The organism is Trichodesmium erythraeum IMS101 (assembly GCF_000014265.1).
Taxonomy (GTDB): Bacteria; Cyanobacteriota; Cyanobacteriia; order Cyanobacteriales; family Microcoleaceae; genus Trichodesmium; species Trichodesmium erythraeum.
In genome coordinates, this window is record NC_008312.1 from 4,556,048 (window position 1) to 4,597,500 (window position 41,453).

The following is a 41,453-nucleotide window of genomic DNA, read 5'->3' on the forward strand; positions in this document are numbered from 1 at the left end:
TTTAACAACTTGTTCAGCTAAACTTTTATTTTGCCTAGGATAAACAATATCAACCCCGTTTCCAAAGACAGCAACAGTTCTTCCTCCTACTTCTAGACAAGCACTATGAGCTTCTGTGTCAATTCCTGCTGCTAATCCTGAAACAATTGTAAAGCCACTTTTTGCTAAGATTGAACTTATTTTTCGAGTCCAACGACGACCATATTCCGAAGGGTTTCTGGTGCCAACTATTCCTACTGTGGGAGTAATACCTAGTATTTCTTGCAAGTCTACTATACCTCGATAATATAGCAGAGGCGGAGGTGTGGGAATTTCTTGCAGGAGACGAGGATAGTCTGGGTCTGCTGGTGTCCAAAAATTGGGATTTTTCTCTATGTGTTGTTTGAGGAGTTGTTCGGGGTTGATGCGCGATCGCTCTTCAACTATTTTGTCTATTGTATGACGGCCAAACCCTGATATTTGGCCTAATTCTTTTGGGGTTGATGTCCAAGCTATGGCCAGGGTGTTGAATTTTTGTTTGAGTTTTTGTAGAGCAATTGGACCTAAACCACTAATGTTTGCCCATGCTAACCAATAGGCGCGTTCTTCTGTCAATTCTTTTATCCTTTGGAGTAATGATCGGTTTTGAATTTATTTTAGGCTGGGTTGAGGGAGGAAACCCAAAAAACTTTTCATAACTCAGAAGTAATTCTTGACCAAAAAAACAAGGTCTTAGGTCTACCCTTTCAAGTTGAATAAGTTATCGTATATGGTAATACTATTTTATTTGTGTGTAAAATCTTACTGCTTTTTAACATAGGGGTTTGGGAGCTATAGTCAATGAGTAAGAGTTTCGGAGTTAATTTCTAGTTTTTTAATTTTCACAACCTAAAGAAAGTATGGCAATGATAAGATGAGTATTATCCCTAAATACTATCAATTATTATGGGATATCCTCTGTATGCCCATCACAAAACTCATAAACATGGAAAGACTAGTAATATTCTCAGCGATATTATCGTTCTGAATGCCTACAAACTTTCACTAAAATTTTTCAGACTCTCTACTATCGGCGAAAATTTGAACCAGAGCAAATGCCCTAGGTTGCTACAGCCTCATGTTGAAGGTAGTAGTTTAAGATGAATTAGTCGAACAGTGAATCTCGCCTATAATACGATAGTCAGTTTGTTCAGGGCGGTCTCTCAAAAAGGACAAATGATTCATAATAGCCATGCAGAAAATCTCAAAACCTCACAGGTTAGCAGTGATGAATTTTGGTAATTTGTTCAAAAAAACAAAAACATTGTCATATGAATGAATTGACAGAAGGTGACTGTTGGATAGGCATGACTCAAGCCTCATCCAGCGAATTAATTTTAAGTGAAGTGAGTAAGTAAAGATACTGACCAGTTTATTGAAGAATTAATTTTCCACACAGAAGGGAAGACTAGCTGCAAACAATAGTATACAGATGATTGGGGAGGGGATGAACGAGTCATACACCCAGAAGTAGAGCAAATCATTGGTAAAGACCAAACCCACCATAAGGAGCGAACTCAAGGAATTGTCAGACAGCTTCTAATATCAAGTCACATTAAATAACCTTAATATCCACATTCCACACTTCTTAACATTAAATTGATAAGTTTGATCAATAAAACGCCTCGAATGCACTCCCTGAAAATCTTATAGCTATAGGCATCAATTTTCACTGTCATAAAGAATTGTAACTGATTTTCTCATAAAAAATTAGTTATTGATAAATTTTATTGATATTAAGTTCTAGAATGAAAATTTTTCCTATAAGTCTATTTGAAAATTTAAATATACATAAACATGTATGAAGATCTGCATGTCGGTTAATATAGACTAAGCAAAAAATAAAACGAATATGACTAATGCCCAAGGGAGTCAGTATAGAAGATCACCTAAGTGTTGAAGAATTAGAAAAACGCTATCCTCAAGCTAAAGAACCTATTGAACGTTCTCACTATCAAATAATCTGGTTGATAGCTATGGGCAAAACCAGTGAAGAAGTGGCTCAGGTAAAAGGATATAAGCGTAGTTGGATTTACGAGTTAGTATGGCGCTACAATCGTCAGGGAGCATAAAACTTAGGCGATAGTAGACAGACTAATCAGGGAGTCCCTCCGATGCTAACTGATGAGCAACAAGCCCAACTATATCAAATTTTGTCTGATAATGCTCCAGATGGTGGACTTTGGAATGGCCGTAAAGTGGCAGATTATCTCTGTGAATTGTTAGAACGTCCCGTTTCACCTCAACAAGGATGGCGAATTTTAAAGCAAATGAATTTTACTCTCAAAGTACCTAGACCTAGCCTAGGCAAGTCTAACCCTCAACAGCAACAAGATTGGAAAAAAAACTGACAACAGAAGTAGAAAAGTTACAAAAGCAGTACCCTGAAGCTAAACTCTCTGTATGGAGCCAAGATGAACATCGTATAGGTCTTAACCCGATACTGAGACGAACTTATGTAGAGACTGGCCAACAACCACTAGGGAGTGTCAATTTGGAAACGGGAATGGTTATGGTTGTATGCCTTCCTAGAACCAGAAACAGGCCAAACCTATTGGTGGATATTACCACAAGTCAGGACATATTTGTTTAGTACCCTACTGCAAGATTTTGCCAACCACTTTGAGATTGGAGCTAAAAAGCTAGTAATTCTAGTATTATATCGAGCTCGGTGGCATACAAGCGATCGCTTGGAGGTGCCTGATGGTATTGATTTATTCCCCCTACCTCCTTACTCTCCTGAGCTATAGCCAATTGAGAGATTATGGCCTTTGGTCAATTAAGTTGTGGCTAATCAGGGGTTTGACTCGATCGCAGAGGTAGAAGAACTGATTGAACAACGTTGTTGCCATTTACTGAGAAGACCAGATTGGCTCCGAGGAATCACTTTCTACCATTGGTGGCCTCAAGTCATGTCTAAAGATACTTATATTATGGTTAATTAATATGACTTGATATAAGTAGGTGGCATCGCCGATATGCAGAAATTTGGTAATATCTGGCTACACCCGAGAGATAACGGTTAGGTTAGCTAACGCTTACTTCAATTGGATTTGGATTCATACTCGTAAAGACAATACAGCAGCACAAAGGGCAGGATTAGCCGCACCCTGGATTTGGAACGACTTGCTAACTCATCCCACACTTTGTGGCCTGCACTACTAAGGATAATTACCCCAAGCTAGGGTTAAGACAGTTTAATAGAATTCGTGTGCCTATCCATGACAGAAAACTTTTCCAGCTTCAACTATAGTCCTTGAGCTTTTACTTATATTTAGGCCATGCACGATCGAGTAATGGACGCTACTCAATTAAACCTGACCTACGAAGTTACTCCCGAACTTTGAGGAGAGGAATAATCTAGCCTAATTAGCAGTTATCAGCTATCATCCCTGATGACTATTAATCATTTTGAGAGATGTGAACCATGATATTGAATGGCTTCTTTGCCTCAACGAATCGCACTCAGCAAACGCTAATGACTTTAATACTACTAGATTTGATATATATCTCTCCACAAAAGGTTCTCACACCCTTACCCTAATGTTCCAAAATTGGAATTTTTGGATAGGTCTATTGCTAAGAGCTAAATACTTATTACTTTGTACCTAAATTAAATCTGGTGTATTCTCATCAAAATCATCATAACCATCATAAACATCATCCTCTAAATCTATTTCATGCTCTAGGTCATAATTATCAGCTGGGAAATCTGAATCAAAATTACCAGGAGGGAAATCTGAATCATCTAAAACTGACCCAGACTTATCTTTAACTGGAGAAAACTCAGACATACTATCATCTATAAATGAACTTTGACTTTGAGGTTTGCCCTGAGAATCTACAAAATTCTGATTCGCAGATGACAAATTTAGACTGTTTTCAAATTCTAATGAACGAGCTGTCTGATCATCTAAAACCACACTCTGCAAATCACCTTCCTCAAAAATATCGAGATCATCATCCCAATTTTGTTCCAAACGATTAATCTCTGCACTCAGGGCATCTTCATAAGCATTAAAACCAGTACCAGCAGGAATCAATCGCCCAATAATTACATTCTCTTTCAATCCCCTTAACCAATCAGACTTACCCTCAATTGCAGCTTCCGTCAACACCCGTGTAGTCTCTTGGAAACTTGCTGCTGAAATAAAGCTATCTGTATTTAGGGACGCTTTTGTAATCCCCAACAACATTGGTGTATATTGAGCAGTGGCTCCACCCGTAATAGACATAGCCTCATTAACCTGTTCCACTTGTCGCAACTCTATCAATTCCCCAGGTAACATAGTAGTATCACCACCATCATCAATCCTCACCTTAGCTGTCATCTGACGCACAATTACCTCAATATGCTTATCAGAAATATCTATACCCTGAGACTGATACACTGCTTGCACCTGATTAACCAAAAACCTCTGACACGCCTCAAAACTCCTCAGGCAGGCTTCATAAGCGCTTTCATGTTCTCGGTAATAGTTGAAGAAAGTCTCCAGAATTTCATGGGGATTCTGAGGTCCATCTGTCAGAGCTTCACCCACGTTAACATTTTGTCCATCAGCAACAATCACATTCTGGCCATGACCTAGAGGATAATCTGTGATTGTGCCATCACTGGAGACCACGCTCACCTCTACATTATCATCATTAACATTAACCTGAGCTTGACCAGGATATTTTACTAAAATACAAGACTCTTTGGGTTTACGTGCCTCCAACAACTCTTCAATCCGAGGTAAACCCTGAATAATATCCCCAGTCTTAGTCCGCTCAAACACCAACAGTACCAAAATATCTCCCCGTTGCACTAAATCTCCATCCATAGTCAGCAATACTGCTCCCGTAGAAACACGATAAGGTCTGCCTTTACGCAAGATTACCTGATAACCTTTACTACCATCATTTAAAACAGTTTCCTCAACTTTTGACACCAGACCAGACCTTGGAATAACTATTCCCGGAGCAATTTCGGTACCAGCAACCAACAAATCACCTTCAACTACAGAAGGTAAAGTATTTACTGGTATTTTAACTAAATCTGCTTCTCGAACTATCAAAATACGACGAATAGCTTCTGAACCTTCTCGGATACCGCGAACCTCACCAGATTTTTTAGATAATATCTGTGTGCGAGATACTACCCCTCCAGCTTCAATAACATCTCCATCTTTAACTAATAATCGAGTACTTGTACTACCTTGAGTTGTATCTGCTACCACATCTCGTCGAATGACTAAAGACTCTAGAATTACCAACTGCAAACGCATTATTCCCTCTTCCTCTAGGTCTGGTAATAACTCAATATCAGCAGCTAATTGAGGGGCTTCTTCTCCAATCTCCAATACTAACTGGGTGCGCAGCAATTCTATACCTTCTACAGATTTAACTCTTTCCCCATCCTTAAAAGGAATTCGTTGTACTGCCCGTAACTCAATAGAAGAATTAATTGATTTCTGAGAAGGCACACCAGGTTCATCCGGCACATGAAATTCAGTCACAGGTCGCAATAATAAACCAGGACCCTCTGGTGTTTCTATATACTCAATGTACTTTAACTCAGATGTTACTAATCCTGGAATTACTTCCTCTCCCGGTGTAGCAATTTGACCATCCATCAGGGTTAAATCCCCTAAATCTATTTCATAGTTCCCACTATGTAGTTTGCCTGGTTTAATTACAACTTCTCTGAGAATATCATTTTTCTGGTGTACTTCTGTTACTCCATTAGACTGACAGAAAATATCCTTAACTATTTCTGTACCAGCTTCCACATATTGACCGTCTTCTACCAAAAGTAAAGATATGTCTTTATTAACTTCATGGCATTCTTCAGGAATCCATAGCAACGTACCACCTTTTACTACCTCATAGCCTTGTTTCGCTTTACCACGTTTGAGAACTTCTACTCCAGCATATTTAATGATACCACCTGTAGAAGTTTGATAATTTTCGTCTAAAAGCTCAGCAATAACTTCGTGGTTGCCAACCTTACTACCAGGGGTAACTTTTAGGGCAAACCGTTGATCATTTTGGGTCTCAATGATATATTGCTCGCGGTTGGAAATACTTTCCAACCGAACTTTCGCCTGGTCTAGTCGCACACTTGCCGTAATCACCTCAATCTCACGAGGCAAATTATCCGGCATTTCAGTATTTATTGGCAGTTGGGCAGAAGTTCCCGTCATTGAGGCTTCTAACTCATCTATTGTTGATTCTTGAGTAGCTTGGGCCAAAACATTTGTCTCATTTTGCTTCTCAGGACTGTACAAAGGAGAAGAAGAGATTCTGATCACACCACCATGTTCGGTTACTAATTTAGTTTCCGCAAGTACGCTGTTAATATTAATCCTAGTGCCATTTTTTACCATTGCTTCTGCACCTGGTGGCAAATTATATACTTCTCCTTCTAATATCCATATCAAACCACCTCTTTGAGCAATGCGAGTTGTTGTTCCTTGTTTATCTACCTTTTCTTCTTGCACCAACTGAGCAAATTTAAGTTCTCCTGCTAGGTCTGAAGCAACTTCTTTTGTTACTTTTTCAGTGGTTTTTCTGACCTGACCTACCTTTGGTACTTCTGCTAAAACTATGCCTGCTGATACCTGCTGGTTATTTTGCACCATTAAAATAGAACCTTGAGCGATAGGTATAGTTTCTTTACGACCATCAACTCCTAATATTATCATATCAAAATTATTCTCTGCAATCATTGCTTCATCCCCATGACGAGTTCGGAATGATCTGGTACGCACATTAGATGGATATTTGACTACACCTCCAAAAGATGCTACGAATTGACGGGCCACTTCTCCTGTAAAGACTCCTCCAGTATGGAATGTTCGCATAGTTAATTGGGTACCTGGCTCACCGATCGACTGGGCAGCAATAATCCCAATAGCTTCTCCCATGTCAACCATATGACCGTGAGCGAGACTCCACCCATAGCAAGTTTGACAGACAGATCGCGGTGATTCACAAGTTAAAGGCGATCGCACAAACACATTTTCTACACCTGCTTTACCTATAGCTTTTGCCAAATCCTCGGTTAATACTTGATTTTTTACCGCCTGAATATGGCCTTGAGTAACAATTTCTCCTGTTTTTGGATCCTTGACATCATCAGCTAAAACTCTTCCTAATAGTCTATCCTTGACCGGAATCAAAACACGATCACCATCTTTCATACTAGTTACCATCACTCCCCGCTTAGTGCCACAGTCTGCTTCCCGAACTATTACATCTTGAGAAACATCAACCAAACGACGTGTCAAATAACCAGAGTCAGCAGTTCTCAAGGCTGTATCAACTAAACCTTTCCGCGCACCGTAAGAAGAGATAATATACTCAGTTACAGTTAAACCCTCCCGGAAATTCGTCTTAATTGGTAAGTCAATAATTTCCCCCTGTGGATCTGCCATCAAACCACGCATCCCAACTAACTGGCGAACCTGAGATATATTACCCCGCGCTCCAGAAAATGCCATCATATAAACTGAGTTCAAGGGATCAGTTGATCTAAAGTTACGAACTACTTCGTTTTTGAGATTTTCACTAGTACTATTCCAAGTATCAATTACTTTTTGAAAGCGTTCTACTTCCGTGATTTTCCCTTTAGTATAACGTTCAGTTGTATTGCGAATTTCTTGCTCTGCTTCATCTAAAAGTTGTCGTTTAGAAGGAGGTACTTGTAAATCATCTACACTAATAGAAACTCCTGCCTTTGTTGCATAACGGAATCCTAAATCTTTCAGCTTATTTGCCATTTGTGCAGTTATTGCTGTACCGTAATTATTAAAAGACCAAGAAATTAGCTTTTTCAGTTGACCCTTATTGATAACTCTATTATAGAAAATCATGTTTTTTTACCTTTATTTGTTAGTTGACGGGGAGTAGTTAAATAAAACATCCCTACCTATTTCCTATTTCCTATGGAGTTACGTAGAAACCAGGTTAATCAAGGAAATTTCGCATAGTTACAAAAATCAGGCCATACAGTGCACCCGGTTTCGGTTTCCTGTTTAGGTCTGTAAGTTCTGCCATGAACTAAAGCACACTTTGAATTGTTTGATTGATAATTATTCGACCAGGCGTTGTCACAACAAACTGTGTAGTCACTAATCCATTACTCTGCCGAACTTGGCGAGATTTAATATAAACTTTCTTAATCTCTCCCTCTTGACTATAATGGATTCTATAAAGATTATAAGCCTTCACCAAATCCCCATTTTCGCACTTTTGCTCTGATTTCAACTCTCCTAAAGTATTAGGTAATACTTTACTATCCAATGGCATCCAATAAGTATGAACCACTAGTTCATCAGATATTTGTTGTATATCAGGAGGTATTTCTTCTGGTTTATCAGTTTCAATCTCCACATCAGGAGCTAACCTCAAATAAACATAAGTATGCAAATCTATCTTATCTTGTTGATAAGCTAAAATTACATCATCAGGGTTAGCAAAATAAAGTGCTTTACTACCTTGGAGTTTATGGTTTTCTGCCGTTAGATAATAACAACCCAACACCATATCTTGAGAAGGCGTAATAATTGGGCGACCAGTTGCCGGAGACAAAACATTATTCGATGCCAACATCAATAACCTAGCCTCCGCTTGCGACTCCAAAGACAGTGGCACATGAACCGCCATTTGGTCTCCATCAAAATCAGCATTAAATGCTGGACATACTAAAGGATGTAGCTGAATTGCTCTACCTTCGACTAAAATAGGTTCAAAAGCTTGAATCCCTAATCTATGCAAAGTTGGAGCGCGATTTAACATTACTGGATGGCCGTCTATAACTTCTTCTAGTACATCCCAGACGTTGGGGTCTCCTTTTTGAATTAGTTTTTTGGCAGCCTTAATATTATTCACTAATCCCTGACGAATTAACCGATGAATCACAAATGGTTGAAACAACTCAATTGCCATTTCTCGTGGTAAACCACATTGATTAATAGCCAACTTAGGTCCAACAACAATTACGGATCTCCCTGAATAATCAACCCGTTTACCTAACAAGTTTTGCCGAAAACGACCCTGTTTTCCTTCAATAATATCGCTCAAAGATTTTAGAGGCCTGTTATTTGCACCTACCACAGTTCTACCCCTACGACCATTATCAATCAAAGCATCAACTGCTTCTTGCAACATTCGTTTTTCATTGCGGATGATAATCTCTGGAGCCAATATTTCCTGTAACCTCGCCAAACGATTATTTCTATTAATTACTCGTCGGTAAAGATCGTTCAAATCACTAGTGGCAAACCTACCCCCATCCAACTGTACCATCGGACGTAGGTCTGGAGGAATAACAGGAATTGCATCCAAAACCATCCATTCTGGTCTTGAACCTGTAGCAATAAAGTTGTCAATTACCCGTAAACGCTTGATTAACTTCGCTCGTTTTTGCCCTTTAGAATTAGCAATTTCTTCCCGTAGTTTTTCCGCTTCTACTTCTAGATCCAGATTTGCTAACAAAACCTGCAAAGCCTCAGCACCAATACCAACATCAACCCCTACTATTTCAGAATCTTCACTATAAATTTGGTCTTCAATTTCTAACCAAACATCTTCACTTAACAGTTGTTTATAACTTAAACTTTCGTGATTTCCTGGTTCCAATACCACATAAGCATTGAAGTAAACAATTTGCTCCACATCCCGCAATGGCATATCTAATAAAATTGCCATGTAACTCGGAATACCTTTGAGGTACCAAACATGAGTTACTGGTGCTGCTAACTTAATATGTCCCATGCGGTGACGACGCACCCGTGACTCAGTTACTTCCACTCCACATCTTTCACAAACAATTCCCCGATGTCGGACTCGCTTATATTTTCCACAATGACATTCCCAGTCTTTCGCCGGACCAAAAATACGTTCGCAAAATAACCCATCCATTTCTGGTTTTAGAGTCCGGTAATTGATAGTTTCTGGTTTAGTTACTTCTCCTACCACAGTACCATTTGGCAGAGTTCTTTCTCCCCATCCACGAATTCTGTCTGGAGAAGCTAACCCAATTTTCACATAATCGAATCTTTGTTCAAGTTTTGGCATTTCAGTTATTCATGTATCAGTTATCAGTTAGCCTCCTGCGTCAGAGTTTAATTAATATTACCGACAGCTAAGGCTAGAGGCTTGAAATACTGAGGTTTGTTTTTTTCGTCCCCTTATAGGAGTCGCCAGGGCAGAATTTGATATTCTCAAATATAGTCACAGCAAGAATTTAATTTCTGACTTTCGCCTTCTGACTTTTGCTATAAAAGGGGGGCTATTGACCTCATTATTTTGTCAATTTTTATCAATAGCTATTAGCTTTTCCTTTCGGAATACTCTGCAAAGAGGACTTAGCTATCAGCTAAAAATTCAAGAGTAACCGTCTCCTACTATATTTGAAAGAAAAAAAATAGTGGTGCATTTTCAAAGTAGTTTTAATTTCCCATTATACATGAAAAACTCATAGCTGATCCCTGAATGATCAGTACTACTTCAGATTTCACTCCTCCTCACTCCCTGCTTTTAGTCTTGGTTCCCTTCAGTCGATAATGATTCATATATAGGACGAGATGGTGTTCGCTTTCCTGGCAAATCTGCCATTAAATCAACCTCCACATCCTGAGTCGTACCATCATCAACAGTTTCTACTTTATGGGCTGCAATATCCAAACATAGGGACTGTAACTCTCGCATCAATACCTTGAAAGATTCAGGAGTACCAGGTCGTGGAATTGCTTTTCCTTTCACAATTGCATTCAACGCTTCATTGCGACCCTGCATATCATCAGATTTCACAGTCAACAATTCTTGTAAAGTATAAGCAGCACCAAAAGCTTCTAATGCCCATACTTCCATTTCCCCAAAACGCTGACCACCTTGTTGCGCCTTACCCCCTAAAGGTTGCTGTGTCACCAGAGAATAAGGTCCTGTGGAACGAGCATGAATCTTATCATCAACTAAGTGAACCAGCTTCAACATATAAGCAATTCCCACAGTTACCGGGCGATCAAACCTTTCTCCAGTCCGCCCATCAAACACCCAAATTTTTCCAGGATGCTTCTCATCAAATACCCAATCTTTACCAGAATTATCCCTGGCTAATTTTAACATTAGATGTACTGTTTCCCTGGATTTTTCAGGACCATGCATCTCATCAAAAGGTACACACTTAAACCGCACGCTTAAAATTTCACCAGCCCATCCTAACAAACACTCAAAAATCTGTCCTACATTCATTCGGGAAGGTACGCCCAAAGGATTTAACACCACATCTATAGGAGTACCATCAGGCAAATAAGGCATATCTTCAATCGGTAAAATTCTTGAAATAATACCTTTATTTCCATGGCGCCCTGCTACTTTATCCCCTACCTGAATCTTCCGCTTTTGAGCTACATAAACCCTGACCACCATATTTGCTCCTGGTGGTAGTTCATCTCCTTTTTCCCTAGTAAATACTCGGACATCAACAATACGACCTTTTTCACCATTAGGTACCCGTAAAGAATTATCTCGAACATCTCTTGCTTTCTCCCCAAAAATTGCCCGCAACAGTTTTTCTTCTGGGGGTTGGTCAGATTCTCCTTTGGGGGTGACTTTACCTACGAGAATGTCCCCTGATTGTACCCAGGCACCAACACGAATAATTCCCTGTTCGTCCAAGTTCCGCAGACCGTCTTCTCCAACATTCGGAATTTCTCTAGTAATTTCTTCTGGTCCTAATTTTGTCTGTCGAGCCTCAATTTCAAACTTTTCAATATGAATAGATGTATAAACATCATCATATACTAAACGCTCACTAATCAGAATCGCATCTTCATAGTTATAACCTTCCCAAGGCATATAAGCTACTAGAACATTTTGCCCCAAAGCTAACTCAGCCCCTTCAGTAGAGGAACCATCAGCTAATACCTGACCTGCAACTACTTGGTCTCCCTCAAACACCAGGGGTCTTTGGTTTAAGCAGGTGTCTTGGTTAGACCGCTGATATTTACATAGTGGGTAGTCGGCTTGGTTGCCCTCTTTGTCAATGACGGATATCTTAGTTGAATCTACATAGCTAACTTCTCCATCTGTCCGAGTAACAACTACCATACCAGAATCTCGGGCAGCTTGAGGTTCTAAACCTGTTCCTACAAGAGGTCTATCTGGGTTTAATAATGGCACTGCCTGTCGCTGCATATTAGAACCCATAAGCGCTCGGTTAGCATCATCATGTTCCAAAAATGGAATTAATGATGTAGCCACTGAAACAACCTGTACTGGGGAAACTGCTACATAGTCTACTTGTTGGGGATTGGTAGTGGTAAAGTCTTGTCGATAACGTACTGGTACAACATCCCCTAAAATCTTCCCTTCCGCATCAGTCATAATATCCCCTGGTGCTACTCGCAAATCGTCTTCTGCATCTGCTGTCATATATATTGGGGTGCGATCGCGCAACACCCGACCATTTTCTACTGGATAATAGGGAGTCTCTATAAATCCATAGCTGTTGACTTTAGCATGGTTAGCTAGAGAACCAATTAATCCAGCATTCGGGCCTTCTGGTGTTTCAATAGGGCAAATCCTGCCATAGTGGGAAGGATGGATATCTCGAACAGCAAATCCAGCTCTTTCTCTGGTTAATCCTCCAGGTCCCAAAGCTGAGATTCGTCTTTTGTGGGTCAGCTCCGCCAATGGGTTTGTTTGATCCATAAATTGGGACAACTGAGATGAACCAAAGAATTCTTTGATAGCTGCTACTAATGGTTTTGGGTTAACCAGTGATGTTGGAGTTAATGTCTCTGATTCAGATACAGTCATTCGCTCCCGAATAATTCGCTCTAAACGGTTTAACCCGACTCTGATTTGATTTTGCAGTAGTTCTCCTACACTTCTGACTCGTCGGTTGCCTAGGTGGTCAATATCATCTGTCTGACCAATGTCATACTCCAAATTAATTAGATAGTCAATCGAAGCTAATATGTCTTCTTTCGTTAATACTCGTACTGTGTTTGGTAAGTTTAACCTTAGTTTATTATTAAGTTTATATCGTCCTACTTGCCCTAAGTCGTATCTTTTCTGGTCAAAGAATCGACTGTGGAGTAGTTGTTCTCCACCAGCTATGGTAGGTGGTTCCCCTGGGCGTAGTTTCCGATATAGTTCTAATAGGGCTTCTTCTTCTCCGTATTGTCCTTCTTTTTCTATAGTTTTTTGGAAATAATCCGGGTGTCTCAAGGAGTCAAAAATTTCACTGTCTCCTAATCCCAAAGCCTTAAGTAATACTTGAGCAGAAAGTTTACGAGTTTTATCTATTCTAACCCAAACTAGGTCATTTTTATCTGTCTCAAATTTAAGCCATGCACCTCGGTTAGGAATTAAACTAGCATTATATGTCCGTCGACCACTCTTATCTGTCTCAGATTTATAGTAAACTCCTGGAGAACGAACTATCTGATTAACAATTACTCTTTCAGCTCCATTAATAATAAATGTTCCCCTATCTGTCATTAGGGGTAAATCTCCAATAAATACTTCTTGTTCTTTTATCTCCCCAGTTTCTTTGTTAATTAAGCGGGTGGGAACATACATTTGCACTGCATAGCTGCTGTCTCGGCGTTTGGATTCTTCTACACTATATTTTGGTTGTTTTAGTTTGTAGTTTTTGGCAATAAAGTGAAGTTCTAATTTACCTGTATAATCGGTAATTGGAGAATAACTGTCTAGTTCTTCTATTAGTCCATATTCTAGAAACCAGCGAAAGCTAGCCCTCTGAATTTCAATCAGATCGGGCATATTGAAAATTTGTAGGTTACTGTAAGTATTTACATTTAATTTTTGATAAGTCATTCTTGAGTATCCTATTAGGTAGGGAGACATTTTTTATCAGTAGATTTTTAAGTAAACAATCGTGGATTAATATTCCACCAATTAATTGACTATAGATAGCAGATTTAAAGTACGTGATAAACAAATATTAATAATACAACCTTTGTGGGACAAATATCTTCTTTAGCACAACTATAAATTACTGAAATAAAATCTGCTGTAGACTGACAAATTTTTAAGGCAAGTAAGTAAATTTTTCACTATTAAGTTATTTTGTAGTAATTAAAAGTTTATATTTTAACTGATATAAATCTTATTTTTACCAGTCAAACCTATCCAGTTAACGGTATTTTAATCAGATTAAAACTCATATTTAATTTCTCCTTTCACTATAATAATTGTTTAAGGGATAATTTTTTTTTTGTAATTTTTCTACTGTTTACTCAGATTGATCTCTAGTTTTTTTATTTTCATTTTTGATATACATTCTCATGAAATTATAACTTTTCCCTTTTTCTTGTGCCACAACAACTAACAACATATTTGCTATACTCACTGAATCGGTTATGAACACAAATATTTATTTAATTTTTTAACCTGTTAATATCAATTATATTAGTAGTTTGTTAAAAATTAGATAAACTACAAAACAATTATTTGAATCTAATATGATAAGTTTTGCTATCTATCCTTGCTTATATGTTATAAGGAATTAGTTATTTTGTTTCTAGTTACTAAAATTGTACTGTTACTTATTAAATATTAATAATATATCTATTAATTCATCTTAATTATCATTAATTAATAGTTATGATAATATTGTATATAGATTTGTTTCGGCTAATAAATACACTTGATCAATAATGTGTTTATAGATTTACAGCAACAAACTTAGCATAAGTAATGTATATTTGAGATATGAACTTCGTTTGAGTAATAAATCATACATATTAAAATAAAATCCAAGAATGTAAGTTAAAATATGAGTTTTAGTAGGATATTATCTTAACTATATCTACTCTACAGAACTTACACTTAAGATCTGAACTTACTATTAATTAAAAACTTTACCTGGCAAGCAGCCCACCACAAGAGAGCATAAGAGAGTTTTTCCTAGTATGAAGAATGGCGATCTAGTTTCAAACTCATTTGTCAATAAATATAATCATAATTAAATCATTAACCTACTCCTCTAAAATAAGTGGAGCTGGGTTATTGAAAATGAATAGAAAAGCCAAATAGTTCGCAAGCATTTTTGCTGGTTTGTGCTGCTAAATTTTCTAATGTTATACCTCTAAGTTCAGCAACTTTTTTGGCCACATATTTTACATAAGCAGGTTCGTTGCGTTTGCCCCGCTTTGGCACTGGTGCGAGAAATGGACAATCTGTTTCTATTAACAGGCGATCATCAGGTACTATTTTAGCTGATTCTTGAATTTGTGTAGCATTTTTAAATGTCACAATTCCACTAAAGCTAATATAAAACCCTATATCTAAGAACATTTTAGTTTCTTCTGGAGTACCTCCCCAGCAGTGCATAACCCCTGTAACAGGCCTGTGATTTTCTTGAAAATCGTACAAAATCTCTGCCATTGAGTTAGCTGCATCACGACAATGAATAATTAATGGCTTGTTAAGTTCTTGAGCTATAGTTAATTGCTGTTTGAAGACAAATTTCTGTTGCTCTTGATTATCTGCTTTGTAAAAATCTAATCCCGTTTCACCTATAGCTACTACTCTAGGGTCTGATATACCCCAGTTTTTAATTTGATTAGCAGTGGCAGATGTCCACTTGTGAGCATCTAAGGGATGTAAGCCAACTGCATAAGAAAGTTCTGGAAAGCGATCTGCTATTGCTTTTATAGAAAGGAACTCCTCTGGTTCTACACAGGAGTGAACTAGGTGAACTACTCCTGCTTCTTCCCAACGTTTACGGATCTTTTCCAAGTCAGAATTGAATATATCAAAGTTGATGTGGACGTGAGTATCAATTAGCTGCATTTGGCTTTTATAGTTAATTTTACTACTCCCCATACTAAAGTTACGGAGATTTTTAACGAGTTAAAACTGCGTTTTTCCACATCTACTAGCTGCCACTGGACGCATCCTTGAGGCTATTACATAATACTGCACTATACTGTCAAGTTAACGTGGGCATCCTATTTTTTCGTCTTGGTATACTATTTAGATACACATAGACACACAGGTTATCTAAGAACAGATGTGCTTAGAGCCCTATATTTTGTATTTATAGATACGCTTTAATAAAGACACATTATAATTCTACAAATCGGACAGGAATTTATTTTTTCTGATAGTTTTTTTCAGAACTGACTAAATGATAATGATTTATGATAGCTAGACTATTATTCCCTTAGGAAGCTACAGAAGTATCTTTAACCCCAGAGTCTGTCTGACTTTTTTGACTAATTAAATGTCTCTTATAAAATCTCACTAACCTAGCCTTTTTACGAGAACCATTATTTTTATGTAGAACACCACGTTTCACAGCTTTGTCTATCTTACTATAAGCTTTTGACATTTGCTGTTCAACTTCTATCTTTAATTCATCTGTGGGATTGGAGGCATACTTTTCAACAGTAGTGAAGTATTTTTTCATCAAAGTTCTAACTGCAGATTTATAACTTTTGTTCCGCAGACGGTTGCGCTCAGCAACTTGGATACGTTTAATAGCAGACTTGATATTGGCCATAGTTTAATTTTATTTATATTCAGAATTTTTGACATCCTCCCGATGCCTTTTATATCGCACGGAACTTAAGGCTCCCTATAATTATCCTTAGTCACTATTAGTTTATAGTATATAACACTTTTATATAATAGCATTGACTTTGTCAATAGGCAAGGTATTTTTTGGCATTTCCATCAAACTCAAAATGTATAGCTCAACTCTAGACTCCTTTAACCTCTAATATGATGGGTTAGGTTGAGTTTGGCATAAATCTTAATTTTCTGAAGGCATTAAGATTGGGACTTATGCAGGATAACCCAGAAACCTAGTTTTTTTAGCAGATGTCTATAGCTATTCATTCATAGTTTGTCAAGGTTAAACAACTAGAAATAAACTATTAAACTCTTGCCCATTAACCATTACCTATTCTATATTTCCTAAAAACCCCAAAATTTTGGACAAGGTTAAAATAGGATTGCTATATTATTAAAAACAAGGATTTATTCTAGAAATCTGACTTTAGTGGATAAGTCTTAAAATATGTCAAAAAGTATTAAAGATGCCAGTGTTATGACTTCACGCTATAACAAAGAGTAATGGGTGATTGGGAAATTGAAAGAATTGTTTGACTCTTATTCCTAGATCAAGTCAGGGTAATTACAAGACAATTGACAATCAGCAGGAATTTTATTTCTAATTTGTCAGCGTTTAATATTATAGATAAATAGTTTTAAGATTTATCCAACTCTTTTGGTTCTCAAACTACCCTCTACTGGCGAACTTTATTTTTTAGTTGGCATTCCTAATCTCTATGCTGCGAATAATTACTGAGTGGGTTGAGGCACAAGCTGAATTAAAACGGATTACAGAGCGTACCCACGATGATATGGCTATTCATAAAGAAACAACGGTGCGAGAAATTTTGCGCAACGTTAGAGAAAAAGGTGATGAGGCTCTATTAAACTATACTTCTGAGTTTGACCATATCACCTTGACTTCAGAAGAGTTAAAGATAAGTGGTTCTGAGTTAGATGCAGCCTATCAGCAAGTCAATAAGGACTTATTAAGTTCCATTCGTTTGGCTGCTAAACAGATAAAGGCTTTTCACCGACAACAAATTCCTAAGTCCTGGGTTCAGTTTGGTGATGATGAAGTGGTCTTGGGCAAACGTTACACTCCTGTGGATAGAGCTGGACTTTATGTTCCTGGTGGTCAGGCTGCTTATCCTAGTACAGTTCTGATGAACGCTATTCCAGCTCAAGTGGCTAAAGTCCCCAAGATTGTTATGGTGACACCACCCTCTCAAGGAAAAAAAATTAATCCTGCGGTACTGGTGGCTGCTCAAGAGGCAGGTATTCAGGAAATTTATCGAATTGGAGGTGCTCAGGCAATAGCGGCTCTGGCTTATGGTACAGAGACTATACCCAAAGTGGATGTGATTACTGGGCCTGGGAATATATATGTAACTTTGGCCAAAAAAATTGTTTATGGTACAGTAGGTATTGATTCTTTGGCTGGGCCTTCAGAGGTGCTGATTATTGCAGATTCTGAGGCTAATCCAGTTTATGTGGCAGCAGATATGTTGGCCCAAGCAGAACATGATTCTTTGGCTGCTGCTATTTTATTGACTACAGATTTAGAACTAGCACGTCAGGTGGTGGTAGAGGTGGAACGACAACTTGAAGATCATCCACGTCGCACTTTGACGGAAAAAGCGATCGCCCATTATGGTTTGGTGGTTGTTGTTTCATCTTTTGAAGATGCTGTTGAACTTTCTAATCAATTTGCTCCAGAACACTTGGAGTTGGAAGTTTCAGATCCTTGGGAACTACTGGAAAATATTCGCCATGCTGGTGCTATTTTCCTTGGTTATTCAACTCCGGAAGCTGTGGGAGATTATTTGGCTGGGCCGAATCACACTTTACCTACTTCTGGTGCTGCTCGTTATGCTTCAGCATTGGGAGTAGAAACTTTTCTGAAGCATTCTAGTTTGGTTCAATATTCTCCTACTGCTTTGCAAAAGGTTGCTTCTGATATTGATTTATTGGCCACAGCTGAGGGTTTGCATTCTCATGCTAACTCAGTTAGATTGAGGATGAAAGCTCATGAACATGAACAACCTGAGTTAGTAAAACAAGAAACAATTAGTCAGGAGCACGACGGTAAAAATTTATAAATGATGCTAGGTGACTCCCGTTAGAATCTTTAGATCGCGGGAGAATATGTTATTTCAGTTATCGGTTATCACTTCATCAGTAACTCTGGCTACAGTATCCAACTCGAAATGCTAATATTGTTTTTTTGTCAATTAGACTGTCTTTCATCCTTTGGTATTCCCTAGCTAGATTTTGTTTTTTACCTTCCTAGAATAATACTACTTCCTAAAAAACAGGTTTGGGGTCTCGGCTATTGCTGACATTAAAGTTGGAGCAAGTACAGTAACTATATTACTCTCTTGGGAAGTCGAATGAACTAATACCTATTCCACACGGGATCGTGCTCTGCACTACCAAATCAATAATAATTTGAAATTAAAACAAATTTTAATATCTAAGTCTTAAATACCTAAGAAAGTTAAAAAAACCAAATTTTCTCACTTGAGAAGATTTAGACTAAATAGGGTTTGACAAATATTTAGGTAAGGTACGAAAATTAGTTTTCAAATTTCTTAAAATTTACAACATTCTTGGATATATCAAATCAGACAAAACAACACGGATGAAAACTTTTTTCAAAAGGTCTATAGCTGCACTTACAACTTTAGGGTTATTGACTTTATCTTCTATAATTCCCGCGAAGGCAAATTTGTTTAACCAAAAAGAAGTTGAACAATCTAGATATGTTGCAATTGCCATTCGCCGTGATTTTGGGCCACAATTACTAATTTTAGAGCAAAAAACTGATACCAGACAATGCTGGAGTGAAAGTGGCGATCGTCCTACGTTGGTCGATCCCCTGTTACTAAATTTCGATTTTACAGGCATTTGTGGCCGTGCTACTGACAGTAATGGTTATTCTATCCGAATGGCTAATACTGATCTAGCTCTTGACTATGCTCTCTCTTTACAAGAGAGTGGGGGTGATATACGACTGATGGGTATTTCTCGTGTTGATTCTAATGCACCACGACTACTTATTGGTAGAACTTATGGTTTGGCAAATGGATTTACTAAGATTATTCTTGAACCTGGGTGGCGGTTTGCTAAAAGAAGTTATCAGGGTAAAGAGTTAGGACACATATATGTTACTACTGACTGGATGCCAACAGAGTTAGAAAGCTACAATTCCCAATAGATGTATCTCGATTAATTTAAATTATTTGAAATTTAAATTTCAAAAAGCGGTCATTAGAAATGACCGCTTTTTGATAATGTTTAACAAAAATTAAAAGAGATGTGACACAACAATAGTGTCTGAATTTTACTAGAGATTTTTAACAGAATTTAAAATTATTATTCAGAAAGAGCATCGACGACTGGCCGTGTTTCGTCTCGATGCTCTCGCTGATTTCGCTCCTCACACGACTAATATTATAACTTACTAAGTTAATTTTGTCACGACTATTAATATATTTTTTTTTATTAATTTTATAAGTTTTACATATTAATCATTTTAGCTAACCAATCTAAAATCAAAGAGTTAACTATTGTAGGCCTTTCATCATGGGCACAATGACCTGTGTTTGGTATGGGTTCAAATTGAATAACTCCACTTTTGTCTGCTAAGTCTTGATAAATTTGGGCACCAGATATTGGTGTCCAAGGGTCTTTTTCTCCCCAGATCACTAACAATGGAGCTTTAATTTTTGGTAACAATTCTGAGGGATGAGGTCCAGCCGGTGCGGTGAGAATTGAAGCAAAAACTTTTTGGGCTCCAGCATCGCAAGAGGGACGATGAATTATTTCTACTAATTCTTCTGTGACAGCTTCTTTATTTATATAGACTTGTTTGAGAGTATTACGGATGCGATGTTTTTGACGGACTTGGTTAAAAATAAATGGTCCTAAAACTGGGGAGCTTACTAATTTGGTAAACATCCCCATGATGAATCTTAGGGGCAGATTTAATTCTTGGGGTCGATGGTTTAAACCTCCTGCACAATTAATGAGAATTCCTCCTGTGGCAATTTCTGGGTAACTCGCTAGTATCATTAGACTGAGTAATGCACCTATTGAATTGCCTACAAAGACAGTAGGTTGGCGAATATGTGCGCTCCAGAAGTCGTATATTAGTTCTTCCCAGAGTTCCATTGAATAATCTATGGAAGGCTTAGAAGATGCTCCAAATCCTAGTAAGTCCAGGGCAAATACTTGGTAACCAGATTTAGCGAGGAGAGGGATATTATTACGCCAGTGATTTATGGATGCACCAAAACCATGGGTTAATAGTAAAGGTTGTCCAGTTCCCATCATGGTATATTGGATATTATGGTTTTTCCAACTCCAGTTATACTGCCTTAGCTGGTTATCTAAAGTTGGGTTTGATGTAATTACGTTCATTTTATAAACTTTTGTAAAGTTGCATAATTATCATAATAGAAATATTGGTAAAATAATAGTCTATCTATAGCTTTAAGCGTTTATATATTAGCTATCAGCTCAAGTAAAAACTATTGGCAGTAAAGGATTCTAATTTTATCAATTTTCTAAAATTTTTTTGTAGTACTCTAAAATGATCACTAAAAGCTTTAGCTGGCAATAGTTATTCTCATAAACTCCCACTGTCTAGTTTATACTCATCTTTCCTGATTTTTTTATTCTCCTAAACTTATTAAAATAGAGCTTTTTAAACTCATTTATAGTTAAGCGATCGCCTTTTATAAAGGTATTGTTTTGTTTTTGTATAATTCTTCTTAATCATAATGTTATTATAAATATGGTTTATAGCAGGTATATATTAGTATATGCATCTAATAAAAACTATGAATAATACTTTATTTAGGTCAAAATTTTTGGCAAATAATTTTATTTATATACAGTTTTATTTTTATTTAGTATAAGCCTGAAATTAATTGATATATACATTATTATTAAATGAATGCCAGTAAAATATTTTATCTTAATTTTAACGAAAAATAAAAATTGTATACTAACAACAATCTATTTTTTACATATCACTAAAAATATGCTGATTGTTTGCCTTTATTATTTTATTTTTTTACGACTTTCAATAATTTCTAAATTAGCCATTCTATCCTTAAGCATCATCCGCACAACATCTGGCATTTTATAATCTGCTTTCCATCCTAATTTTTGTTCAGCTTTAATTGGATTTGCCTTACTAACAAAAATATCAGTAGGACGATATAAACCCTTATCTATCTCTACATAATCCTGCCAATTTAATCCTACAGCGGCAAAAGCTTCTAATACAAAATCCTGCAAAGAATAAGTTTTTCCAGTAGCAATTATATAATCATCTGGTTTATCTTGCTGTAACATTAAAAACATTGCTTTTACATATTCTGGTGCCCAACCCCAATCTCTTTGTACTGAAATATTTCCTAAAGATAATTTCTCTTTACTACCTTGAGCAATTCTAGAAACAACTGAGACAATTTTTTGAGTAACAAAACGTTGAGGTCTGAGAGGAGATTCGTGATTAAATAAAATTCCAGAACAAGCAAATAAATTATAAGCTTCTCGATAATTTGCTACTTCCCAAAAAGCTGCAGATTTAGCAACAGCGTAAGGACTTCTAGGGCGAAATGGAGTAATCTCTGTCGCAGTTTGACCTTCTGTATCCCCAAAACATTCACTGGAACTAGCATTGTATAGTTTAATTTTTTCTCCAATAAAACGAATTGCTTCTAATAAATTCAATGTACCAGTAGCGATACTTTCTAGTGTTTCTACAGGTTGCTCAAAAGATAAACCTACTGAACTTTGACCAGCTAGATTATAAATTTCATCTGGTTGATATTTGGTTAATATTTGTAAGACACTTCTAAAGTCATTTAAAGACATAGAATCTAACTTTATCTGTTCACGAATACCTAAATAAGATAAGTTTTTAAAGGTAGACATTTGAGCATCTCTGGAAGTGCCACAAACATTGTAACCTTTTTCGAGTAACAATTTAGCTAAGTAGGAACCATCTTGACCGGAAATTCCTGAAATTAATGCTGTTTTCATAATCTTAAAATAAGGAAAAAAGAGGTAAATAGTAGGAGATAATGTTTAGGGATTTTTTTTGCTAAAAAAAATCTCCTAATTTAAATTGTCATTAATAAAGTTGATCAGTATACCAATAAGCACTTTTATTAGGATAATACTAAGGCTTAAAACTTATTTATAGATTAATTTTTATTATAACTTTTCCGTAGTTATATTATATTAATCTTGGATTGTTTCTGCGAGTATTTTCGCCAGATTTTTGATATGAGCTGCATAGTTTTTTGTATTTTTATTTAGTAATATTTTTTCCTGATTTTCCTGTTTTAATTTTGTTGTTTCTAGTTCTTTTTTAGTTTGCTTAAGTTGGGATTGATAGGTATTGAGTTGTTCCTGATGTTTGGATAACTGAGATTGAGATTGTTCTAATTCTGCTTGTACTTCATCTAATTGGAATTGAGTAATTTCTAATTCTTCTCGTATATCGTGTAGCTCGGAGTGAGATTTATCTAATTCTGTTTTAATATTTTGTAATTCTGATTCAGCATTTTTGGCTTTTTCTTGATTTTGCTGAAGTTGAGACTGGGTAGATGTTAATTGCTGGGAAATTTCGTCTCTTTGTGATTGAGTATTTTCTAATTTTTCCCGAGTTTTTTGTAATTCTGATTCAGCATTTTTGGCTTTTTCTTGATTTTGCTGAAGTTGAGACTGGGTAGATGTTAATTGCTGGGAAATTTCGTCTCTTTGTGATTGAGTATTTTCTAATTTTTCCCGAGTTTTTTGTAATTCTGATTCAGCATTTTTGGCTTTTTCTTGATTTTGCTGAAGTTGAGACTGGGTAGATGTTAATTGCTGGGAAATTTCGTCTCTTTGTGATTGAGTATTTTCTAATTTTTCCCGAGTTTTTTGTAATTCTGATTCAGCATTTTTGGCTTTTTCTTGATTCTGCTGAAGTTGACAGTGGAACTTTTCTAATTCTCCTAATATTTGGTCTCTTTGATATTGGATAGTTTCTAATTCTGTTTGATTTTGCTCAAGTTGAGACTGAGTAGATACTAATTTTTGGGAAAGTTCGTTTGTCTGATACTGACTATTTTCTAAGTTTGTCTGGGTTTGCTGAAGTTGAGATTGTATCTGCCGAAATTGTGCCTCAGACAAAACACTTTTTCCTACTTCATCAATATCTATATCTCGAAAAACAGGAGTACTATTCCAAGGTTCAAAAGGTATAAGTTTTGCAGTGGAAAAATGGGGGCGAAAGAAATATTTTCCTGTTTGATTTAAGAGGCAAGCACCAAAAGCAAAAGCCGTATTAGAAATAGCAACAAAATCACACTTACTCAATAAGAAAAAATTCAGATATTCTAGATTAACCTCTACCTCCAAATCTCGAACCGTTATAGGATTATATTCAGCAAAATACCCCTTATTTATTTCTTCTATATTATCGCTGGCGATAAATAAAACTGGTTCCTCTAAAGTTTCCCATAAACCATGTAGCCAAATTTTATACCATTCATTAGGAGCAACAACAGAATTATTATTTTCATCTGAGTGTAATTGTAAATGTAAACCAATAATAGTTTTGCCAAGAGATCGCAACTTTTCCCAAGCAACTTTTACTAGAGTTTCTATTTCTGCTACAGGTTGAAATAAAGAACAAAAATATTCTTTGTGATTTCTGTAATAGCTAGTGTGATATAAAAAATATCCTTGAATATCTACATTTTTCCAAATTTCTCTATTACCAGGGAAAATTTCATTATTATTCTCAACAACTACAGGCAAATATTCATGAATTTCTCTATCTTTATGTCCAAACAAATGTTGACCTAACCATTTAGGAATCTCTACAGATAACCTATTTTCTTGAGCATATATTTTTAAGAAAGCATACTGAAAGATTTGATTTCCAAATCCGCCATTTTTGCCAAAAGTAGACATAGTAACGACTTGTTTTCTCACATAAAAAGCATTTCCCCAAGATGGGTGAAAAGGTTTTGCTATTGCTACCCTACTAAAACCAGTCTGTGCTAAAAATTCATCAATTTTTTCTGCTAAAGCACAACCTTCATAGAGTTCTTCATAATTAACTTTGGTGTAAACTGCATCTATATATTTAAGTAGATTAGTTGCTCCTTGTAATGCTAAAAGTTCTGCTCCTTGAATATCAAGATTAAGGATATTAAAATCTTTTGGAGATAACTCTAATTCTTGTAACAAAGTATCCAGAGTTTTTGCTTCAACTATGAGTTGATGAGCTTCTTTAATATTGGGGTAAATATCTCGATAATATTTCAATGGAAAAATAGAACTATTTTGCTCCATTGAGTTAACATATAATCTTACTTTTCCATTTTGATTACTAATAGCATAGTTAACAGCTTGTACATCAATAGATGCTGTGGCGATATTTGCTTTTAATTTTTCAAATACTATTGGGTTAGCTTCAATAAAGAGAATTTTTGATATGCTTAAATTCTCATAAAGTTTGATATCTTTACCATCATAAGCACCTACATGAATAATACCTTTAGGGACGACTGAATTTTGAGTAAAAAGATTCCTTAAGTCTAACTTCATTCTGATTAATACTTAAATTGATAAATAGTTTTTGAATGTGTAATATATTTTAGCTTAATATAGTGAACCGTAAAAAAACTATACTTAACTGTGAATGTGTTAGAAAAACAGCAAAAAGCAGCAGAATATTTGGCCAGAGGTGAATTTGACCTAGCGATCGCTCTATGTCATCAAATTATAGAGGTAAAACCAGATTTTATTCTAGCCTATCAAACTATAGGAAATGCTTGGGAAATTCAGGGAAATTTAGAAGCTGCCATGAGTTGGTATGCTCAGGCATTAAAAATTCAACCTAATAACCCAGAATTATACAAAATTACTGGTAATTTATATTCTCGAAAAAAACAGTGGGATGAAGCGATCGCTTACTATGAAAAGGCTATTAAACTAGAACCGAGTTTAACAGAAGTATATGAAAAGTTAGGGCATATTTTTAAACAACGTTATCAGGAAAATTTACAAGCAGCATTAAATAATTATCGTCAAGCAATAGAATATTCTCCAGGGGATGAAAGTAATTACTATAAAATCTTAGAAATTCAGCCATATCATCCAGAAATATGTCGGAAATTGGCGAATACTTTATTGAGCAAAAATAAACTAGGAACGGCAATAATTTTTTATCAAATTGCTTTAATAACTGAACCAGAAAATTCAGAAATTCATTTTAATCTAGGCAAACTATTGACAACACAAGGTTATTTATTTGAGGCGATATCTGAATATAAACTTGCCTTAGAGGTAGAGAAAAATAATCCAGATATTTATCTACAACTTGGCATAGTTTTGGCAAAACAAGAAAGGTGGTCAGAAGCGATCGCCTCCTATCGCCGTACTATTGAAATTAATCCTAATTTAGATTCTGCTTATAACTATTTAGGAGAAATTTTAACAAAAGTAGGAGAGTTGGAAGAAGGAATTTATATGTTTCAAAAAGCAATAAATATCAATCCCAACTCATATTTATTTCAGAAAAATTTGGGTGATGCTTTAGCAAAGCAGGGAAAAATAGATGAAGCAAGTGTAGCTTATAGTCGTGCCATTGAATTAGGGTAAAAAGTAAAATAAAAATTTCATCTTTTAATTTACAATATCTGAGGAAATTATATGAAATAGGTTGATTTTTTCTACTGGTATATTTGGTATATTGATAGGAGAATAGTCAGATAGGAAAATTCATGGATAGCATCATTTTTTTTTGTATTTGATATTAGATGATATATGTAAGTAGTTAGGCAAAATTATTTGTGGTAGTTTTGTACAAATCGTGAGATTTTGATAACAATTTAAATAGGCAAGTAATTACTATTATTTGGAAATAAGTTATCTAAATTTTATCAACGTAAAACTTTATTTGTAAAAGTAATTTATCAAGCTTAAAAAACCAATGCCTCAAGGTATGTGTAGTCTGACTTCAGGAAATTGGTATTAAGTAGATAAAAAAAAAGGCGTTACATATTTAGCCATAAAACATCTCAAGGGACTTATATAACTAAAATTGGCACTAATTTACAGTTTGATACATAAAGCATAAAACTTACCACCCTCTACTTAATTGGAAGATTTTTATGTTTAGATATTCTCTACTTTTATCCTAAATAACTATCATTGAAGCACTAACTGTAGATTTTCATCAAAGGTCGGGTAGAGAAATAATTACTATTCTTTGGAAACCAGATAATTGAAGTATTTTCTATTTAGCTTTTTCCTATAACTACCTTAAATTAATATACTCAACGGAACAGGGAGCATATAATATAAAGTATGTAAGAAAGGAAGGAAAAAAATATTTAATTTTGACAATTTATACAAAATAGAAAGTTTTGTTTTATAGACGAAAATTAGAGATTAATATATTAATACCATTAGACATCTCCAAAATAGAAAATAAGGTAAAATCATCAAAACCATTTATCGGGACTTTAGTGAAAAAATAGTAAAAAAAAGGGTATAATGTATACCTGATATGTATTTTACGTTAATTACTGGCCTGGGAAAAGTTTGATGAAAGAAACAACTTCAGTGGCCATGCCCTCTTGTTTCCATCGATGGTGCGATCGCTTTAACAATGTCTTTAAAACAAAAGCCCAAAAAACAGGGTTTAGGGAATATATAGGAGGATTACTCTTGAGAAAGCGATCGAAAAAACTTGTCTCAAATTGCCAACAACACTGTAGGTCACACGTACCACAAATTACGGCATTTTCTAGTTCGAGCAAATTGGTCTGTAGATGCTGTGAATGAGCGTCGTCTTCAAGTAATGTGGGAACGTCGCCAAACAAAACCTTCTCGATCCTATTGCTTTAATTATAGACGATTCAGGCCACAGAAAAAGTGGTAATTTTACTGCAGGAGTAGGGCGGCAATATATAGGAGAAATAGGAAAAACAGATAATGGTGTAGTCGTGGTGACAACTCATCTTTATGATGGAGTTAAAAGTCTACCTTTAGACATAGCTTTGTATCAGAAAGCTGATTCTTTTCCAAAAGGAAAAAAAGACCCAGAATTTGTCAAGAAACCAGACGAGTGCAATGTCTCTAGTAGATCAATGTTTGTCCAGAGGACACCAACCAGAAATTGTGTTAATTGAAATTTGGCTATGGTAACAATACATCATTCTTAAATCAACTAGAGAAAAGAAGTTTAACTTATATAGGAGGATTAGCTAAAAATCGAAAAGTCATCATTAAAAAACAAGATGACATTAAAGAGGAAATTAGATTAGACAAGCTGGCAGAAAGTATACCTCAGAAAGCTTTCAACTTAGTTCAACTAAGTACAAAAAATGCTAGAGAAGTTTGGGTAGCTACATTAGAAGTAGAAATATCTAGGATGTCAGGTCAAAAAACTATAGCTATCGTTATGAATGCTAAAAGTTTTTCTGAGGCCACTGATATTAACTATTATATCACTAATAGAGAAGACAAATATGTAACTCCTGAGTGGATATATTCTACTTATTCTCAAAGAAATTGGGTGGAAGTTTTCTACAGGGAAGCCAAAGGATGGTTAGGATTAAGAGAATATCAAGTCAGAGATAAAATCAGCCTTAAAAGGCATTTTATTTTAGTATTTTGTGCTTATACATTTATTATCTGGCATCAGTTAACAGGAGGTATAAGAAGGCGTTGGGCTAACAAACCATTAAATACGTTTACTGATACTTTAGAAGCATTTCGTACCGCAATATCTTATCGTTTTGTTGAGTGGTTAGATGAAAACATCGACGTATTTACCGCTCATAAAGAGAGTTTAGGGTTTGTTTGGGCTTGAAATTTGCTAAAGTCCCGTTAGGAAATTCTAATTCATTTTTAAGCGTGATATGAAATACGAACAATTTGAAGTCTTACTTAAGTATAGCTTTAATGCATGATAATTGGCATAAGAGCTAAATAATTACCATTCTACTTTTTACTTTTTCCTTGTTCTTGACCTTTGCTATAATGCGCTATTCGTGCAGTATTACTATTAGATTAAATGCCTATAAACAATTTTCCCAAAGTTACTGTTTGTTTGCCTACTTATAACTCTGGAGAATTTCTTAGATATGCAATAGACAGTATTCTTGAACAGACATTTACAGATTTTGAGCTGATTATTTCTGATGACTGTTCTACTGATAATACTCCAGAAATTATTAGGAGTTATTTGGAGAAAGATAGTAGAATTCAATACTTACAAAATTCTCACAACTTAGGACTTTTTCCTAATTGGAATCGTTGTTTAGAATCTGCTTCTGGAGAATATATTACTGTCTTTGCTCAGGATGATGTGATGTTGCCAAAAAATTTAGAGCAAAAGGTAAAAATTCTAGAAAAATACCAAAATGTTGGTTTAGTTACTTCCTCTATTATGGTGGTGGATAGTGATAATAATTATTTGAATTGGGATTGGGCAAATTATGATGAGGATAGCTTAGTTAATGGTGAGGAATGGGTTAAGAAAAATTTGGGAAAAGCTAATCCTATTTGTTGTCCGTTTGTATTGATTAGAAGATATATTTTAGAAAAAGTTGGTGGAAAATTTAATGACAATTATCTTTTTGCTGGAGATTTAGAATTATGGTTAAGAATTGCTTTGGTTGCTGATTTGTATTTTGTTAAAGAAATCTTGGGATATTATCGCTGGCATAAAGAAAATAAAACTCATAGTTTTAATGATTTTGATCAGGTTAAGGAACATTTACAAATTTGTAGTAATTTAATTGATAGTTTAAATTTATCAGATTTAGAATTAAATTATTGGGAGACTGAGGTGTTATCTCGAACTGTTAAATGGGTTAGTTATTATCGAATTTATCGTCATTTAGAAATTTCAAATTTTGATGAAGCATTAAAATTATGTGAGTTACTGGAAAGTTGGCGAGGTAGGTCGGGAAAATTAGGTATTTCTGTGCAGGAATTAGGTACTAGAATACAGAAAATTTTGCAAGTAAATTCTCGCCTCCATTCAGAGATTAATGAATATAGTACCTGGGTAAATAATCTTGAGGGAAAAAATTCTGCTTTAGAAAGAGAAAAATCTTGGCTAGAATCTCAGGTAAAAGCTTGGATGCAAACTGCACAAAAGTATTATCATAAAATAAAAGAAAGTGGGAATTGTTTATAGGTAAATTAGATTAAATTTTAGGTATTGATACTAAGTCAATCATAAAAAATAGTAAGATTAAAGACCTCGACAGAATCAATTTCAAATTTGGAGGAAGTAGGTAAAAGTTTTTAATTAGTAGGTGTTGTATTTGATGGGAATTTTTATACATTAATACTATTTTTTTATAAAACTTTAGTTATTCAATAATTGACAAAAAGGGAATAACTATTTTGCGGGATGAATCATCTTGAATTGTGTTAATTTTAGGTAGTTTTGTACGAAGGTTATAGCAACGTACCTACCTATTCCTCTACTCCTCTACTCTCCTACTCAATAACCAAATGGTATTGGGGGGGTTCAGAAAAAATATCAAAGTATAAAGTGATTTTCACGCTCAAGCATTACTTTTGATAAATAGACATCTCCAAAAATACTTAAACGCTTATACTAACTATTTTTAGTGGAGCGTTAGCTCACCTTGAAGATAGTTAATTTGTACAGTTTTATGGGTATCAGAGATATTTCGTGTTACTAATTCAAATATTTATTAGACTTTTATTTATTATTTTTATCTCAGTTTTTGATGATTTTTACTAACGGGACTTTAGTGAAAAAATAGTAAAAAAAAGGGTATAATGTATACCTGATATGTATTTTACGTTAATTACTGGCCTGGGAAAAGTTTGATGAAAGAAACAACTTCAGTGGCCATGCCCTCTTGTTTCCATCGATGGTGCGATCGCTTTAACAATGTCTTTAAAACAAAAGCCCAAAAAACAGGGTTTAGGGAATATATAGGAGGATTACTCTTGAGAAAGCGATCGAAAAAACTTGTCTCAAATTGCCAACAACACTGTAGGTCACACGTACCACAAATTACGGCATTTTCTAGTTCGAGCAAATTGGTCTGTAGATGCTGTGAATGAGCGTCGTCTTCAAGTAATGTGGGAACGTCGCCAAACAAAACCTTCTCGATCCTATTGCTTTAATTATAGACGATTCAGGCCACAGAAAAAGTGGTAATTTTACTGCAGGAGTAGGGCGGCAATATATAGGAGAAATAGGAAAAACAGATAATGGTGTAGTCGTGGTGACAACTCATCTTTATGATGGAGTTAAAAGTCTACCTTTAGACATAGCTTTGTATCAGAAAGCTGATTCTTTTCCAAAAGGAAAAAAAGACCCAGAATTTGTCAAGAAACCAGACGAGTGCAATGTCTCTAGTAGATCAATGTTTGTCCAGAGGACACCAACCAGAAATTGTGTTAATTGAAATTTGGCTATGGTAACAATACATCATTCTTAAATCAACTAGAGAAAAGAAGTTTAACTTATATAGGAGGATTAGCTAAAAATCGAAAAGTCATCATTAAAAAACAAGATGACATTAAAGAGGAAATTAGATTAGACAAGCTGGCAGAAAGTATACCTCAGAAAGCTTTCAACTTAGTTCAACTAAGTACAAAAAATGCTAGAGAAGTTTGGGTAGCTACATTAGAAGTAGAAATATCTAGGATGTCAGGTCAAAAAACTATAGCTATCGTTATGAATGCTAAAAGTTTTTCTGAGGCCACTGATATTAACTATTATATCACTAATAGAGAAGACAAATATGTAACTCCTGAGTGGATATATTCTACTTATTCTCAAAGAAATTGGGTGGAAGTTTTCTACAGGGAAGCCAAAGGATGGTTAGGATTAAGAGAATATCAAGTCAGAGATAAAATCAGCCTTAAAAGGCATTTTATTTTAGTATTTTGTGCTTATACATTTATTATCTGGCATCAGTTAACAGGAGGTATAAGAAGGCGTTGGGCTAACAAACCATTAAATACGTTTACTGATACTTTAGAAGCATTTCGTACCGCAATATCTTATCGTTTTGTTGAGTGGTTAGATGAAAACATCGACGTATTTACCGCTCATAAAGAGAGTTTAGGGTTTGTTTGGGCTTGAAATTTGCTAAAGTCCCGCTAACTTTCTTTTGAGTAATTAGCTTTATTCATTGCTATTGGTTACCTTACATTACCTCTAACAGTGGGGAAGCCTCCTCGTAAGCTTCTTAGCTAACCCTATTAACCCTATACCCTTTCTCTCTTAGACCTAAAGCCTTTGTTGACATTGACCTTGAATGATATACCTTAGTTTTCAAGCTATATCCTTAGGTATCAAGGGAGATATTTCCTCGTTCCCTTATACCTTTATTGCAGCTGATGAGCGTGGTATAAATTATCCCGAAAGGTTCAGTATAGTTGTTGATATCGACACCAAAATGTTCAGTTCCATTGACCCTTTGACTTTCTTCCTACATCAGCTAGTTACCTTGAGAATTTAATTATCTTCCTGTTTGTCCACCTATCAGTCTCTACTAAAAGCTTGACTTATCTGCTAGTTAAAGCTGTAAACCCATTTCGGCCAACTTCACAAATTGATGTGATGTTCAGTTCTTACCCTGTGGCCTATGTTGTTAGGGCAGATGGAATTTCACCATAAAGGACATAAGAATTTTCTAATGGCTTTATGTTTAACCTCCTTATAAGATTAGCCACAGAAAACTTGCTATACATACTTGAGAGAGGTTTTTACTAGCCAATGAGTTGCCCTTCGCCATTCTTGTTAGTAAATTCTTGCGCCTCTCAAATTCTATCAGTACTGCGAATTTAACTTTTGACTTGAGCTATAGCCTCAAAGTTTACAGTCTATAAAATCTTACTTTTAACCTTTAATTTCCCCCTTGGAAAGGACAAAGGGGAGTTTACTTTTGACTTTATAAATTTCCGGGCGAGTATAACAATTTCTTGTAATAGAGAAGCAGACTCCATACTGAAATTAGGTAGAAAATTTTTTCCTCCACAAAAATCAAAAAACTGCTCCTGTACTTCAATGGAATATTTGCTAATAAAAATCAACTAAAAACTAACCTTTATTATATATTACATAGATAAATAAACAAAATATGAATCTTTCTAAGACAGCCATCTTAACCCTTACTGCCCTCAGTTCCCAAAATTTAGCTACAGAGGCAAAAGTTACTCCTAATACTAATCCATATTTTCAGACAACTGCACCAGAGAATATTAATCTTACTAACTCTATTAATGTTATTACTGTGCCTTCCACAAAATCAATTAGCCCCCCAGAAATATTAGTCAGCCAAGCCTATAATAACCTTAACCTTAAGACTACTTTATCAACTCCAAATATACATCAAATTAAAAGAACTTTAAACAATAGTTGGTTAGGGAAAATAGTAAAGTTTTCAGCAAAAAATAATTATCAATTCCAGCAATTTGCTGAACAAATGGCTTTAAAAACAGATTTAGAATCAGAAGCTAGTCTCAATCTTAATCCTACCCTAACTTTATTGAATACTTTATTATTAGTTGCAACTTTATTACCTCCTATAACTATAGGTTTTTTTTGGCTCATCAGAAGATTGGTAATTAAAGAATTAGTAGGTGAAGTTAATAAGAGGTTAACAAAAATAAGTCAATTAGAATTAAGTCTGAATCAATCTCAAAAATTATTTACTGAATTAGAGAGTCATATAGTGACTGCAAAACAATCAATTGATTTTCTGCATCAAGAAGCTAAGATATCAAAATCATCTGTAGAACAAATAGAAGTTCTGAAGTCTCAGTTTTTAATGCAACTGCAAGTGATTATTTCTGAGGCTCAAGAAGCCAAACATCAAGCTATTCAAGAAATTAATTATTCTGTCAATTCAGAAACTAAATCTGTTAAAAATACCCAGAAATTAAAATCCTCTGAAAAGCAGCCTACTATGATTGCTGATGATTATTTTAAACTAGGAGAAAAACAATTTTATGATGGTCAATATAATCAAGCTTTAGCAAATTTTGAAAAAGCTATTTCTCTTAATTCTTATTTAAGTGAAGCTTGGTTTAAGTCTGGTAATGTATTTGTAAAATTGCACCGTTATTCTGACGCTCTTGCTGCTTACGATCATGCTATTGCAATTCATTCTGATAGATTTGAATATTGGTTTAATCGTGGCAATGTATTTGTCAAGTTAGAACGTTATTCTGAGGCATTAGCTTCCTATGATAAAGCTCTTTCTCTTAATCAAAATCATGTAGAAATTTGGCTAAACCGAGGTATTTTATTCAGGAAATTACAACGGTATAATGAAGCAGTTGTTTCATATCAAAAAGCTATTTTAATCCAGCCTAAAAATGTTGATATTTTGCATAATTTGGGTGCTTTATTAGGAAAGTTAGAGCGCTATGAAGAAGCAATCACTACTTTTGACCAAGCTCTGAAAATTCAACCAAATAAATTTGAAATTTGGTATAACCGAGGCAATTTACTGGGAAGGATACAATCTTTTAACGAGGCAATTAATTCTTATGACAAAGCACTAAAAATTAAACCAGATAGGTATGAAATTTGGTACAACAAAGGTGCTATTTTATGGCAAATAGAAAAATATCAAGAAGCAGTTAATTGTTACGACCAAGCAATTAATTTAATGCCAGATGATTATGAAGTTTGGCATAATAGAGGAGTAGCTTTAGGTGCTTTGGAAAAGTATCAGAAAGCAGTTAATTCTTATGATAAAGCAATTAAAATTTACCCCCAATGTTATCAAGCTTTTATCGGTAAAGCAGAAACATTATTGAAGTTAGAACAATATGAGGAAGCTTTAAGTTCTTGTAATCATGCTATTGCTATTAAAAAGGAACGTTATGAAGGTTGGTTATGTCAAGGTCGGGTATTAGAAAAATTGACAAGTTATGAAGAAGCTTTGATGGCTTATGATCAAACAATTGCTATTAATGATAATAGTTATGAAGCTTGGGCAAGAAAAGGTATGGTCTTAGAAAAAATTAAACGCTATCAAGAAGCTTTAATGTGTTATGACCGGGCTATTGCGATTAAACCGAATGATTCAGAATCTCAGCTAAAACGTCGTAAATTATTGTCAGAATTACAAACAGAAGGAATTTTCACTGAGGCAAATAAATATAATTTACAACTCAATTTAGATGTTAGTAATAACCAAGATAAAAAACTCAAAAAAAATCAAAAAAATTATCCGTATCTTGCACAGAAGGGAAGAAAGAGCTAATAGTTATCCCTAGATTATTATATAAAAATTACTATAAAGAATGAAGTTTAACTCAATGTTAAATTGAAAATAAAAAAATGGTTATAACGATAGATATAACTAATTTAAATAAATTATATTTACTGTTTTTAAGCTACTATAATCATCCAAATTTACCCAGGATTATGCTTTTATTTTACTATTGATTAAGAGGCGATCGCTCAATAGATGCACAGAATTACTACTGCTAATTAAGGAATAAAAACTAAATAAAACTGGAAAAAATTAATTCTGTTCAATAGGTTTTCCAGATACAAACTACAACTTTATCGTCTGATTTAATTTATGTTCCTAACCCTAAAAATGACTCAAAAAATACCTAATACTAGGGGAAAAAAGGATTGTAATTTCCATCAAGTTATGATATAGTAATACCAATTTCCTAAAGTCCGACTACACATAATGCTTCAAGAATAAAATCATATCCTGTACAAGAAGCAATATCTTTTTGACTAAATCCAGTTAATATATTTCTCAGGATTCTGCGTAAGAAATCTAAGGAATCGAAAACTCGATTTTTCAAGAATTTTTTCACCTCTTTCCACAGTCTTTCAATGGGATTAACTTCGGGACAATAAGGAGGTTGAAATAATAAAATGATGTGATCAGGGATAGATAAATCATTCCCTAGATGCCCTCGCCCGTTATCTAGTTGAATAATATGAATCTCTTCAGGATATGTTTGAGAAAAAAGCTCTAAAAATCTTTCAAAGCAAGGAGTATCTAGATGACTAAATTCATAAAAAAAGGAATCTCCTGTTTTTGGTTCTACTAAACCATAAAGCCATAGATATTTAAATAGCCATTGATATAAACCAATGGGCTTAACACCGCAAGCAGTAATGACTTTACCTGTTATAGTTTTTAATCCAATTCTAGTCTCGTCTTGACACCAATAGCGAATTGGCAGTTGATTTTCCGAATATTTATTAATTAACTTAATTTTCTCTTCTAGTTGAGATGAGAGTTTTTTTTAAAGTTTTCTTGAGCTTCTTTATTTTATTTTATGTGATTTGGACGTGGAACTTTTAATTTACTTTTTAATTTATATCTGACTAATTGATGAACTGTTCGATAAGACAGCTCGATGTCAAAACAAGTCGTTAACCACTGTTGAATTTCACCATAGCTTTGGAAACCTTCCGGGTTTTGCAATTCTGCTTCTAATTTCTCGATTACATTTGGTGGAATTGAACTTGGCCTCCCTCCTAGATTTTTCTTTGGTTCTAGTAAAAGATTCAGTCCACCTGTACGATATTTCCCTAACCATTTTTGTACTGTGACTCGATTGCGTCCTAACATTATCGCAATTTCTTTTACTGTTTCTACTGTTTGAGTTTTCAACCAGTAAATAGTTTGAAGTCTTTCCTTTTCTTGAGCTGTACTCGCACTTTTTAAAAGTTTTTTGAGAGTTTCTACCGATTCATTTATCTCAATTTTTACTACTCCTGACATGGGGACATTTTCTATAATAGGTTACTTCTAAAAGTGTAGCTTAAGTTTATGAAATTAGTATAATATAAATTTTAGGTTGCTTGCTTTTAAATCTGATTTTTGATTCAATATAAAATTTTATCAATAAACAAAAAAACGGACTAGCATGTCATCAAAAAAAACCCTAGTCATTAAGAATAGAACGATATAAAACTTCACCCAACTTGATCTAATTTTTATTTTTCAAAATTAACAATAAAAATTACAACCTTAATAATCAAACAACTATGGCAATAATAGTGCGGTGACGGTGAGTATTACAGATTATTTTTGGAGGTTCAAAACCAGCATCAACTAATTCCCTTTCAATATCCAAAGTAAAATATTCATCCAAATAAGGTTCAGTACTCTTCAACAAAGTAAAAATATGAGGATCCATGGTAGTATAAACTTCCGACTTAGGATTCATATCCATAATAGCAATAGTACCATTTGAGCGTAATAATCGCCTTGCCTCCCGAAATATTTTTCTAGTAGCAAATTGTGGTAATTCATGGCACACCAAAAAGATAGAAATCAAATCAAAAGAATCATCAGGTAAACCAGTTGCTTCAGCTGCAGCATGAACCCAATTAATATCCAAATTTTGTTGTTGAGAACGATACAAAGCAACTGCCAAAAAATAAGGTGATAAATCTACTCCTGTAAATTGAGCTTCAGGAAAAAGTTTTTGCAGAGGAAAAGTATTTAAGCCCACGCTACATCCTAAATCTAAAACATCTTTTGGCGTAGAAATTTCCGCTTTTAAAATATCAAGAAAACTTTGACGAAGTCTAGCATCTCCACCAATACCTTCTTCCGGCCAAATACCTGCATGAACTGCCAATGATGCGACTTCTACCTCCGTAGCTGCTTGCCAACTCATATTACCTTTTTCATAAGCATGAAATGAAGTAAGATAATATTTGGGATATCCTAAATTAGGGTTATTTACTACCTTCCATTCTCTATCCCAATTATGTTTTGAAAGTTCTTTTACTTGTTGACGCCAAGGGATACCAATTTTTTCTGCACGTTTAATAATCATTTTTCTTGCTTGAGTTTTCGCAAAATTAGCAAGTGGCTTAATTGAGAGAATTCCATTGACTAACTTTGTCGCTAAATTTTGTTGATATTTGAGAGTAGTAGTCATTTTTTATCCTACAAAAAATGTGTTAAAAATTAGTTATATTTCTGCTGTGAATCGAAAAATTAAATTGATTGATTAATAGATTTATTCTACTATCTAGATTTAGAATATTTGAAATTTTTATATAATTATTAATGATCAAGAGGTAAAAATAAAGTAAACATAATTAATTAAACATTTTTTTATTTGTTATGTAAAAATAACTGATAAATATAATTAACCCTATTGAGTTATTAATAATACTAAGATAATTATTTCTCCGTTTAAACTATTAACTAATATTTATTATTGTTGTAAATTTCTGGGATCTAAAGCATCTCGCAACCCATCTCCTAATAAATTAAATGCTAATACCGTCAGAATAATCAATAGTGCTGGAGGCCATACTAACCAAGGTTGTAATACTAAGATAGAAGCGTTTGTAGCCAAAGATAACATATTCCCCCAAGAAGGGTCTGGCTGTTGAATACCTAAACCAATCAAACTCAAAACTGATTCTGAGATAATAAAGCTAGGAATAGCTAAAGTTGCTGAAATAATCACATAAGTTGCTGTTTGGGGTAATACATGGCGAACAATGATATAAAAAGAACCTGCCCCCATCGCCCTAACTGCTTGAACAAATTCTCGTTCTTTGATAGATAAGACTTCTCCACGAATAACTCTAGCTAACCCTGCCCAACTAATAAATGAAGTAATCACCACAATTAAGAGAAATCTTTGGGCACTAGTTAAACCAGGAGGTAATATAGCAGCGAGTGCCACTAATAAATAAATACCCGGAATAGTCATTAATACTTCAGCAAAACGCATTAAAATACTATCTATCCAACCACCAAAGTAACCAGAAATTCCACCAATAATCATTCCCAAAGGAAAATAGATTGTAATTCCTACTAAACCAATAAATAAACTAATCCTACCACCAAAAATTAAACGACTAAATTGGTCTCTTGCTTGTTCGTCAGTACCTAATAAATTAAATTTTGCTTGACCTATCGTTCCAAACAAATGTCGATTCCAGGGCAAAATCCCCAAGAGTTTATAGGATGGTCCTTGGACAAATAAACCTAGAGGGGATGGTTTACTCAAATCTACCTTTAACTCCCGGAGTCCAGTTTCTAAATCTACCGGTCCTTGAGTCGTGGGGTAAACATGAGGTCCAATAAACTCACCTGCTTGGTTTTGCCAGTAAATTTGAGTAGGAGGTAATAGGGAACCGTTGGGTTGAGATGTATAGGCGTCATAGGGAGCAATAAAGTCAGCAGCAATTACTACCAAATAGAAAATTAATAGCAATAATCCACCAAATTTTGCTAAAGGATTTTTTTTAAGATTTTTCCACCATTTCATTGATTTTATCTAATAGAGAATAAGAATAGTTAGAACCTGTTTGAAAAGTAAAAAAACAACTATCCATAATTGTATTTAGGTTTTAATCGTCAAACCATCAGATGTACCATAGCAGCAAAAATCATTATTTTACTAGTCGTTGGTAAAAATTCATAATCTTTGCTAAACAGGGCATTTTTTTATCCTCATTATTCACAAGGAAAATATAACCTTAATTGGCCTGGCATAATAAATATATTATAGCAAATGAAGCAAAGCTTAGGAGGTCAACTTAACAGCATAATCAACTCTATCTTATTAATCTTCTATTGTTCCTTTTGACTTTCTGAGGAGGTTTTTAATTGCAAATTAATAATGTTCTATTTCATTTAATTCAGGAGAATATAGTAATAAATATTCAATTTCTATATAGCCAAATATTGATCGTATTACGACTAATCTTAAATATAGCACTTGCTTGGGTCTTACTAATCCCATTATCAATGGCATTAATAACTTTTTGTCTTAAATCGTAACTATCATGAGCAGGCATAATCTTTTTGATTTTTATCTTTCGAGCATTATCTCCTAATCTTTACTTCGATTAATATAACTGTTGCAACTAGACACTAGAAATGTAATATCGTCAAGCAATTTCCGAGATCGCTCCCACCTACTACCAAGTTATCTGGTTATTAAGCAGAGGTAAAATTACAGCATAAGTAGCAGAAATGAATCATTTCGGGTATAATTGAATTTATGAGATAGTCCTTAGCTATAACCGAAATCAATCATCACTTGGAACTCATGAAAAAGATTTTGTGTAAAAATAGGAAAAAGTATTTATCAAGAACAGCCAGGAATTATTATCGGTTGGGTCTAGTCTGAGAATTGAAATATCCTTCAATTAAAATAAAGCAAATTGTAACTTAAATAACTGAAGTTTTTTTGAATAAAAATAGTTAAGCGATGGCAGATAGCGACAGAATATTCCCGGGCGCGCATAAAGCAAAGCGTAAATATCATCTGAATTATCATAAGCGATATATAGTGTCTTTGTGTCAGTCCTGCTCTATTAAAATCTAATAAAGTTTTTTTCATTCTTCAACCTGATATCCTAACTCAGCTAACTGAATTCGAGACTGTCGCCATTTAGACTGTACTCTTACAAATAGCTCCAAATACACCTTACCTGCAATTAACTTTTGAATTTGTTGACGTGCCGCACTACCAATAGCTTTTAACATATTCCCACCCTTACCAATTAGAATTCCTTTTTGAGATGAACGTTCCACATTAATAGTGGCAAGAATACGAGTAATAGTTGGTTCTTCATCTACTCTGTCAATAGCAATCGCTACTGAGTGGGGTACTTCCTCACGAGTCAACAATAAAATTTGCTCCCGGATCAGCTCCCCCATAATAAAGCGTTCTGCTTGGTCTGTTACTAAATCAGGAGGATAATAATAAGGTCCAGTTTCCATCTGTTCAATCAATAAATCTTGTAGTATTTCTACTCCTTCTCCTGTGACAGCAGAAAATTTGATTATTTGCCAGGGGTGAGGATGGATTAATTGATAATAACTAGCTTCTATTTTCCAAGCATCTTGAGGTTGTAGGTCTAATTTATTCATACCTAAAATTACAGGAGTTTGGATTTTATCCAGTAAATTTATAATATAGCGATCGCCTCCACCTGCTATTACTGATCCATCTACTATCAGCAAAACTAAATCTACAGATTGAATTGCTACTTTAGCATTTTGAACTAATACTTTTCCTAGTTGGTGCTGAGGCTTATGAATACCTGGGGTATCAACAAAAATTATCTGAGCTGCTTGTGTAGTCAAAATACCACGCAGACGATTACGAGTAGTTTGAGCAACTGGGGAGGTAATAGCAACTTTTTGCCCCACTAGTTGATTCATCAAAGTAGATTTTCCAACATTGGGTCGTCCTATTATGCCAACAAACCCTGATTTATACCCCGCAGGTGCTACGGGAATAGTTATATTCGTGGACAATTCCATTTTGAGATTTTTTTAACTTTTGTTTCCTAGATAATAGCTGATAAAGTCAAAATTCTTGATAGGAAAAACAGGAGTCTAAGAAAGCAACAGCGTCTACTGATAGATACTATACATTTTTCTGATTGTAATAATAATATTATCAAAATATGAAGAAACTATCACATAGCATTTCTCAACTTAAATATATGAGGTACACAAGTTTTATCTTGTAGGAAACAGGGAATAAAAAAAATCAAAATACTGTATCTCATTTGTTAGATAACTACTATTATATTATTCTCTGAGTTTGAAGTGACTCGTCTATAGAAACCATCTAGAATATTGGCATATGGTACGGTTTTTTTAGAATAGGAGTCAGGAGTAATAACTCAGGAGATCGAGAAATAGAATAGGGAAAAAAAGGTATAGAAATATTCCCATATTCACCATCTTTCCACCTCCCGATATTTAAAAATAAATCCCAAATGGGTTCTGAAAGTAAGATATCAGCTCTACTTCTTACATTAACCAAATTAATCTATGACAAAG

The 41,453-nt window shown here is 34.8% G+C and carries 20 protein-coding genes and 5 pseudogenes (1 of these 25 cut by a window edge); 10 read left to right on the top strand and 15 right to left on the bottom strand.

Annotated elements, in window-relative coordinates:
- Positions 1–594, bottom strand: the 5' portion of a protein-coding gene (gene dprA, locus TERY_RS14085) for a DNA-processing protein DprA (protein ID WP_011612455.1). 549 nt of this gene lie to the left of the window's left edge; only the first 594 of its 1,143 coding nucleotides appear in the window; its start codon is at positions 592–594; its stop codon lies beyond the left edge, outside the window.
- 330 nt (positions 595–924) lie between these two features.
- Between dprA and TERY_RS35135 the strand changes: the two genes are divergently transcribed.
- The 3 genes and pseudogenes from TERY_RS35135 to TERY_RS33180 form a co-directional block, all read left to right on the top strand.
- A complete protein-coding gene (locus TERY_RS35135) occupies positions 925–1,122 on the top strand; it encodes a hypothetical protein (RefSeq protein ID WP_196797045.1) in 198 nt (65 codons plus the stop codon).
- A 755-nt stretch (positions 1,123–1,877) separates the two neighbouring features.
- A pseudogene (locus TERY_RS28060) lies at positions 1,878–2,963 on the top strand (IS630 family transposase).
- A 17-nt stretch (positions 2,964–2,980) separates the two neighbouring features.
- Positions 2,981–3,183: pseudogene (locus tag TERY_RS33180) on the top strand (IS1 family transposase); the annotation flags it as partial.
- 443 nt (positions 3,184–3,626) lie between these two features.
- Here the strand turns inward: TERY_RS33180 and TERY_RS14100 are convergent.
- From TERY_RS14100 to rpsT, 5 genes are all read right to left on the bottom strand, one after another.
- Positions 3,627–7,874 carry a DNA-directed RNA polymerase subunit beta' gene (locus TERY_RS14100; protein ID WP_011612459.1) on the bottom strand — a complete coding sequence of 1,416 codons (4,248 nt, stop codon included), beginning with the start codon at positions 7,872–7,874 and terminating at the stop codon, positions 3,627–3,629.
- A gap of 187 nt (positions 7,875–8,061) precedes the next feature.
- Entirely contained in the window at positions 8,062–10,080 is a 2,019-nt protein-coding gene (locus TERY_RS14105; RefSeq protein ID WP_011612460.1) for a DNA-directed RNA polymerase subunit gamma, read from the bottom strand.
- Between the two features lie 462 nt (positions 10,081–10,542).
- A complete protein-coding gene (rpoB, locus tag TERY_RS14110) occupies positions 10,543–13,851 on the bottom strand; it encodes a DNA-directed RNA polymerase subunit beta (RefSeq protein ID WP_011612461.1) in 3,309 nt (1,102 codons plus the stop codon).
- Between the two features lie 1,191 nt (positions 13,852–15,042).
- Positions 15,043–15,831, bottom strand: a complete 789-nt coding sequence (locus TERY_RS14115; RefSeq protein ID WP_044137559.1) for a TatD family hydrolase — start codon at positions 15,829–15,831, stop codon at positions 15,043–15,045.
- A 373-nt stretch (positions 15,832–16,204) separates the two neighbouring features.
- Positions 16,205–16,543 carry a 30S ribosomal protein S20 gene (gene rpsT / locus TERY_RS14120; RefSeq protein WP_011612463.1) on the bottom strand — a complete coding sequence of 113 codons (339 nt, stop codon included), beginning with the start codon at positions 16,541–16,543 and terminating at the stop codon, positions 16,205–16,207.
- 790 nt (positions 16,544–17,333) lie between these two features.
- Here rpsT and hisD point away from each other — a divergent pair.
- Complete coding sequence (gene hisD / locus TERY_RS14125; RefSeq protein ID WP_011612464.1) at positions 17,334–18,698, top strand: histidinol dehydrogenase; 1,365 nt, start codon at positions 17,334–17,336, stop codon at positions 18,696–18,698.
- 542 nt (positions 18,699–19,240) lie between these two features.
- Positions 19,241–19,816, top strand: a complete 576-nt coding sequence (locus tag TERY_RS14130) for a DUF3747 domain-containing protein (RefSeq protein WP_011612465.1) — start codon at positions 19,241–19,243, stop codon at positions 19,814–19,816.
- A 302-nt stretch (positions 19,817–20,118) separates the two neighbouring features.
- On the opposite strand, the gene TERY_RS14135 is transcribed toward TERY_RS14130, so the two are convergent.
- The 3 genes from TERY_RS14135 to TERY_RS26335 all read right to left on the bottom strand — a co-directional run bounded on the left by TERY_RS14135 (position 20,119) and on the right by TERY_RS26335 (position 25,218).
- Positions 20,119–21,021, bottom strand: coding sequence for an alpha/beta fold hydrolase (locus tag TERY_RS14135; RefSeq protein ID WP_011612466.1), 903 nt, complete (start codon positions 21,019–21,021; stop codon positions 20,119–20,121).
- A gap of 645 nt (positions 21,022–21,666) precedes the next feature.
- Complete coding sequence (locus TERY_RS14140; protein ID WP_011612467.1) at positions 21,667–22,656, bottom strand: GDP-mannose 4,6-dehydratase; 990 nt, start codon at positions 22,654–22,656, stop codon at positions 21,667–21,669.
- Between the two features lie 201 nt (positions 22,657–22,857).
- Positions 22,858–25,218, bottom strand: coding sequence for an FkbM family methyltransferase (locus tag TERY_RS26335; protein ID WP_011612468.1), 2,361 nt, complete (start codon positions 25,216–25,218; stop codon positions 22,858–22,860).
- A 90-nt stretch (positions 25,219–25,308) separates the two neighbouring features.
- On the opposite strand from TERY_RS26335, the gene TERY_RS14150 reads away from it, so the two are divergent.
- From TERY_RS14150 to TERY_RS14170, 5 genes and pseudogenes are all read left to right on the top strand, one after another.
- A complete protein-coding gene (locus TERY_RS14150) occupies positions 25,309–26,274 on the top strand; it encodes a tetratricopeptide repeat protein (RefSeq protein ID WP_011612469.1) in 966 nt (321 codons plus the stop codon).
- A 948-nt stretch (positions 26,275–27,222) separates the two neighbouring features.
- A pseudogene (locus TERY_RS14155) lies at positions 27,223–28,492 on the top strand (IS701 family transposase).
- A gap of 204 nt (positions 28,493–28,696) precedes the next feature.
- Entirely contained in the window at positions 28,697–29,827 is a 1,131-nt protein-coding gene (locus TERY_RS25390) for a glycosyltransferase (protein ID WP_011612470.1), read from the top strand.
- Positions 29,828–30,495: 668 nt separating this feature from the next.
- Positions 30,496–31,765: pseudogene (locus TERY_RS14165) on the top strand (IS701 family transposase).
- A gap of 1,000 nt (positions 31,766–32,765) precedes the next feature.
- A complete protein-coding gene (locus tag TERY_RS14170) occupies positions 32,766–34,901 on the top strand; it encodes a tetratricopeptide repeat protein (protein ID WP_011612471.1) in 2,136 nt (711 codons plus the stop codon).
- Between the two features lie 421 nt (positions 34,902–35,322).
- On the opposite strand, the gene TERY_RS28065 is transcribed toward TERY_RS14170, so the two are convergent.
- The 6 genes and pseudogenes from TERY_RS28065 to era form a co-directional block, all read right to left on the bottom strand.
- Positions 35,323–35,883, bottom strand: coding sequence for an IS630 family transposase (locus TERY_RS28065; RefSeq protein WP_155994658.1), 561 nt, complete (start codon positions 35,881–35,883; stop codon positions 35,323–35,325).
- Positions 35,884–35,939: 56 nt separating this feature from the next.
- Positions 35,940–36,395, bottom strand: coding sequence for a helix-turn-helix domain-containing protein (locus TERY_RS14175; protein WP_011612472.1), 456 nt, complete (start codon positions 36,393–36,395; stop codon positions 35,940–35,942).
- A 256-nt stretch (positions 36,396–36,651) separates the two neighbouring features.
- Entirely contained in the window at positions 36,652–37,566 is a 915-nt protein-coding gene (locus TERY_RS14180) for a methyltransferase domain-containing protein (protein WP_011612473.1), read from the bottom strand.
- A 282-nt stretch (positions 37,567–37,848) separates the two neighbouring features.
- A complete protein-coding gene (locus TERY_RS14185; protein WP_011612474.1) occupies positions 37,849–38,916 on the bottom strand; it encodes an ABC transporter permease subunit in 1,068 nt (355 codons plus the stop codon).
- Positions 38,917–39,319: 403 nt separating this feature from the next.
- A pseudogene (locus TERY_RS14190) lies at positions 39,320–39,448 on the bottom strand (IS630 transposase-related protein); the annotation flags it as partial.
- Between the two features lie 544 nt (positions 39,449–39,992).
- Complete coding sequence (gene era, locus TERY_RS14195) at positions 39,993–40,925, bottom strand: GTPase Era (RefSeq protein WP_011612476.1); 933 nt, start codon at positions 40,923–40,925, stop codon at positions 39,993–39,995.
- Positions 40,926–41,453: the final 528 nt, after the last annotated feature.

Excerpts from the sequence above, each read along its gene's own strand:
- TERY_RS35135 (WP_196797045.1), top strand. The coding sequence starts at position 925 with ATGGGATATCCTCTGTATGCCCATCACAAAACTCATAAACATGGAAAG.
- TERY_RS14100 (WP_011612459.1), bottom strand. The coding sequence starts at position 7,874 with ATGATTTTCTATAATAGAGTTATCAATAAGGGTCAACTGAAAAAGCTA.
- TERY_RS14105 (WP_011612460.1), bottom strand. The coding sequence starts at position 10,080 with ATGCCAAAACTTGAACAAAGATTCGATTATGTGAAAATTGGGTTAGCT.
- rpoB (WP_011612461.1), bottom strand. The coding sequence starts at position 13,851 with ATGACTTATCAAAAATTAAATGTAAATACTTACAGTAACCTACAAATT.
- TERY_RS14115 (WP_044137559.1), bottom strand. The coding sequence starts at position 15,831 with ATGCAGCTAATTGATACTCACGTCCACATCAACTTTGATATATTCAAT.
- rpsT (WP_011612463.1), bottom strand. The coding sequence starts at position 16,543 with ATGGCCAATATCAAGTCTGCTATTAAACGTATCCAAGTTGCTGAGCGC.
- hisD (WP_011612464.1), top strand. The coding sequence starts at position 17,334 with ATGCTGCGAATAATTACTGAGTGGGTTGAGGCACAAGCTGAATTAAAA.
- TERY_RS14130 (WP_011612465.1), top strand. The coding sequence starts at position 19,241 with ATGAAAACTTTTTTCAAAAGGTCTATAGCTGCACTTACAACTTTAGGG.
- TERY_RS14135 (WP_011612466.1), bottom strand. The coding sequence starts at position 21,021 with ATGAACGTAATTACATCAAACCCAACTTTAGATAACCAGCTAAGGCAG.
- TERY_RS14140 (WP_011612467.1), bottom strand. The coding sequence starts at position 22,656 with ATGAAAACAGCATTAATTTCAGGAATTTCCGGTCAAGATGGTTCCTAC.
- TERY_RS26335 (WP_011612468.1), bottom strand. The coding sequence starts at position 25,218 with ATGAAGTTAGACTTAAGGAATCTTTTTACTCAAAATTCAGTCGTCCCT.
- TERY_RS25390 (WP_011612470.1), top strand. The coding sequence starts at position 28,697 with ATGCCTATAAACAATTTTCCCAAAGTTACTGTTTGTTTGCCTACTTAT.
- TERY_RS14170 (WP_011612471.1), top strand. The coding sequence starts at position 32,766 with ATGAATCTTTCTAAGACAGCCATCTTAACCCTTACTGCCCTCAGTTCC.
- TERY_RS14175 (WP_011612472.1), bottom strand. The coding sequence starts at position 36,395 with ATGTCAGGAGTAGTAAAAATTGAGATAAATGAATCGGTAGAAACTCTC.
- TERY_RS14180 (WP_011612473.1), bottom strand. The coding sequence starts at position 37,566 with ATGACTACTACTCTCAAATATCAACAAAATTTAGCGACAAAGTTAGTC.
- TERY_RS14185 (WP_011612474.1), bottom strand. The coding sequence starts at position 38,916 with ATGAAATGGTGGAAAAATCTTAAAAAAAATCCTTTAGCAAAATTTGGT.
- era (WP_011612476.1), bottom strand. The coding sequence starts at position 40,925 with ATGGAATTGTCCACGAATATAACTATTCCCGTAGCACCTGCGGGGTAT.